General features: G+C 70.4%; 55 protein-coding genes and 1 tRNA gene (1 of these 56 cut by a window edge). 17 read left to right on the top strand and 39 right to left on the bottom strand.

From position 1 onward, the window contains the following. The 6 genes from TSO221_RS03205 to TSO221_RS03180 form a co-directional block, all read right to left on the bottom strand. On the bottom strand, positions 1–255 hold the beginning of the coding sequence (locus TSO221_RS03205) for a Mu transposase C-terminal domain-containing protein (RefSeq protein WP_109117040.1). Its footprint begins 1,701 nt before the window's first position; 255 of the gene's 1,956 nt are visible here — the first part of the coding sequence; it begins with the start codon at positions 253–255; its stop codon lies off the left edge, out of view. Further along, the gene (locus TSO221_RS03200) at positions 252–827 is read right to left on the bottom strand and encodes a TnsA endonuclease N-terminal domain-containing protein (protein ID WP_247877898.1); all 576 of its coding nucleotides are present in this window, start codon (positions 825–827) and stop codon (positions 252–254) included. The genes TSO221_RS03205 and TSO221_RS03200 overlap by 4 nt, the downstream gene beginning before the upstream one ends. A 136-nt stretch (positions 828–963) precedes the next feature. Next, on the bottom strand, positions 964–2,259 hold the full coding sequence (locus TSO221_RS03195; protein WP_109117038.1) for a TniQ family protein: 1,296 nt from the start codon (positions 2,257–2,259) through the stop codon (positions 964–966). 383 nt (positions 2,260–2,642) lie between these two features. Beyond that, positions 2,643–2,733: transfer RNA gene (locus TSO221_RS03190), tRNA-Ser, on the bottom strand. 69 nt (positions 2,734–2,802) lie between these two features. Further along, positions 2,803–3,015, bottom strand: a complete 213-nt coding sequence (locus TSO221_RS03185) for a DUF2061 domain-containing protein (protein WP_109117037.1) — start codon at positions 3,013–3,015, stop codon at positions 2,803–2,805. Between the two features lie 89 nt (positions 3,016–3,104). Next, the gene (locus TSO221_RS03180; protein ID WP_109117036.1) at positions 3,105–3,896 is read right to left on the bottom strand and encodes an alpha/beta hydrolase; all 792 of its coding nucleotides are present in this window, start codon (positions 3,894–3,896) and stop codon (positions 3,105–3,107) included. Positions 3,897–3,925: 29 nt separating this feature from the next. On the opposite strand from TSO221_RS03180, the gene TSO221_RS03175 reads away from it, so the two are divergent. From TSO221_RS03175 to TSO221_RS03140, 8 genes are all read left to right on the top strand, one after another. Continuing rightward, positions 3,926–5,143, top strand: a complete 1,218-nt coding sequence (locus tag TSO221_RS03175) for a glycosyltransferase family 4 protein (RefSeq protein WP_109117035.1) — start codon at positions 3,926–3,928, stop codon at positions 5,141–5,143. A gap of 222 nt (positions 5,144–5,365) precedes the next feature. After that, on the top strand, positions 5,366–7,054 hold the full coding sequence (locus TSO221_RS03170) for a methyl-accepting chemotaxis protein (protein ID WP_109117034.1): 1,689 nt from the start codon (positions 5,366–5,368) through the stop codon (positions 7,052–7,054). 214 nt (positions 7,055–7,268) lie between these two features. After that, entirely contained in the window at positions 7,269–9,221 is a 1,953-nt protein-coding gene (gene thrS, locus TSO221_RS03165; protein ID WP_109117074.1) for a threonine--tRNA ligase, read from the top strand. 75 nt (positions 9,222–9,296) lie between these two features. Continuing rightward, on the top strand, positions 9,297–9,833 hold the full coding sequence (infC, locus tag TSO221_RS03160) for a translation initiation factor IF-3 (RefSeq protein ID WP_109117033.1): 537 nt from the start codon (positions 9,297–9,299) through the stop codon (positions 9,831–9,833). 339 nt (positions 9,834–10,172) lie between these two features. After that, positions 10,173–12,230 carry a carbon starvation CstA family protein gene (locus TSO221_RS03155; RefSeq protein WP_109117032.1) on the top strand — a complete coding sequence of 686 codons (2,058 nt, stop codon included), beginning with the start codon at positions 10,173–10,175 and terminating at the stop codon, positions 12,228–12,230. A gap of 14 nt (positions 12,231–12,244) precedes the next feature. Next, complete coding sequence (locus TSO221_RS03150; RefSeq protein WP_109117031.1) at positions 12,245–12,424, top strand: YbdD/YjiX family protein; 180 nt, start codon at positions 12,245–12,247, stop codon at positions 12,422–12,424. 141 nt (positions 12,425–12,565) lie between these two features. Beyond that, entirely contained in the window at positions 12,566–14,080 is a 1,515-nt protein-coding gene (locus TSO221_RS03145; RefSeq protein ID WP_109117030.1) for a calcium-binding protein, read from the top strand. Between the two features lie 74 nt (positions 14,081–14,154). Next, on the top strand, positions 14,155–15,969 hold the full coding sequence (locus TSO221_RS03140) for a transglycosylase domain-containing protein (RefSeq protein WP_158283979.1): 1,815 nt from the start codon (positions 14,155–14,157) through the stop codon (positions 15,967–15,969). 11 nt (positions 15,970–15,980) lie between these two features. Here TSO221_RS03140 and TSO221_RS03135 read toward each other — a convergent pair whose 3' ends face one another. Then, positions 15,981–16,571: an SH3 domain-containing protein gene (locus TSO221_RS03135; RefSeq protein ID WP_109117028.1), complete on the bottom strand. Its 591-nt coding sequence runs from the start codon at positions 16,569–16,571 to the stop codon at positions 15,981–15,983. Between the two features lie 6 nt (positions 16,572–16,577). Further along, positions 16,578–17,720: a hypothetical protein gene (locus tag TSO221_RS03130; RefSeq protein WP_146208688.1), complete on the bottom strand. Its 1,143-nt coding sequence runs from the start codon at positions 17,718–17,720 to the stop codon at positions 16,578–16,580. A gap of 313 nt (positions 17,721–18,033) precedes the next feature. Here TSO221_RS03130 and TSO221_RS03125 point away from each other — a divergent pair, with 313 nt between their 5' ends. Further along, complete coding sequence (locus TSO221_RS03125) at positions 18,034–18,369, top strand: ribbon-helix-helix domain-containing protein (protein ID WP_109117026.1); 336 nt, start codon at positions 18,034–18,036, stop codon at positions 18,367–18,369. A gap of 135 nt (positions 18,370–18,504) precedes the next feature. Here the strand turns inward: TSO221_RS03125 and TSO221_RS03120 are convergent, their stop codons facing one another. From TSO221_RS03120 to TSO221_RS03110, 3 genes are read right to left on the bottom strand one after another with little or no spacing between them, the layout of a single operon-like run. Then, on the bottom strand, positions 18,505–19,761 hold the full coding sequence (locus TSO221_RS03120) for an EAL domain-containing protein (protein WP_109117025.1): 1,257 nt from the start codon (positions 19,759–19,761) through the stop codon (positions 18,505–18,507). A 23-nt stretch (positions 19,762–19,784) separates the two neighbouring features. Then, entirely contained in the window at positions 19,785–20,879 is a 1,095-nt protein-coding gene (locus TSO221_RS03115; protein WP_109117024.1) for a quinone-dependent dihydroorotate dehydrogenase, read from the bottom strand. Next, complete coding sequence (locus TSO221_RS03110; RefSeq protein ID WP_109117023.1) at positions 20,876–21,241, bottom strand: DUF952 domain-containing protein; 366 nt, start codon at positions 21,239–21,241, stop codon at positions 20,876–20,878. Before TSO221_RS03110 ends, TSO221_RS03115 begins: the two co-directional genes overlap by 4 nt. Positions 21,242–21,505: 264 nt before the next feature. On the opposite strand from TSO221_RS03110, the gene TSO221_RS03105 reads away from it, so the two are divergent. Further along, positions 21,506–21,712 carry a hypothetical protein gene (locus TSO221_RS03105; protein ID WP_109117022.1) on the top strand — a complete coding sequence of 69 codons (207 nt, stop codon included), beginning with the start codon at positions 21,506–21,508 and terminating at the stop codon, positions 21,710–21,712. 19 nt (positions 21,713–21,731) lie between these two features. Here the strand turns inward: TSO221_RS03105 and TSO221_RS03100 are convergent, their stop codons facing one another. From TSO221_RS03100 to TSO221_RS03060, 9 genes are all read right to left on the bottom strand, one after another. Next, positions 21,732–22,217: a cell wall hydrolase gene (locus tag TSO221_RS03100; protein ID WP_109117021.1), complete on the bottom strand. Its 486-nt coding sequence runs from the start codon at positions 22,215–22,217 to the stop codon at positions 21,732–21,734. After that, the gene (locus TSO221_RS03095; protein WP_109117020.1) at positions 22,214–22,516 is read right to left on the bottom strand and encodes a hypothetical protein; all 303 of its coding nucleotides are present in this window, start codon (positions 22,514–22,516) and stop codon (positions 22,214–22,216) included. Before TSO221_RS03095 ends, TSO221_RS03100 begins: the two co-directional genes overlap by 4 nt. A 35-nt stretch (positions 22,517–22,551) precedes the next feature. Beyond that, positions 22,552–24,036 carry a phage terminase large subunit gene (gene terL, locus TSO221_RS03090; protein WP_109117019.1) on the bottom strand — a complete coding sequence of 495 codons (1,485 nt, stop codon included), beginning with the start codon at positions 24,034–24,036 and terminating at the stop codon, positions 22,552–22,554. Between the two features lie 11 nt (positions 24,037–24,047). Then, complete coding sequence (locus TSO221_RS03085; RefSeq protein WP_109117018.1) at positions 24,048–26,078, bottom strand: glycosyl hydrolase family 28-related protein; 2,031 nt, start codon at positions 26,076–26,078, stop codon at positions 24,048–24,050. 110 nt (positions 26,079–26,188) lie between these two features. After that, a complete protein-coding gene (locus TSO221_RS03080; RefSeq protein WP_109117017.1) occupies positions 26,189–26,932 on the bottom strand; it encodes a hypothetical protein in 744 nt (247 codons plus the stop codon). Further along, entirely contained in the window at positions 26,932–28,830 is a 1,899-nt protein-coding gene (locus TSO221_RS03075; RefSeq protein ID WP_109117016.1) for a hypothetical protein, read from the bottom strand. Before TSO221_RS03075 ends, TSO221_RS03080 begins: the two co-directional genes overlap by 1 nt. After that, complete coding sequence (locus tag TSO221_RS03070) at positions 28,827–29,399, bottom strand: hypothetical protein (RefSeq protein WP_109117015.1); 573 nt, start codon at positions 29,397–29,399, stop codon at positions 28,827–28,829. Before TSO221_RS03070 ends, TSO221_RS03075 begins: the two co-directional genes overlap by 4 nt. Positions 29,400–29,572: 173 nt before the next feature. After that, positions 29,573–29,830 (bottom strand): hypothetical protein, encoded by a 258-nt coding sequence (locus TSO221_RS03065; RefSeq protein ID WP_109117014.1) that lies wholly within the window; start codon positions 29,828–29,830, stop codon positions 29,573–29,575. A gap of 111 nt (positions 29,831–29,941) precedes the next feature. Further along, positions 29,942–30,757 carry a phage capsid protein gene (locus TSO221_RS03060; protein WP_109117013.1) on the bottom strand — a complete coding sequence of 272 codons (816 nt, stop codon included), beginning with the start codon at positions 30,755–30,757 and terminating at the stop codon, positions 29,942–29,944. Positions 30,758–31,097: 340 nt separating this feature from the next. Between TSO221_RS03060 and TSO221_RS03055 the strand changes: the two genes are divergently transcribed. Further along, a complete protein-coding gene (locus TSO221_RS03055; RefSeq protein ID WP_146208687.1) occupies positions 31,098–33,212 on the top strand; it encodes an ATP-binding protein in 2,115 nt (704 codons plus the stop codon). A 12-nt stretch (positions 33,213–33,224) separates the two neighbouring features. On the opposite strand, the gene TSO221_RS03050 is transcribed toward TSO221_RS03055, so the two are convergent. The 7 genes from TSO221_RS03050 to TSO221_RS03020 form a co-directional block, all read right to left on the bottom strand. Then, positions 33,225–35,075: an EAL domain-containing protein gene (locus TSO221_RS03050; RefSeq protein ID WP_109117011.1), complete on the bottom strand. Its 1,851-nt coding sequence runs from the start codon at positions 35,073–35,075 to the stop codon at positions 33,225–33,227. A 184-nt stretch (positions 35,076–35,259) separates the two neighbouring features. Further along, positions 35,260–35,943, bottom strand: coding sequence for a hypothetical protein (locus TSO221_RS03045; RefSeq protein WP_109117073.1), 684 nt, complete (start codon positions 35,941–35,943; stop codon positions 35,260–35,262). Between the two features lie 19 nt (positions 35,944–35,962). Next, the gene (locus TSO221_RS03040; RefSeq protein WP_199229369.1) at positions 35,963–36,211 is read right to left on the bottom strand and encodes a hypothetical protein; all 249 of its coding nucleotides are present in this window, start codon (positions 36,209–36,211) and stop codon (positions 35,963–35,965) included. Beyond that, positions 36,204–37,739, bottom strand: coding sequence for a portal protein (locus tag TSO221_RS03035; protein WP_109117009.1), 1,536 nt, complete (start codon positions 37,737–37,739; stop codon positions 36,204–36,206). Before TSO221_RS03035 ends, TSO221_RS03040 begins: the two co-directional genes overlap by 8 nt. A gap of 3 nt (positions 37,740–37,742) precedes the next feature. Beyond that, complete coding sequence (locus TSO221_RS03030) at positions 37,743–37,982, bottom strand: hypothetical protein (protein ID WP_109117008.1); 240 nt, start codon at positions 37,980–37,982, stop codon at positions 37,743–37,745. A 287-nt stretch (positions 37,983–38,269) separates the two neighbouring features. After that, positions 38,270–38,668 carry a hypothetical protein gene (locus TSO221_RS03025; RefSeq protein WP_109117007.1) on the bottom strand — a complete coding sequence of 133 codons (399 nt, stop codon included), beginning with the start codon at positions 38,666–38,668 and terminating at the stop codon, positions 38,270–38,272. Further along, entirely contained in the window at positions 38,665–39,033 is a 369-nt protein-coding gene (locus TSO221_RS03020) for a hypothetical protein (RefSeq protein WP_109117006.1), read from the bottom strand. Before TSO221_RS03020 ends, TSO221_RS03025 begins: the two co-directional genes overlap by 4 nt. Positions 39,034–39,229: 196 nt before the next feature. On the opposite strand from TSO221_RS03020, the gene TSO221_RS03015 reads away from it, so the two are divergent. After that, a complete protein-coding gene (locus TSO221_RS03015; RefSeq protein ID WP_109117005.1) occupies positions 39,230–39,862 on the top strand; it encodes a helix-turn-helix transcriptional regulator in 633 nt (210 codons plus the stop codon). Positions 39,863–40,198: 336 nt separating this feature from the next. Here TSO221_RS03015 and TSO221_RS03005 read toward each other — a convergent pair whose 3' ends face one another. The 3 genes from TSO221_RS03005 to TSO221_RS02995 are packed head-to-tail and all read right to left on the bottom strand — an operon-like array spanning position 40,199 to position 42,452. Beyond that, positions 40,199–40,585: a hypothetical protein gene (locus tag TSO221_RS03005; RefSeq protein WP_109117003.1), complete on the bottom strand. Its 387-nt coding sequence runs from the start codon at positions 40,583–40,585 to the stop codon at positions 40,199–40,201. A gap of 56 nt (positions 40,586–40,641) precedes the next feature. Next, entirely contained in the window at positions 40,642–41,535 is an 894-nt protein-coding gene (locus TSO221_RS03000; RefSeq protein WP_109117002.1) for a DMT family transporter, read from the bottom strand. A 56-nt stretch (positions 41,536–41,591) separates the two neighbouring features. Further along, complete coding sequence (locus TSO221_RS02995) at positions 41,592–42,452, bottom strand: branched-chain amino acid aminotransferase (RefSeq protein WP_109117001.1); 861 nt, start codon at positions 42,450–42,452, stop codon at positions 41,592–41,594. Positions 42,453–42,592: 140 nt separating this feature from the next. On the opposite strand from TSO221_RS02995, the gene TSO221_RS02990 reads away from it, so the two are divergent. After that, positions 42,593–42,784: a hypothetical protein gene (locus TSO221_RS02990; RefSeq protein ID WP_109117000.1), complete on the top strand. Its 192-nt coding sequence runs from the start codon at positions 42,593–42,595 to the stop codon at positions 42,782–42,784. Between the two features lie 11 nt (positions 42,785–42,795). Here the strand turns inward: TSO221_RS02990 and TSO221_RS02985 are convergent, their stop codons facing one another. The 7 genes from TSO221_RS02985 to TSO221_RS02955 form a co-directional block, all read right to left on the bottom strand. Further along, complete coding sequence (locus tag TSO221_RS02985) at positions 42,796–43,437, bottom strand: trimeric intracellular cation channel family protein (RefSeq protein ID WP_247877897.1); 642 nt, start codon at positions 43,435–43,437, stop codon at positions 42,796–42,798. A gap of 78 nt (positions 43,438–43,515) precedes the next feature. Continuing rightward, a complete protein-coding gene (locus TSO221_RS02980; protein ID WP_109116998.1) occupies positions 43,516–44,292 on the bottom strand; it encodes a succinate dehydrogenase iron-sulfur subunit in 777 nt (258 codons plus the stop codon). Positions 44,293–44,323: 31 nt separating this feature from the next. Next, the gene (gene sdhA, locus TSO221_RS02975) at positions 44,324–46,111 is read right to left on the bottom strand and encodes a succinate dehydrogenase flavoprotein subunit (protein WP_109116997.1); all 1,788 of its coding nucleotides are present in this window, start codon (positions 46,109–46,111) and stop codon (positions 44,324–44,326) included. Between the two features lie 6 nt (positions 46,112–46,117). Then, on the bottom strand, positions 46,118–46,519 hold the full coding sequence (gene sdhD / locus TSO221_RS02970) for a succinate dehydrogenase, hydrophobic membrane anchor protein (protein WP_109116996.1): 402 nt from the start codon (positions 46,517–46,519) through the stop codon (positions 46,118–46,120). A 14-nt stretch (positions 46,520–46,533) separates the two neighbouring features. Then, positions 46,534–46,923, bottom strand: a complete 390-nt coding sequence (gene sdhC, locus TSO221_RS02965; protein WP_109116995.1) for a succinate dehydrogenase, cytochrome b556 subunit — start codon at positions 46,921–46,923, stop codon at positions 46,534–46,536. Between the two features lie 279 nt (positions 46,924–47,202). After that, positions 47,203–48,600, bottom strand: coding sequence for a glycosyltransferase (locus TSO221_RS02960; RefSeq protein WP_109116994.1), 1,398 nt, complete (start codon positions 48,598–48,600; stop codon positions 47,203–47,205). A 19-nt stretch (positions 48,601–48,619) separates the two neighbouring features. Further along, positions 48,620–48,883, bottom strand: a complete 264-nt coding sequence (locus tag TSO221_RS02955) for a hypothetical protein (protein ID WP_109116993.1) — start codon at positions 48,881–48,883, stop codon at positions 48,620–48,622. A gap of 126 nt (positions 48,884–49,009) precedes the next feature. Between TSO221_RS02955 and TSO221_RS02950 the strand changes: the two genes are divergently transcribed. Together TSO221_RS02950 and TSO221_RS02945 are read left to right on the top strand one after the other, a co-directional pair. Continuing rightward, complete coding sequence (locus TSO221_RS02950) at positions 49,010–50,029, top strand: aspartate-semialdehyde dehydrogenase (protein ID WP_109116992.1); 1,020 nt, start codon at positions 49,010–49,012, stop codon at positions 50,027–50,029. A 66-nt stretch (positions 50,030–50,095) separates the two neighbouring features. Then, entirely contained in the window at positions 50,096–50,539 is a 444-nt protein-coding gene (locus TSO221_RS02945) for a DUF6647 family protein (RefSeq protein ID WP_109116991.1), read from the top strand. 24 nt (positions 50,540–50,563) lie between these two features. Here TSO221_RS02945 and TSO221_RS02940 read toward each other — a convergent pair whose 3' ends face one another. Then, entirely contained in the window at positions 50,564–51,454 is an 891-nt protein-coding gene (locus TSO221_RS02940; RefSeq protein ID WP_247877896.1) for an NAD(P)-dependent oxidoreductase, read from the bottom strand. 17 nt (positions 51,455–51,471) lie between these two features. Beyond that, positions 51,472–51,876, bottom strand: coding sequence for a tellurite resistance TerB family protein (locus TSO221_RS02935; protein WP_109116990.1), 405 nt, complete (start codon positions 51,874–51,876; stop codon positions 51,472–51,474). 116 nt (positions 51,877–51,992) lie between these two features. On the opposite strand from TSO221_RS02935, the gene TSO221_RS02930 reads away from it, so the two are divergent. Next, complete coding sequence (locus TSO221_RS02930) at positions 51,993–52,937, top strand: AEC family transporter (RefSeq protein ID WP_109116989.1); 945 nt, start codon at positions 51,993–51,995, stop codon at positions 52,935–52,937. A 279-nt stretch (positions 52,938–53,216) separates the two neighbouring features. Next, positions 53,217–54,902, top strand: a complete 1,686-nt coding sequence (locus TSO221_RS02925; protein WP_109116988.1) for a methyl-accepting chemotaxis protein — start codon at positions 53,217–53,219, stop codon at positions 54,900–54,902. The last annotated feature ends 110 nt before the right edge of the window (positions 54,903–55,012 follow it).

Genomic DNA, 55,012 nt, shown 5'->3' with positions numbered 1-55,012 from the left:
CAGCGGCTTGATGATGGCGAAGCGACGCTTCGCCTCGGCCAGATCGTCGTCGGGAAGGCTGTCCAGGAGCCGCTTCGGTTCCGCCTTCTCCTGACCATCCGGATACGACAGCTGGGAGACCGGCACCACCTGCGTCTCCTTCGTCTCAGCGTCCTCGATCAGAACGGACGAGGCCGTGACCGCCTCCAAAATGGTGCAAGAGCGCCCCTGGTGCTTCACGGCCGCGCCAGGACTGTAGCTGAACCGCTTTGTCATGCGCTTCCTCTCCTGGGCCGCCGAAGCACGGTCCGCATGGTGATCGGCTGGTCGAGGTCCGCCATGATCTCGAAGCGCGCGACCAAGGCCCACAGACTGGGCAGCACCCGCGCGCGGTCACCGGCATCGCCGGCGACGAGATCGGCCAGTTCCTGCACGGTGACCGGTTCCCGGCCCGTCGCCTCGAGCATCCGGTCGCGAAATGCCGGATCTGGCGGCCGGTCACGGAAGGGAAGCAGGAAAGTCGCGTTCTCCAGCCTTGGGGTGCGGATCTCCTTCTCGGTCACCAGCGCGAAGACCCAGCCGCGCTCGGCGGCGTAATCTCGGGCCGCGGCGAATCGCTCTTCCAGAGATCCGGTCAACAGGTGCTGGTCGGTGGAGTACTTGACCTCGACCAACCGTGTCGGCCGTGCAGCGTCCTGGTAGGTCACGAGAAAGTCCGGAACGTAGTGGCGCTTGGTTCCCTGGCCGACCCGGTACTCGATGCGCACCGGTTGCTCCTCGATGCCGGCAACGGCCGGGTCGAACCGCTGTAGAAGGGCGAAGTCCCGCTCCAACGTCGATTCGACCATGACGGCCGCCCGGCCAGCCCCCATGGGCACCCGACCACCGACGCTTCGGTAACAGAGCCCGATTTTACGGACCGACATGGAACGACCCCACAGCTACAACCAGTGGAATATCCGATACGCAACCCCTCCCGCGAAACTAGGATAACCGCATATCTGGTAGCTTCAACTCCTTCCGCAATACTTTATCTAGCCAAGCCGCGACATTTTCGCCCGATCGATGGGCCGCGTGACGCGCGGCCTCCTTCACCTCGGCCGAGACACCGTCGAGCTTCCAGTACCGCCCCTGCCCCCAAGGAGTGGCCTGCCCGACCGGCTCCGCCATTTCGCTCATGGCGGCGAGCTTGGTGCCGACCAGTTCTTTCAAGTTCCGGTAGGTCGGCTTGATGCCATGCCGCTCCAGAACAGACTTGGCAGAGGCTACTTCGTAGCGGGCTCCAAACTTGTGAGGCTCTTTCAGGTGCCACTCGACGGCATGGGCGTAGGCGAAGGGCACGTACTCATTAGACGGATTGTACACGGAGGAGCTCGCCATCCCGACAGACCGCGCCGCAACTATGAAGCGGTGAGGCCAGTCGCCGAGCAGGTGATGCGCCATGGCAACCAGCACGCACCGGGCCCTCGGAGTCAGCAACGCCCAGTCATGAACCCGTGGTAAGGTTTCGGGCGGCAGGGACAGCCGGGGCTCGTGCAGGCTGATCCATTCCCTCAGCCCATAGGCATACTTGCCGCCAGCGATCCGGCGGGCGATCAGCGCCAGTATCTCCAAAGCCGCGAACGAATAGACGGGGCCGTAGCTGCCCAGCGTCCGCCATCCCTGATTCAGCGTGTCCAGCAGGTTCTGCTGCACCGGAATCGGATCGACAGGCGGATGATCCCCTGTGAAGCGGCGCACGTCGGCGCCACAGGACCAGCAGCAGACGCCTTCCCGGCGTTCTTGGCGCAGAATGCTGAACGGCTCGTTGCAGGCGGGGCAACGGTCGAGCAGAAGGTGCCCGTGCATCGGACAGACGGTTAGGAAGGATAGGCGCCATTCCAGCCGCAGGTGGGGAGTGGTGTCTTCTGCCAAGCATGACGGGCATACCTGCTGGCCGAAGCACCGCTTTGCCTTCTCCCGCCCGGCCGGCGGTAGCCAGTCCAGCTTGACCAAGCCATCGTCCCGCTCGAACGCCCATCCGGCCCAGCGGCGGAAGGTGGATTGCTCCAGAGCCTCTCTGGAAACGCCGGTCTTGTCGGCCATGGCGCCCAGCAGATGGATGTCGCCGTAGCGGTCGAGGTCCCGTGGACGGAGGCCACCGCTTGGCTGGACGAGCCGGTACAATTCGGCAGGCCGCAGACCGTTGGCGGCGGCAACGCGAGCGAACCAGGAGGAAAAAGACTCATCCTCCAGAAGGGGCGGCCGCCCCGGCCAGAGGTCATCGGCGGCTGGCAGCATCCCCAGGGCTCCCGAACGTTGGACCGGAAGGCCCCATGATCCGGGTCGGCGGCACCGTTGTCGCGGAGACGTCCGGACAGTCGCCACATGCTTCGCGCCGCACACCACCGCGTGATTCGGTCCCGAAGGACTCCATCCTGACGGTGATCCCTTTAGGCGAGAAGAATCCGAATTTCAGGATTGAGACGACGAATTACGGATTGAAGGCCGCGCGACTCCTCAGAGGCGCCCGACCACCCCATCAATTCGTTGGAAGACTTTGGGAAATCCGATCCGGAGAGTGCGGTTTCGTCTCACTTATGCGCGTCGCACTCTCACTTATAAGCCGCAATTCTCACCTAAAGGCGAAAGCGACAGCAAACCAGTTGCTTGGGCTAAATTCGTGGCGGAGGGAGAGGGATTCGAACCCTCGATACCCTTTTGGGGTATACACACTTTCCAGGCGTGCGCCTTCGACCACTCGGCCACCCCTCCGCGGAGGACGCGTTTATAGCCATCCCCGCGGCGGATCGCAAGCCCCTGTTTTGAGGTGCCGAACGCACCTTACGCAGCGGCCATCGCCGGCTCCGCCGCCACGCCGGCGCGGCGCTCGCGCAGCCAGGCCCAGGCCTTTTCGTGCAGGTGGAAGGCCACCGTGTTGCACAGCGGCTCGACCAGCGCCACCGCACCACCCACCGCCACGCTGCCTGTCATCAGGTAGCCCAGGGTGAACGCCACCGTGAAGTGCACGCACGCAAAGCTCAACGTCTTGGCCATGGCCCCCTCCATCAATGCCGCAGATGGAGAGTGCCGGCCGCGGCTCGCGCGGTCCAATCGCGAATCCGGACCGCAGCGATAGCTTCGCCCTATGGCGCCAACTCGTCCGCCACCTCGCCCACCGTGTGGCAAAGCAGCGCGATGTCCGCGTCGCGCGACAGGCGGTGGTCGCCGTCCTTCACCAGCGTCACCCGCACGTCGGTCCCCACCAGCGCATCGGCGAGGCGCAGGCTGGTCTGCCAGGGCACGTCCGCGTCCATCATGCCGTGCAGCAGCCGCACCGGGCCGGCGAACGGGATCGGGGCGCGCAGCAACAGGTGCCGCCGCCCGTCCTCAATGAGCTTGAGCGTCACCGGCTTGGGATCGTCGAAGTACTGCGACGGGCGGCACCACGCGCCATCGCGCAGCAGCGTGGCCCGGACGTCGTCGCCCAGCGCATCCCAGATCAGATCCTCGGTGAAGTCGGGGGCCGGCGCCACGCCGACCAGCGCGGCCACCCGCTCCGGCCGCCGCAGGGCGGCCAGCAGCGCGATCCAGCCGCCCATCGAGGAGCCGACAAGGATCTGCGGCCCCTGCGTCACATGGTCCAGCACCGCCAGCGCGTCCTCGGCCCACACGCCGACCGTGCCGTCATCGAACCGGCCGCTGGAGACGCCGTGGCCCTGGTAATCGAAGCGCGTGTAAGCGAGGCCGCGCATCGCCGCCCAGGCCTCCAGCGCCACCGCCTTGGTGCCGGTCATGTCGGACATGAAGCCACCGCAGAACATCACACCCGGCGACGCGCCGGGCCGAGAGGAGGGGGTGTGACGATAGGCTATGGTGGCCTCGCCGCGGGTCAGGCTATTGTGCCCGCCCGCCGGGGCGTGCGCGCGTTCGCTCATGGCTTCACCACATTCGCGTTTCGGGCATCATGATTCTGGATCCGCACCTTACCACCGCCGACGCAACGGGCAATGCGCCCACGGGGGGATCAGCGGCCTTCCGCCAGCCCGGCCGCCGGCCGCCGGTGATCCTGCAGGTGCTGCCCAACCTGGTGACCGGCGGGGCCGAGCGCGGCTGCATCGACGTGGCGCTGGCGCTGGCGGAGGCCGGGGCGACGCCGCTGGTGGCCTCCGAGGGCGGCCCCATGGTGCGCGAGCTGGACCGCGCCGGCGTCGCCCACATCACGCTGCCGCTGAAGAGCAAGAACCCCCTGGTCATCCGCAAGAACGCCGGGCGGCTGGAACAGATCATCCGCGACTTCGGGGTGGACATCGTGCACGCCCGCTCTCGCGCCCCGGCGTGGAGCGCCTGGATGGCGGCGCAGCGCACCGGCGCGCGCTACATGACCACCTTCCATGCGCCGTACAATTTCTCCAACGGGCTGAAGCGCTGGTACAACTCGGTGATGGCGCGCGGCGAGCGGGTCATCGCCATCTCCGGCTTCATCCGCGACCACGTCCTGAAGAACTACGACGTCGACCCGGCGGCCGTCCGCCTCGTCCACCGCTGCTACGACCCGGCGATCTTCGCGCCGGAACGCGTCACCACCGCCCGCCTGATCCAGCTGGCCACCCAATGGCGGCTGCCGGAGGACCGGCCGGTCATCCTGCTGCCCGGCCGGCTGACCCGCTGGAAGGGCCAGACCGTGATGATCGACGCGCTGGCCAAGCTGGGCCGCAAGGACGTGGTGTGCCTGCTGGTCGGCTCCGACCAGGGGCGCTCCGGCTACCGGCAGGAGCTGGAGGAGCGCGCGCGCCGCGCCGGCTTGGCCGGCGTGGTGCACATCACCGACCACTGCAGCGACATGGCCGCCGCCTACATGCTGTCCACCGTCGTGGTCTCGGCCTCCCGCGAGCCGGAGGCCTTCGGCCGCGTCATCGTCGAGGCGCAGGCCATGGGCAAGCCGGTGATCGTCACCGCCATCGGCGCCTGGCAGGAGACCGTGCTGCCCGGCGAGACCGCCTGGGTGGTGCCGCCGGACGACGCCGACGCGCTGGCCAAGGCGTTGGACGAGGCACTGTCGATGACGGCCGGGCAGCGCGCCGCCATCGGCGCCCACGCCCAGGCCTTCGTCGCCGAGCGCTACACCAAGCAGCGCATGTGCGCCGACACCCTGGCGGTGTACGCGGAGCTGCTGGCCGCGTAAGGCCATTGCCGATACTCGGCAATATTCAACCTTCGCGGTGCGGCAAAATTCCACATCGTGAAAAGACGGTGAAGACCTCGATAGCCTTTTTGTCACACCCCCTTGCGGGCAAGATTTGGCATGACGCATAGTCGTTCATGGAATTTTAGAATTCCCAAGTCACGATAAATACAAAAGGCCCTAGCCGGGAAGCCTAGGCCAGAGGTCATAAAGGGGGGAGTCATGCGCCTTCTCAAGGATCTTCCGATCTCGCGGAAGTTCGGCATGGTGGTGACCGCGCTGGCGTTGATCGCCGTGGCCATCGCGACGCTGGGCGTGCAGGCGATGCGCACCTACGACGGCTACGTCGACGAGATCACCAACGCCTCCGCCCGCGCCATGGACGGCGAACGCATGAACGGCCTGGTGCTGGCCGTGGTGATGGACTCCCGCGGCATCTACATGGCGCGCGACGGCAAGGAGGCGGAGAAGTACGCCCCGCCCCTGCTCAAGAACCTGGCCGGCATGGACCGCCTGATGAAGGAGTGGTCGGCGATCACCCCCGCCGCCGAACGCGCCCACAACCAGGAGATCGCCGCCAAGGTGCGCGAGTTCATCACCTTCCGCACCGAGCTGGTCCGCCTCAGCCGCGAAGCCTCCATCCCCGAGGCGCGCAGCTACGGCGACAACGATGCCAACCGCGCCAACCGGCAGGCGCTGAACGTCCTGCTGCAGAAGCAGGCGGAGACCGACAACGCCACCATCGCCCGCCTCAGCGCCGAGCTGGAAGCGTTCCAGACCACCATGAGCCGGCTGCTGATCGCGGTGCCGGCGGTCGGCATCCCGCTGACCATCCTGCTGGCCAGCGTGCTGGCCATCCGCATGATGGTCAACCCGATCCGCCGCATGACGGCGTCCATGCAGGAGCTGTCCGCCGGCCGCCTGGACGCCGCCGTGCCCGACACCGACAGCGGCGACGAGATCGGCGCCATGGCGCGCGCGCTGTGCGTCTTCCGCGACGCCATGCGGCAGGCCCGCGACCTGGCGCAGGAACAGCAGCGCACGGCGGAGGAGCGGCTGGCCCGCTCCCAGGCCATCGTCGCGCTGACCGACCGCTTCGACCGCGAGGTCACCGGCGTGCTGGCCACCGTCCGCACCTCGGCCGAGCGGATGCGCAGCACCGCCAACGGCATGACCGCCACCGCCCAGGACACCACCAGCCGCGCCGCCGACGTGGCGACCGCGTCGGAGCAGACCTCGGCCAACGTCCAGGCGGTCGCCACCGCCACCGAGCAGCTGTCGGCGTCGATCGGCGAGATCGGCCGGCAGGTCGCCACCTCCACCGAGATCACCCGCCACGCCGTCGGCGAGGCGCAGCGCGCCGACCAGCAGGTGCGCGGCCTGACCGACGCCGCCGAGAAGATCGGCGAGGTGGTGGAACTGATCAACTCCATCGCCAGCCAGACCAACCTGCTGGCCTTGAACGCCACCATCGAGGCGGCGCGGGCCGGCGAGCACGGCAAGGGCTTCGCCGTGGTGGCGACCGAGGTGAAGAACCTCGCCACCCAGACCGCCCGCGCCACCGAGGACATCGGCCAGCAGATCGCCGGCATCCAGCGGGTGTCCACCGACACGGCGACGGCGATCCGCTCGATCGGCGAGGTCATCACCCGCATCGACGGCATCGCCACCACCATCGCCACCGCCATCGAGCAGCAGGGCGCCGCCACCGGCGAGATCGCCCGCAACATCCAGCAGGCGGCGCAGGGCACCGAGCGGGTGAGCGTCACCATCGGCGGCGTCAACGCCGCCGCCCGCCAGACCGACGGCGCCGCTCGCGACGTGCTGGACGCGGCGTCCGGCCTGTCCGCCCAGGCCGATTCGCTGCGCGACCTGGTGCATGGGTTCCTCGATGGGGTGAAGGCGGCGTAAGGGCCGCTTGCCCCCACCCTAACCCTCCCCCGCTTCGCAGGGGAGGGGGCAGAGCGGCGGAGTTCCCTCCCCTGCGAAGCGGGGGAGGGTTAGGGTGGGGGCAATACCCTCATTTCAACCCCCATACTTGACTTGCACCGCGACGCCTTTAGAGTCTCGCGCGTTCCGGCGCGAGTCGGACCCGCATGAACAACGGAAGCGAACGGTGAATCCGGTGACGTCCAGCATTGCCATCACGCTGCCCGACGGCAGCGTGCGCGAATTCGACCGGCCGGTCACGGGGGCGGAGATCGCCGCCTCCATCGGCCAGCGTCTGGCCAAGGATGCTCTTGCCGTCAAGATCGACGGCACCGTGAAGGACCTCACCACCACCGTCACGTCGAACGTCAGGATCGAGATCGTCACCCGCAACCACCCCGACGCGCTGGAGGTGATCCGCCACGACGCCGCCCACGTGCTGGCGGAGGCCGTGCAGGAGCTGTACCCCGGCACCCAGGTGACCATCGGCCCGGCGATCGCCAACGGCTTCTACTACGACTTCGCGCGCGACGAGCCGTTCACGCCGGACGACCTCGCGAAGATCGAAGCGAAGATGCGCGAGATCGTCCAGCGCGACGCCCCCCTCGTGCGCGAGGAGTGGACGCGCGACGACGCCGTCGCCTACTTCAAGACCCACGGCGAGCACTTCAAGGCCGAGCTGGTCGAGGCGATCCCCGCCGACCAGGCGATCAGCGTCTACCGCCAGGGCGACTGGCTCGACCTCTGCCGCGGCCCGCACGCGCCCTCCACCGGCAAGGTCGGCACCGCCTTCAAGCTGATGAAGGTGGCCGGCGCCTACTGGCGCGGCGACAGCCGCAACCCGATGCTGCAGCGCATCTACGGCACGGCGTGGCGCGACGAGAAGGAGCTGAAGGCCTACCTGACCATGCTGGAGGAGGCGGAGAAGCGCGACCACCGCCGCCTGGGCAAGGAGATGGACCTCTTCCACGTGCAGGAGGAGGCGGTCGGCTCGGTGTTCTGGCACCCGAAGGGCTGGACGCTGTACCGCACCATCGAGACCTACATCCGCACCAGGCTGGAGCAGGCCGGCTACGTCGAGGTGAAGACGCCGCAGCTGATCGACAGCTCGCTGTTCAAGGCGTCCGGCCACTGGGACATGTACGGCGACAACATGTTCAAGGTGGAGGCGGACGAGGGCAAGAAGCAGCTCGGCGTCAAGCCGATGAACTGCCCAGGCCACACGCAGATCTTCAAGAGCGCGCTGCGCTCCTACCGCGACCTGCCGATCCGCATGGCCGAGTTCGGCTCCTGCCACCGCAACGAGCCGTCGGGCGCCCTGCACGGCATCATGCGGGTGCGCGCCTTCACCCAGGACGACGCGCACATCTTCTGCACCGAGGACCAGGTGCCGGAGGAGGCGGCGGAGTACTTCAAGCTGCAGCTCGGCGTCTACAAGGACCTCGGCTTCGACAAGATCGACGTGAAGCTGGCGCTGCGCCCGGACGTCCGCACGGGGTCCGACGATCTGTGGGACCGCGCCGAGGACGGCCTGCGCAGCGCGCTGCGCTCGGCCGGGCTGGAGTTCGAGGAACTGCCGGGCGAGGGCGCCTTCTACGGCCCGAAGGTGGAGTTCCACCTGACCGACGCCATCGGCCGCACCTGGCAGTGCGGCACGCTGCAGTACGATCCGAACCTGCCGGAACGGCTCGACATTCACTATATCGGTGAGGACGGTGCGAAACATCGGCCGATCATGCTGCACCGGGCCATCCTCGGCTCGCTGGAGCGCTTCATCGGCATGATGATCGAGCACTACGCCGGCAAGTTCCCGCTGTGGCTGGCCCCGGTGCAGGCGGTGGTGACCACCATCACCAACGAGGCCGACGGCTACGCGGCGGAGGTCCACAAGATCCTCAAGGCGCGTGGAATCCGGGCCGAGCTTGACGTCCGCAACGAGAAGATCAACCTGAAGGTCCGTGAGCACAGCCTTCAGAAGGTGCCGGTGATCGTCGTCGTCGGCCGCCGCGAGGCGGAGGAGCGGACGGTGGCGATGCGGTACCTCGGCGGTAAGGATCAGGAAGTTCTTGCCCTTGACGCCGCAGTCAATAAACTTACTGAAGAGGCGCGGTCCCCGGCCGGGGACCGTGGCTTCGATTCGCCATTCTGATTGACCGCCGTTCGCCGGGCCCGCCGCTGAGCCGGGGGCCCGCCGGACGGGGTCCATAACCATGGAGAGGGTTCCATAGCCAGGTTACCACAGGAAGCCGCCCCGACCCGCGACGGACCGCGGATCAACCGGGAGATCACGGCGCGTTCCGTCCGTCTCGTCGGCGCCGACGGCGAGATGGTCGGCATTGTTTCGCTGCGCGACGCTCTGATGGCCGCGGAGGAGGCTGGCCTCGACCTCGTCGAGGTGGCCCCGCAGGCCGAGCCGCCCGTCTGCAAGGTCCTCGACTACGGCAAGTTCAAGTACGAGGAGCAGAAGAAGGCCGCCGAGGCGCGCAAGAAGCAGAAGATCATCGAGGTCAAGGAGATCAAGCTCCGGCCGAACATCGATGACAACGACTACGACGTGAAAATGCGCGCCGCGACCCGCTTCCTCGAGGAAGGCGACAAGGTCAAGGTGACCATGCGCTTCCGCGGCCGCGAGATGGCGCACCAGGACATCGGCATGAACGTGCTGATGCGCGTGCGCGACCGCCTGGACGAACTGGCGAAGGTCGAGCAGATGCCCAAGCTCGAAGGCCGCCAGATGATCATGGTGCTGTCGCCGAAGTGACCGCGGTTCACCGCCTGCTTCAAAAAGAGCCCGCCGGAGACGGCGGGCTTTTTGTTTGAATCCCCTCCCCCCAACCCCGCCGGGGGAGGGAATCGCTCCGACCTCCGGACGATCCGCACATTGATATTCTAGTATGCGACGCGCCGTCGCATGTATCACGCCGAGGCACGGCGGTAGCATCAGCCACTTCCCGGCAGCCGTTCGACCGCCACGCGCATGACGACGCCGTGCCTTCGACCCTGCCGGCCGACACGGATCCCGCCCGGAAGAGCGCGCGCCCGCACAGCGATGCCCGCCGCCGCGCCCTTCCCCGCCGGGGAGCACTCACGAGGTGACATCATGCCCGAAAAACTGCGGCCTCTGATCTGGGTCGCCGTCGCCGTCCTCGGAGCCGCCGGACTCGGCGGCATCGCGCTGAACCGCGGCGAGACCATCAACGCCATCTGGTTCATCGGCGCCGCCGCCGGCGTGTACGCGCTGGCGTTCCGCTTCTACGCCGGCTGGATCGCGGCGAAGCTGATGGTGGTGGACGAGACGCGCGCCACCCCGGCGGAGCGGATCAACGACGGCCGCGACTTCGTGCCGACGCACCGCTGGATCACCTTCGGCCACCATTTCGCCGCCATCGCCGGCGCCGGCCCGCTGGTCGGCCCGACGTTGGCCATGCAGTTCGGCTACATGCCGGGCACGCTGTGGCTGTTGGCCGGCGCCGTGTTCGGCGGCTGTGTGCAGGACATGGTGGTGCTGTTCTGCTCGACGCGGCGCGACGGCCGCACACTGGGCCAGATGGCCCGCGACGAGCTGGGGCCGGTGGCCGGCTCGGCGGCGCTGCTCGGCACGCTGATGATCATGGTGCTGATCGTCGCCGTCCTCGGCCTCGTGGTGGTCAACGCCATGAAGCACAGCCCGTGGGGCACCTCGACCGTGTTCGCCACCATCCCGATCGCCATCCTGGTCGGCGTCTACATGCGCAACATCCGGCCGGGCCGGGTGCTGGAGGGCTCGCTGATCGGCTTGGCGCTGCTGCTGCTGGCGACGGCGGGCGGCGGCTGGCTCGACCACAGCCCGCTGCGCGCCTGGTTCGACTACGACGGCACAACGCTGGCGATGTTCGTCATCGGCTACGGCTTCGTCGCCGCCATCCTGCCAGTGTGGCTGCTGCTCGCCCCGCGCGACTACATCTCCACCTTCATCAAGATCGGCGCCATCATGCTGCTGGCGTTCGCGGTCGTCGTCCTCCAGCCGGAGATGAAGATGCCCGCGTTCACCCGCTTCATGGACGGCACCGGCCCGGTGGTCGCCGGCAACCTGTTCCCGTTCCTGTTCATCACCATCGCCTGCGGCGCCATCTCCGGCTTCCACGCGCTGATCTCGTCGGGCACCACGCCCAAGCTGATCGCCAACGAGCGTGACATCCCCATGGTCGGCTACGGCTCCATGCTGATGGAGAGCTTCGTCGGCCTGATGGCGCTGATCGCCGCCGCGGTGCTCGACCCGGGCGTCTACTTCGCCATCAACTCGCCGGCGGGCATCGTCGGCGGGACCGTCGAGAAGGCGGTTGCCACCATCTCCGGCTGGGGCTTCCCGGTCACCGCGGAGACCATGAACACGCTGGCCCGCGACATGGGCGAAACCTCGCTGCTGGCCCGCACCGGCGGCGCGCCGTCGCTGGCGGTGGGCATGGCGACCATCTTCGCCGGCGCCTTCGGCAAGTCGATGCTGGCGCTGTGGTACCACTTCGCCATCATGTTCGAGGCGATGTTCATCCTGACCGCGGTGGACGCCGGCACCCGCGTCGGCCGCTTCATGCTGCAGGACCTGCTGGGCAACATCTGGAAGCCGTTCGCCAACACCCGGTCGTACCCGATGACGCTGCTCAGCTCCGGCCTGTTCGTGGCGGCGTGGGGGTATTTCCTCTACATCGGCGTCATCGACCCGCTGGGCGGCATCAACATCCTGTGGCCGCTGTTCGGCATCTCCAACCAGATGCTCGCCGCCATCGCGCTGGCCGTGGCGACGGTCATCTTCGTGAAGTCCGGCAAGGCGAAGTACGCCTGGGTGACCGCGACGCCGACGGCGGTGATCGCCGTCATCACCACCTACGCCGCCTGGGAGAAGCTGTTCTCCGCCGACCCGCGCGTCGGCTTCCTGGCCGGCGCCGACGCGCTGGCCGCCAAGCTGGCCGCCGGCACGCTGACCGGCCCGGCGCTGACCTCCGCGCCGAAGCTGATCTTCAACCAGCGGCTCGACGCGGCGCTGACGGTGTTCTTCGTGGCGGTGCTGTGGGTGGTGATCATCGAGGCGGCCCGCCTCTCGCTGCGCCATCTCAACGGCCAACCGGTGCCGCCGCTGAGCGAGCACCCCTGGGAGGCGCACCCCGTCGGCGGCGACGATTGAGCGGAGGCCGGGTCATGCTGCACGTCCTGCGTGCCGGTTGGGAGGGTTTGCGCCAGATCACCGGCGACGACGCGTTCGAGCGGTATCTGGAGCGGCACAACCGCTTGCACCGGGACGTGCCGCCACTGAGCCGCGAGGAGTTCTATGCCAGCGAGCTGGACCGCAAATGGAGCGGCGTGAACCGCTGCTGCTGAGCGGTCCGATGCTCGGCAGGAAGCCCGCCGGAAATGGCGGGCTTTTTGTTGCCGTCACCCGGCGGCGTTCCACGCCTTAAGGACTCATTAATTACCCTAGGGTTGAATAGAGCGGGAAAACTCTCCCCTTGCGAGGCCAAAATGGCAACGATCCGCAACGACGGGGTGATGAGCGGCTCCGCGCCCTGGTGGACTCCGGGCGGCCGCCACCCTGCCGGCACCATGTCTGTCCTGCCTTCCCCCCGTTCCTACGGCGGGGACAGCGTCGAGATCTCCTCCCACGCCGGACGCATCAGGGATCTCATCTCGGTTCTGGAAAAGCTGCGCGACGTGGCGCTGCGACGGGCGCCCGAAGACCCCCGCTGGCTTCCCACCGCGCGCGCCTTGGCGCAGCCCATCACCGGCGTCAAATCCTCCAGCGACACCGTCTTCGTCATTTCGACGGAACGGAACAGCACCATCGGCATCGTCAGAAGCACCGAAATGCCGGGCGGCTACACCTTCGACATGGAAACGCGGCTGCGACTGGAAGGCGGTGACGGCAGCACCACGCCGACCGTTGAAACGCGCTTCACTCTGAAGGACGAGGCGCGCCTGCGGCTGCAGGGCGGCAAGCAGGACGACGTGCTGCTGGCCGGCACGCACGCCGCCGTCGATGGCGGCCAGGGCGACGACAGGATCGTCGTCGGCGACCGCTCGCGGGCATACGGCGGAGACGGCAACGACACTCTGGTCCTCGGCGACTTGGCCAGAGCCATCGGCGGAAGCGGTGACGACACCGTCGTGGCGGGTCACCGGTCGGTGGCCCACGGGGAGGCCGGCAACGACACGCTGACCGTCGGCAACCGCTCGGCGGCGTTCGCCGGCAGCGGGAACGACACCCTCGTCGGCGGCCATCAGTCCTGGTTGGCAGGCGATAGCGGCAACGATGTCGTCACGGCGGGCGACAATTCGCGGGTGGACGGCGGAGACGGCAACGACACGCTCGTTGCCGGCGAGCGTTCCGCCGTTCTGGCCGGAGACGACAACGATGTGATCGTCGCGGGGGATCGCAGCACTGCGACCGGCGGAGCCGGTGACGACGGCATCCAGGTCGGCGCCTACGGCCGCGCTTTGGGCGGGGTCGGCAATGACACGATCAAGGGCGGCGACGGTGGCATCGCGCAGGGTGGGGACGGCAACGATCACATCGAGTTGGGCGGGCATGCCTGGGCAGAAGGCGGGGATGGCGACGACACCATCACGGCCGGCACGCACAGCCTCGTCCGCGGCGGCAGCGGCAAGGACCGTATCACCGCCGGCGCGGGAAGCGTGGTCGAAGCTGGACGCGGCGACGACGACATCACCATCGCCGGCCCTGCGGACGGTGCGGAGACCAGCCAGATCATCTTCCAGGCCGGGGACGGCCACGACACCGTTCACGCCGCCGATCCGGCCACAAACGTGACCGTGCGGCTCGACAGCCCGATGAAGGCGTCCGAGATCCGCGCCGTCGTCGAGGGCGACACGCTCCGACTCCGGTTCGGCGAGAACGACTCCATCACCCTGGTCGGCTGGACCGGCAACGCAAACCCCACCGTCCGCTTCATGGACGGCACGACCACTGACGTCCGGACGCTGCTGAAGCATGACGGCAAGCCGGCGGCGCCTGCCTGAAATTAGGTGGTAGTGCATTGTAGAACCCCCACCTGGTCCCGACCTCTGCGGCGTCTTCCGCCACGATGCCGCCGATGCCCCTCCCCTCCTTTCTCCGCAAGACGGCCGCCCTGCTCGCCCTCGCCGTGCCGCTGGCCGTCGCCGGGCCGGCCGCCGCGGTCGAGCTGTTCGGCGAGACCTTCAAATCCGCCGGGGAGATCGCCGCCTTCAACCGCGGCGACGGCGTGCGCTACCTGGACCGGCAGGGACGCTTCCTCGGCTCGGTCGGCGAGAACTACGGCGAGATCGTGCCGATCGAAAAGATGCCGCGCCACCTGCTCCAGGCGCTGATCGCCAAGGAGGACCGGCGCTTCTTCGAGCACGACGGGCTGGACTATTTCGGATTGGCGCGGGCGCTGTCGGTGGCGGTGACCTCCGGCCGCTTCAGCCAGGGCGGCAGCACGCTCACCCAGCAGACCATGAAGAACATCTTCTTCAAGGACTACGGCCGCTGGGAGCGCAAGGCCTACGAGATCATCAGCGCCCAGGACTTCGAGGAGAAGGTCGGCAAGCGCACCGTCCTCTACCTGTACCTCAACCGCGTCTATTTCGGCTTCGGCGCCTACGGCGTCGATGCGGCGGCGAAGCTGTACTTCGGCCATCCGGCGGCGCAGCTGACGCTGAAGGAGTCGGCGGCGCTGATCGGCTCGCTGACCGCGCCGTCGCGCCTCAACCCGTTCGCCGACCGCGCACGCAACGAGGAGAAGGCGGGCATCGTGCTGGACGCCATGGCCGACGCCGGCTTCATCACCGGGAAGCAGGCGGCAGCCGCCAAGCGCCAGACGCTGGACCTGGCCGAGACCAACGGGCTGGGCGTCCGCATCGCCGGCCATTTCCGCGAGACCGCCAACGCCCGCTTCCGCCGCTTCCACGCCGCCCGCTTTGGCGGGAACACCGATCCGGGGCCGACCTTCACCGTGCGCACCACGCTGGACCGCGACCTCCAGGCCGCCGCCGTGCGCAGCCTGGAGCGCGCCGCCCAGCGCAACGCCAAGCGCCTGGGCGACGCCGAGTACGCGCTGGTGGCGCTGAACGACCGCGGCGAGGTGCTGGCGATGGTCGGCGGGCGCGACGCGGCGGCGCGGCACGACCACTTCAACCGGGCGCTCCAGGCGCGCCGGCAGCCGGGCTCGGCCTTCAAGCTGTTCGTCTTCCTGGCGGCGCTGGAGCGCGGGCTGACACCGGACAGCATGATCGACGGCTCGCCGCTGGCCTTCGCCGACGGCCGCTCGATCCGCAACTTCGACGACGCGTATCCGAAACAGCTGACGCTGCGGCAGGCGCTGGCGCGCTCGGTCAACACCGCCTCGGCGCGGCTGACCGCCGGGCACGTCGACGAGGTGGTGGCGATGGCCCGCCGCCTCGGCGTCGAGACGCCGCTGGAGGCCAACCTCGGCCTGGCGCTCGGCAACGCGGAGACGACCCTGCTCCAGCTCACCCAGGCCTATGCGATGGTCGGCAACGGCGGCACCAAGGTGGAGGCGCACGCCTTCCAGCGCATCCTCGACCCGCGCGGCCGCGAGGTCTACGCCTACCCAGGCGCGCCGGCGGAACGTGTGCTCGACGCCCGCACCGCGGCGGTCATGACGTCCATGCTGGGCGAGGTGATGACCACCGGCACCGGGCGGGCGGCGTTCATCAAGGGAGGAGCCGGAAAGACCGGCACCACCAACGACTACCGCGACGCGTGGTTCATCGGCTTTGCCGACGGCGTCGCGGGCGGCCTGACGGTGGGCGTGTGGGTCGGCAACGACGACAACGCGCCGATGAAGGGCGTCAGCGGCGGCTCCGTCCCCGCCGAGGTCTGGCGCGGCTTCATGCAGGACGCGGCGAAGCTGCGGAAGGGCTGACGCGTCCGCCGCTACTTCGGCCGGCGCTCGGTCAGGAAGGACGAGGACACCCAGCCCACCGGACGGCCGTTGCGGGCGATGCGCACCCAGCCCTCCTCCGGCGCCTTGTCGGGCAGCACCTGCGCCGCCTCGCCCTCCTCCAGCGTGTCGAGCACCGTGCCCTTCCGGCTCGGCGTGGCGCGGATGTAGATGCCTTCCTTGGCGTAGACGGTGCGGGTGGCGGGCTTCCTGTCCGCGGGCTTGGCGGGCTCCGGCTTCGGCGCCTCGGCGACGGCCTTCGGCTTGGCCGCGGGTGCCGGCGGGGGGGCGGCGGGAGCGGCCGGAGTGGTGGTCGGGGCCGCGGCGGCAATGGCCGGCGCCTCGCCGGGAACCACGACCGGCGACAGCGGCGGCGCCACCGCCGGCAGCGGCTGCAGCACCGCCACGCCGGCCGGCGCGCGGCCCTTCGGCTCGGCGTGCACCGGGGTCGCCTTGGGCAGCACGGCGGCGGGCGGCGGGCGCGGGGTCAGCCGGTCGGCCGGTGCCTGCGCTGTCTGCGCCCGCACCGTCGCAGCGGGCAGGGCCAGCAGCGCCAGGGTGAGCAGCAGGGCTTGCCGGCGCATCGCGCGTCAGTCCAGCGTGACGCGCGCGACCAGCGTCGGCAGCGTCTGGCAGCGGTACAGACCGTCGAGCGTGCGATGCTCGGTCAGGCGCAGGGTCAGGCTGCAGCCGTAGGTGTTCACCGTCAGCTCGGTCTGCGCCAGCGTGCCGACCGCCACCGCGGGCGCGGCGATGGTGTAGCCGGGCGCCCCCATCTTGCCCTGCAAGGCGCCGTTGACGGCGGCGAAGCCCTCCACCTCGATGGTCAGCGGACCCAGGTTGCGCAGCACGGTGTCGCTGTTGGGGTCTTCCTTGGTGGCGTAGAGCAGCACCGGGATGGTCTTGCGCCGGGCGATCCAGTCCTTCAGCGCCAGGTTGGCCAGCACCGGGTCGCGGCTCTGCAGCGCCGCCTCCACCGCGAACTGGCGCAGCGCCGGATCGTTGCCGCCCAGCACCGCCTCGTACACCGCGACGCGCGTCCCCCGGTCGCCGGACAGCAGGCGGTTGCGCACCTCGCCGATCAGCGCGGCGCGCGCCTCCACGGCTTGGCGTTCGCCGGCGAGGCGTTCGGTCTCGGCCTCGGCCACCGCGCGCTGCTCGGTCAGCAGCTCCTCCTCGCGCTGGCGGCGGGCCTGCTCGTCGGCGAGGCGCTGCTTGGCCTCGGCGTCCAGCTTGGCGCGCACCGCCTTGGCCTCCTCGGACCCGACCACCACCACCTTGCCCGGCAGTTCCTCGGCCGGCTTGCCCAGGCTGTCGAGCACCTCCGGGTTCTGCAGTTCCAGCTTCACGGCCAAGCTGCCGTCGCGCGCCTTGGCGGTGGTGGCGATGCCGGTCAGCACCTTCTCGGCCCCGGCCTCGGCCACCGGAAGGACGAAGGCGTAGGGGCCGTCCCGGCCGTCCACCACGTAGGTCGGCTTGGCGAGCTTGAGGCGCGCCGCGACGCGCAGCGGCCCGGTCGCCGATTCGGGCGGTTCCAGCATCACCGCGTCGACCCGCCAGGAGGGCGGCACCTGCCGCGCGACCTCGTGCCGCACCGTGTCGGCCAGGGGGGATGCGGCGGGGGTCGGTGCCGGCGCCGGATCGGCGCCCTGCGACGGTCCAGCCAGCGTCAGCCCGATACCCAACGCCACCACCCAAGGCGCCGTCATCCGCCACGCCGCCGGTCGCGCCATCACCCACCTCGTTCCGTTGCCGCGCAAGGCTTTTTCGCCCGCCCACCCATCATCAAAAGCGGTACCGCGAAGCGGTGCGGAAGGGAAGCGGCTTTTCGACCGGCACCGCTCCGGATCCGGCCCAGCCGCATACTCGGATATGTTGCGCGCGCCGCAGTGCTCCGGATGGGGTCAGGATCGGGGCGTCATCGACGCGACCGGCGGTCGAAAATGACCCAGGAGCACACACGCCCACTTGCATTCCGATCATACAAATGGATGTATAGGGGCTGCGGGTGGAGCCCGCGTGGGAACAGGAGAGGCTCAAGGCACGATGGCGGAAGCGGAGGGCTGGAAGGACAAGCCGGGCTTGGTCTGCCGCAACGTGACCGTCAGCGGCCGGCGGACGAGCCTGCGCATGGAGCCGCTGCTCTGGGACTCCCTGAAGGACATCTGCGATCGTGAGAGCTGCACGCTCAACGAGCTGTGCACCATGATCGACCGGCGGCGCGGCGACGCGAACCTCACTGCCTCGATCCGCGTCTTCATCGTCAGCTATTTCCGCTCGGCGGTGCCCAAGCAGCCGACCGGCTTCGGGGAGGCGAGCGAGGTCAAGCCGTCGTCCCGCCTGCGCCGCGCCCTGCAGGACGCCATCCCGCTGGACGATTAGAGCAGATCGCGGACGGACCGAAGGTCCGGGAGCGTGAATCTGCTCGTCTTATCGAAAACTCAGAGCGTGTCCCGGTTCGGCGCGAACCGGGACACGCTCTGACCGGCGCCCGAGTCGACGGGGGCGCGGTCCGCATCATCCCGGCTTGCGGCTGAGGCGGGGTTCGCCGAACAGGTAGCCCTGGCCGAAATCGACGCCGAGGTCGAGCAGCTCGATCAGCTGGTTCTCGGTCTCGATCTTCTCGACGATCACGTCGATCTCGTGCTCCTTGCAGCGCTTCAGCAGGCCGGGCGCGCGGGCGCGGGCGTCGGGGGCCAGCAGGCGGGCGCAGTCCAGCTTCAGATAGCGGAAGTCGTTGCGGGCCAGCGCGTCCACGTCCACCGCCGCGACGTCGCCGACCTGGTCCATGGAAAAGCGGAAGCCGAGCCGCGCCAGCTGCGACAGGATCGCCTGGGTCACCGCCTGCCCGGCCCGCATGTCGTCCTGGCCCAGCTCGAACACCAGCTTCGGCACCAGCGTCTGGTTCTGCGCCATGAACTCCAGGAACTGCTTCATGAACTCCGCATCGCCGATGGTGGCCGGCGAGATGTTGGAGAAGAAGCCGATCTGGTGCTGGCGCCGCTCGGTCTCGCGGATCAGCTGGATGCAGCGGACCAGCAGCAGGTTGTCGATGGTGGCGATCAGCCCCTCGCGCTCGGCGATGGCGAGGTAGCGGTCGGGCTTGATGGTGGCGCCGTCGCTGGCCCGCACGCGCGAGAACACCTCGTAGAAGCGGTGGCGGCGCTGCGGCAGGCTGACGATGGGCTGGAGATAGATGTCGATGCGGTCGGCGCGCAGCGCGTCGCGCACCGTTTCCAGCACGCGGGCGTCGTCCAGGTCGCCGGACGACGGCGGCACCGCCGCCACCTGCGGCGCCTGCGGCAGCACCGCGCCGCCGCTCTCCACCGTGGGCCGCGCCTTCGGCGGCGCCCCGGCGGTGGCCGGCGGCACCGGGGGACGGGGCGGGGGGCGCTTCTCCTGCAACCGGCCGACCAGCGATTGCAGCAGCTTCACCTCCTGCATCACCGTGTCGTAGCCGGCGACGCCGCCCAGCTGGCGCACCCGCTCCATGTCGGTGCGGATGGTGTCCATCTCGGCGTGCTGGCGGGTCAGCTCCTCGTTCAGCGTGCCCATCGCCTCGAGCATGCGGGTGAAGCGCTTGTTCAGCGTGCGCTCGCGGTCGAAGCGGGTGATCACCTCGTGCACGAGGACGCCGGCCAGCACCACCATGCCGCCGGCCATCCAGGCGACCAGCGGGTCCGTCTCCGGCCGCAGGAACGGCAGCACCGCGCCCACCGACACGCCGGCGACGATGTAGGCGAGCGCGTAGACGATGTGGGTCAGGAGCGTCATGGCCCCAGAGTGGAACAGCAGGGTTACCGCTTCGTCAATTCCGTTCCCACCGCGCCAGTCCCTACGGCATCGGCCACGCTGGTGAAGCCGTCCGCCTTCAGCCGCGCCGCGAGGTCGCGCTTGATCGACCGCACCAGCGCCGGACCGCCGTAGACCAGCGCCGAGTAGAGCTGCACCAGCGAGGCGCCGGCGCGGATCTTGGCGTAGGCGTCGTCGCCCGACGCGATGCCGCCGACGCCGACGATCGGCAGCTTGCCGCCGGTCAGCCCGTACATCTCCCGCAGCACCTGGGTGGACGGGCCGAACAGCGGCTTGCCGGACAGGCCGCCGGCCTCGCCCCTGAAGCGCTCGGGGATGGAGTCCGGCCGCGCGATGGTGGTGTTGGAGACGACGAGGCCGTCGATGCCCGAGTCCAGCGCCACCGCGGCGATGTCCGCCTTGTCCTCATCGGTGAGGTCCGGGGCGATCTTCAGCAGCAGCGGCGGCGCCTTCGCGAGATTGCACGCGGCGCGCGCGTCGAGCACGCGGCCCAACAGCGTGCGCAACGGCTCGCGCCCCTGCAGCGCGCGCAGGCCCGGCGTGTTCGGCGAGGAGACGTTGACCACCAGATAGTCGGCGAACGGCGCCAGCCGGCGCACGCCCAGCACGTAGTCGTCGGCGGCCTCCGCCGTGTCCTTGTTCTTGCCCAGGTTGGCGCCGGCGATGCCCGGTGCGCGGTCCGGGTTGCCGCGGCGGTCCTCGAAGCGGCGGGCGAATTGCTCCAGCCCGCCGTTGTTGAAGCCCATGCGATTGATCACCGCGCCCTGCCCGGTCAGGCGGAACAGGCGCGGCTTGGGGTTGCCGGGCTGCGGGCGCGGCGTGACGCTGCCCGCCTCGACGAAGCCGAAGCCCATGCGCAGCATCGGGTCCACCACCTCGGCGTTCTTGTCGAAGCCGGCGGCTAGGCCCACGGGGTTGGCGAAGTCCAGGCCCCAGACGCGCGTTTTGAGGATCGGGTCGTCCAGCTCGCGGTCGACCGGACCGAAACCGGTGGCCAGCGACAGGACGGTCAGGGTGTGCGCCGTCTCCGGGTCGAAAGAGCGCAGGATGCGGCCGGCGATGGGGAAGAGGTCGATCACGGTGCGGACTCGTCGAAGACGTGCGGCGGGAAGATGTGGCGGCCGTCGGCGCCCAGCGGCAGCGGGTCGGCGCGCAGCACCGCCGGCACCGGCAGCGCGGCGTAGAGGTGCGGGAACAGCTGGCCGCCGCGCGACGGCTCCCACCACAGATCCTCGCCCAGCGCGTCGGCGTCCACCGTCAGCAGCACCAGCCCGTCCTGGCCGGCGCGGTGCTTGGCGGCGCTCTCCACCACCTGGGCGGCGGTCGAGAAATGGATGAAGCCGTCCGCGGCGTCCTGCGAGGAGCCCGGATAGGAGCCGGATTCCATCGCCTGCCGCCATTCCTCGGCCCGGCACATGTGATAGATGATTCGCTCGGTCATACGATTTCCCTCGGTCGGGCCGGCGCGGACCTTACCCGAAAGGCCTGGCCCCGGCCAGGGGGGCGGCGGTGTGCTTTGCAAAATGCGACGCGCGCAACAAATGCGATGCAGCATTTTGCAGATATGTCGCGCCCGCCGTCGCGACGCGTCACTGGGATACCACCGCCAATTCAACAATTTCCGGCGCTTTCCGGAATGGTTGCAGCCCGGCGGCGGTTGGCACCGCGCTTGCTGTGTGTCCGGCATCTTTCTGGAGGACCGGACATGAACGCGATTTCGGGCATTGTGGCTAAGGACCGTGCGCTGACCAGCGAGTCGCTGACGGGCCTGCTGGGCCAAGCCGAGCCGACCAGCGCCACCGTTCCGCTGAAGCCGTCCGCCGCCATGCTGGCCGCCGGCGCCCGGGCCGGCGGCGTGTCGGTCGAAGCCGCCTGGAAGATCTATCTGGCGATGATCAAGGCCGCGGAGTGAAGGCGCCTTTGTGCCACGATCACTCTGTCGTGGTGTAGAAGAGGTGCCGGCCGATCTCGGCGCTGGGGGTGTGTCCCGCCGCCCAGTCGGGATGCAGGCCGAGGGCATGGTAGTGGGTGGCGCCGCCGGTCGGGTCGGGCAGCAGCCCGGCCACCGCGCGCCGCGCCACGCGCAGGCAGGTGGCGAACACCGGGTCGGCCGCCGTCACCGCCAGCAGCTGCGGCCGGTTCGGGTCGTCGGCGTTCCAGCAACTGAACTGGTAGGGCTTGCGGCAGACCGCGACGACGCTGCCGCCCCACCAGAAGCCGCCGCGCCGCTCCGCCGCGCGCACGCGGTTGACGATGACGGCGGCGACCGCCTCGATGCCGCGCACCGGCTCGCCACGCGCCTCGCCCCACAGGGTGCGGGCCAGGGTGTCGACCGCCTCCTCGCCGGTGCCGCCGGGGGTGGGCGGGGCCGGAGCCCTGGCGGCGTCGGCGACGGGGATCAGGGTCGGGCGGCTCATCGCGCACCGCCGTCGGCGCAGGCGCGCTCCAGCTTGTGTTCGATGCGCAGCAGGTGGTCGGTGAGGCGCTTTTCCACGTCCTTCAGCGTGCTCACCGAGACGTAGGTCTTGGCGACCTCCAGCTTGTAGGCGGCGAGGCTTTCGCGCACCTGGGCGCCGGCGGTCTCGGCGCGCTGGCGCAGCGCCTCCACCGCGTCCTGTGCCTCCTTGCGCAGCCGCACGATCAGCCAGAACAGGCCGCCCATGACCGGCAGCTCGACGGCCGTGATCCACCAGACCACGTCGAGGGTCTCATGCATGATGCTCTCCGATGTCGGGGTACGAAAAGGGGGCGTCAGACCGCGAACTCGCTCGGCGCCACGAGCGGGCCGGGGCGCCAGTCGGGGCGATGGGCGGGCGGCGGGGCCGGGCCAACGCGCAGCGGTTCGGACAGGATGCAGCCGGCCACCGCGTCCAGCGCGTCGTCGTGCCCGCGCTGGCGGCCGGTCGGGCGCCACTCGCGCATCTCGCGCACGAAGGGCGTGTCCCAGACGCCGGCGTGGGCGAAGATGCGGCCGCCGGCGAGGCGGGCGTCGAACGCCTCGATGATGCGGCTGGCCTTCGAGCGCTTGGAGTTCTCGCGCGTCACCGCGGCGCCGATCCGCATGAGCTTCAGCTGCTTCTCCAGCTCCGCCGGCAGGAAGGCGCCGAGGCCGTTGCCCTCCACCCGCACGCCGGGCAGGTGCAGGTCGCGCAGGAAGCGGGCGACCTGCCGGCACTGCTGCTCCGCCTCGGTCGCCGGGTCGTCGGGATCGACGCCCAGGTAGAGCACGCGGTGCAGGTAGAGGTTGCCGTCGTTGTCCGAGAACACCGCCGCCACCACGCTGTCGTCGCCGCCCGTGCGGCCGTCCTCGTCGGTGCGCAGCAGCGCCGGATCCCACCACGCGCTGGCCGACACCAGCCGCACGCCGTTCAGCGTCAGCAGCGTGTCGTTCTGCGCGGCGTGCAGCACCAGTTCGCCCTCGTAGCGGCGCAGGTCGTCGGGGTTGAGCCGCGTCGCCGTCGCCGGCATCGGGCGCAGCATCATCTGGCTCTCGAACTTGGCGTGGCCGGAGCGCTTGCGGATGCGGGCGACGTGCTCCTGCGGGAAGCGTTGGGGCCAGGCGCTCCGGCCGCTGCGGTCGAGCACCGGCAGGGTCAGGCGGCGGAACCCCTCCAGGAACGGCAGCGCCTCGCCGGCCTCGGCGCGCGGATCGGTGGCGTAGATGGTGTAGTAGCTGTGCGGCGTGCCGACGTAGAGCTGCACGCCATCCGGCACCATCAGATAGTCGATCTCGCGCAGGGCTTCGCGCAGCTCCTCGCGCTTGGGGGCGGTGTCGGCGTTCTTCGGCACCTCGACGTCGTCGCAGATCACCACATCCGCGCGGGTGCCCGTGATGTTGCCGTCAATGCCCGCCGCCAGCACGGAGGGGTCGCGCAGCTCCAGGCTCCGCACCACGGTGAACTGGTCGGACGCCCACTGGTCGCGTTCCCTCGGCTTCATGCCCTGGGTCAGCGGGTGGCGCTCGATGATGCGCTTGACGTTGCGCACCATCTTCTTGGCCAGCCGCAGGTCGGCGGCCAGCACCAGCAGGCGGCGGTTCGGGTCGGTGCGCAGCAGCCACGCGGCGAACAGGCCGACCAGCGTCGACTTGCCGGCCCCGCGGAACGCCATCAGCAGCAGGCGCCGGTCGCCACCGCCGACGCGAGCCGCCAGCCAGCGCACGATCGTCCGATGGTGGCGCGGCGTGCCCTGGCCTTGCAGGCCGTTCCAGGCGTCGACGAAGTCGCGGAACGTCAAAGGCGGTTCCGTCACGGGTTGCGCCCGATGATGTGCCACCCCGCCCCGTTCGACATGACGGTGACGGCGTGGCCGAAACCGGTCAGCGGGATCGCCTCGTTGTCGGGGCCGCCGCCGCCCTGCTTGGTGACGGTCACGGCGCGGCCGGACTGGTCGGCCTTCTTGATGGTCACCGTGCGGCCCACCGCGTGCGCCGCGCTGGGGGCGGGCAGCCGCACCTCGACGGCGCCGCCCCAGGCGCTGACCAGATAGAGGCCGCGCGTCAGGTCGGGCTCGAACAGGCCGGGGGTCTCGGTGTAGGCGGCGTTGCCGGGCAGGCTGTTGCCGGCGACGATCCACCAGCCCGCTCCGTTCGAGACCACGGTCACGAAATCGTAGCGGCTGCCCAGCACCACGCTGCGGCCGTCCGGCCCGGCGCCGCCGGCCTCGGTGATGGTCACCGGGTTGGCCGAGGCGTCGGTCTTCTTGATGGTCACCGCGTGGCCGTTGGCGGATCCGGCGCCGGGCAGCCGCGCCTCCACCGCCCCGCCGTAGGAACTCAGCAGATAGACCGAGCTGGTCAGGTCCAGCTCCACCAGCCCGCCGGCGTCGGGCTCGACGTATTCGGTGTCGTAGCGCAGCGCCTCGACCACCAGTTGGCTGACGCGGGTGGTGGCGAGGCGGTTCTTCTCCGGATAGCCGGCGTTGTGCGCGGTGTAGCGCCCGCCCGACAGGTCCTGGATCGCCGGCCCGGCGCTGGCCGAGAACAGGTTGACGATGCCGGTCTCCACCGAGCCGGCCTCCAGCACCACGTTGGGCACGCCGCCCAGCGTCTCGCAGTAGAGGTTGACGATCAGGTTCTTGTCGGTGTCGGCGCCGACCCGGAAGCAGGAGTGCGCCATGGTCGACAGGTTGGCCTCGCAGTCGACGAAGGCGTTGTTGTACTTGCCGTGCTCGACGTAGAAGCCGCTTCCCGAAATGGGCGCCGACAGCGAGTAGACGCGCACGCAGTGGAAGCGGTTGGCGTTCGGCGAGTCCCCCGCCCCGCTCCTGGTCAGCCAGACGCCATGGATCGACGGCCGGGCGACCAGCACGCGGGCGATGTTGTTCCAGTAGGTCGGCCGGTCGGGCGAATTGTAGCCGTCGAGGATCAGTCCATAGACGGACTCCCACACCGTGAGGTCGCTGAGGACGTTCTGCACGCACGGCCCGTCGCGGCCGAACAGCCGCACGCCGGCCAGCCCCTTCTCCAGCCGCAGGTCGCGCAGCGTGGCGTAGCCGTCCGGCAGGTGCACGAGGTCGAAGCCGTTGCCCGCCCCCCGCAGGATCGACGACTGGCCGGCGCCGGACAGCGTCTTGCCATAGGGCACGGTGATGGTGTTGCTGACGCGGTAGGCGCCGGGAGGTAGGAACACCGCCTGGGCGGAGGTCAGCGCCGCCTGGATCGCCACGGTGTCGTCCACCGTGCCGTCGCCGACCGCACCGAAATCCTTGGCCGAGACGGCGTCGCCCAGCTTCTCGCGGATCGGCCGCGGCACGGCGCCGGAGCCGCCGGGAACGTAGGTGGACAGCGCCTCCTCGTCCACCGGCAGGCGGACGGTGGGGTTGCCGGTGCTGTCGAACGCGAGCAGCTTGCCGGCCCGGGTGGCGCGGCCGGGCAGCACCGGGCTGGCCGGCAGATCGGTGTCGGCGTAGCGCAGCATCAGCTCCTGGTCGCCGGAGACCTGCTGCAGGCCGGCGGTCAGCACGTCGAACTCCTTGTTCAGCGTGCTGGCGGGCAGCGGGCCGCTCTCCAGGAAGTCGCTGGTGCGCTCGATCGGCACGCGGCGGCGCAGCGTGACGGACGTGCCGGAGGCGGGCGGCGCGGCGAAGGTCACCGTGCCGCCGGCGGTAGCCCCGGCACCGGCCACCGTGTAGCCGGTGGACTGCAACGCCACGCCGAGGAACACCTGGAGGTCGGCGGCGGCGAAGATCGGGAACGGGAAGGCGAAGGCCGCCACCGCGCCGTCGGCGACGTACTGCACGCGCGGCGTGCCGCGCGGAATCTGGATGGTCGTGGGCATGGGGGCTCCCAAGGGTCGAGTTCAGTCACCCACCCTCTTCATCGTCATGCCCGGGACAAGCCCGGGCATGACGAATTGAAAAGCGCAAGGCGTGTCGGAGGCGACCGCCGTCAGAAGAACTTGCTCATGAAGTCCAGCCGCTGCTTCTGCGCCAGCTGGGCCTGTTCGAGCAGGTTGCGGCGCCGGGTGTTGTCCAGCTCCTGCTGGATCGCCTGGCGCTTCAACCGGTCGGCCTGGGCGGCGGCGCCGCTCTCCGCCTCGGTGTCGCCGACCAGGCCGAGCAGGATCGCCTCGCCCGAGCCGTCGGCGGCGCTCACCCCCTGGCCGCCGAGGTCGGCGCGGGTGCGGCCCACGGCGCGGCGCAGCGCGTCGCGGCGGCGGCGTTCGTCCTCGGCCGACTGCTGCGCGATGGTGGCGACGCGGGTCCGTGCATCGGCGTCGGCGGCCTGCAACTCGGCGTCCCGGCGGGCGCGCAGCTGGCTCGCCTCGAGGTTCTGCGACTGCGTGAGCCACGCCATGTCGGCGTTGCGCTGCGCGGCCTGCTGCGCGGCCGCCTCGGCCTGGGCCTGGCGTTCGCGCTCCTGGTCCTCGCGGCGCAGCTGGTCTTCGCGCTGCCATTGCAGCTGCCGCTCGCGTTCGGCCTGCTGCTGCGCCTCCAGGCGGGCCTGCCGCTCCTCGGCGTAGCGGCGTTCCAGCTGCTGCTGCTCGTAGGCGCGGTCGGCGGCGTCGCTCTGCGCCTTGTACTGGTAGTCCGCCGCGTTGGTCTGCGTGCGGTATTGCTGCTGCTGGTAGTTGGTCAGCGCGGACGTGGCCACGGGCACGGCGGCGCTGACGACGGAGCTGAGTGCGCCCATCAGTCGTTCACCTTCAAGGACATGGTGACGGAAAGCAGGGTGCAGGGAAGCGGCGCGTCCTGCTCGATCCGCCACAGGGGTTTGTCGTTGTCGCGCCGCCAGCCCAGCGCGCGCATCCGGCGGTCGCCGGAGACGCGCGGCGGCGGCGAACCGCTTGCGGGCTGCGGGCCGAGGCGGTGCAGCGGCATGTCGAAGAGGCCGCGGCCGAGATCGACGCGCAGCGCCGCGGTATCCTCCAGCTTGAAGCCGACCTCCACCAGCCGGACGAAGTCGCCGTCCGCCACCTGCCCCAGCAGGTTGGCCGGCAGCGGCTCGACCACGTGGGTGTAGGTCAGCCCGGCCTCGACCTCCTTGGCCGGCGACTCCAGGGTGATGCGGCCGGTGACCACGGTGGCCTCGCCGCGCACCGTCCCGTCGGCCAGCACGGCGACCCGCCGCCCCTCCAGGTGGCCGAGGCCGGACCACGTGGAGACCGCCGCGCCGCTGCTGCCGACCAGCGCGGAGTCGGTGTTGAGCGTGTCGTCGAAGCGCTCGACGGTCCAGGTGCCGGCGCGGTCCACCAGCACGTAGACGTCGTCGCCCACCACAGCGACGGAGCGCACGGCGCCGTCCGTCGCCAGCCGGGTCCAGGCGGTGACCTGCTCGGCCCGATAGACGGTCAGCGCGCCGATGGAGCCGTCCTCCATCACCACGAACAGCAGCCGGCGGCGCTTGTCGAAATCCTGGTCGCGCGGGCTCTGCACGATGTGCCGGGCGAGCAGCGCCAGGTCGTTGGCCTGATAGGCCGCCTCGGTGTCGGTGTAGAGGAACTCGCGGATCTCCTTGCCGTTGCGCGAGACGAACAGGGTGGCACCGTCCACGTCGCGCGGCATGATGGTGCGGTCGATGGGCGAGCCGATGCGCGTCTGCCGGTTCAGCTGGATGGCGCGCGGCGTCAGCGGGTCGCCGGTCACCATGTACTCCGCACCCGAGGTGAAGAGCTGCAGGTGGCGGCCGGAGAACACCGCGCGGATGGCGTTCACCTGATCGGACAGCAGGCCGAACTCGATGGCCTCGTCGTCCTGGCCGGTGCCGAGGTCGAAGTTCCACAGGTCGGCCGAGCGCGACAGCCACAACCGGTTCGGCAGGTCGCGCGCGCCGCCGATGACCAGCCGGTCCTGGTGGAACGCCGCGCTCACCGGCCAGCCGCGGCGCGGGCTGAACGCCTGCTCGTCCCAGTTCACGGTGGCGGTGGTGTTCGGCAGCTCCTCCTTCACCGTCGCCTGCGCCGAGGTGGCGGAGGCGACGCCGGTGACCACCAGCTGCTTGCCCTTGATGCGGATGCGCGTGCCCTCGTGCAGCGGATCGAACACCGGGGCGGACGCGGTGACGGTGACGGCGCCCGTGGTGCCGCTGGGGGTCAGCGTCACCTCGCTGTCGGCGAAGCGGTAGAACGGCAGGCGCACCGCCTCGTCCTCCGCCACGTAGGCCCAGTCCGACAGTGTCCACGCATCCGCCCCGGTGCGCGTCAGCTTGCGCGGCGGCACGTCGGGGTGGCAGACCAGCAACGTGTCGGCGCTCTGCGTCCAGGCGATCTGCCTCAGCTGCGCCTCGCTCCACGGGGCGTCCACCGTGGCGACGCGGGCATCGTCGCGGTAGACGTCGATCTTGCCGGCGGAGAAGGCCAGCAGGTAGGTCTGCTCGGTGTTGAACTCGAACGCCACCAGCCGGCCGGCGCCGCGCGCCGTATCGACGAACGCAAGGCCGGAGCGCCGGGTGATGCCGCCGGTCGGGTGGATGAAGACGTTGCGCAGCGTCAGCGCCCCGTTGTCGTAGGCGCGCAGGTCCTTGCGGCCGAGCAGGCGGCGCGAGATCTCGCCCGCCGTGAAGTTGGTCTTCACCTGTCGGACCCGGCTCATGACCCGCGCGCCTCGATCAGGGAGAAGTCCTCGAAGCCCGGCTGCACGTCCTGCTGCGCATCGATCAGCCGGGCGCGGCGGAACTCCGCCTCGGCCAGCTGGTGCAGGCCGTCGGCGCGCGACGAGTTCTCGGTCAGCGGGATGCAGAACTCGGCCGCCAAGCGCGCGATCAGCGCTTGGTCGAAGAAGGCCGGGAAGTCCTCCTCCGCCGGGCGGTACACGTAGGTCAGCACGACCGACGAGGACGCGGCGTGCAGCGCCCGGCCGGAAATGCGGTAGTCCAGCCCGCGCCCGCGGCTGGCCGCACCGGCCGACAGCGCGCGCAGGAAGTCCGCCGGCAGCTGGAAGGCGTGGGCGTAGTCGGCCACCGGTTCGGTGGCGAGGCGGGGCAGCGCGGCCTGCGCGGTGGCGAAGCTCCAGGCGCGGGCCGAGAGCAGCGCGTCGCGGGTCGGCGCGTAGAGGGCGGCGGCCACTTCCGCCTCGGCCGTGCCCTCGTCGAAGGATGTCAGCGGCGTGGCGCCGATCTTCAGCAGCGCCCGGCTGCACAGCCCGATCGCGGTGAGTGCCATGGGGAGTCCTCGGATCTCTGTCCCTCCCCCGCCCCCGGCGGGGGAGGGAGGGACCCGCGAAGCGGGAGGGTGGGGGCTACGGCTTATCCCGCAGGCCGCTGCCCCCACCCACCCCAGGCTTCGCCTGGGACCCCTCCCTCCCCCCGCGGAGCGTGGGGAGGGCTTGATTGCGCTCAGTCGCTGTTCGTCGTCCCGAAGGCGGTCAGATTCGTCGCGTCCACGGTGCCGCCGGCGTTGCTGGCGATCACCAGCACACCCGATCCGCCACCCGCGTTGGCGAGGACCATGTCGCCGACGCGCAGCATGTCGGCCGCACCGTTGAAGTAGCCGCTGCCGTCCACCGCCGTCGCGGCGTCGGGCGTGGTGTAGTGCCAGAGCGTGAAGCCGTTGGCGTAGGCGAGGACGCTCAGGTCCTTGGAAAGGAAGGCCATGGGGAATCTCCTGGGAAAGGTCAGGGCATCGGGGCGCCCCCGCCGCCGGACCGGAGTATCGGTCCGCATGCGGTCAGGGGCGCCCGCCGTCGGTCAGCCTGCGGTACGCCCCTATTCGAGGCAGCGCAGGGTGACGACTCCGCCCTGGTCGATCAGGCAGGCACCCTGGCTCATCATGTTGTTGACGAAGTGCGCGGCGCGGTCGCCGTGCCAGGTGATGTCGGTCTTCACGTCGGCCCCGGCGGCGTGGCCGACCGCGGTCTTGTGGTACCAATGGCAGAGCCGCACGCTGCCGCTCAGCGTCAGGCCGGAATGCGGCACCCACAGCGTGCCCAGCCAGCGCTTGGCCTGGGTGCCGCGCCACGGCAACTCGTCGGGGCCGACGTAGTCGCTGCTGGCGAACTCGTCGATGCCCAGCAGCTGGCTCCACTGCTTCCAGCCGACCACGGCGTAGCGCTGGCCGTCGTCCGGCACGTCGGCGGCGCCCAGCAGCTCGAACGCCTCCAGCACCTTGCCCTTGGTCAGGCCGTCGGCGGCGGTGCCGGCAAAGACGGTGGACTTGTCCAGCTCGGCGATGACCAGTTCGTCGGTCTTGCGGCCCAGCGCATAGGCGCCGGCGTTGGCGATGACCTGCCGCTCGTCGATGTTGGTCTTCAGCTCATCCAGCTTGTCGACCCAGTCGCCGGCGTAGTAGTCGGCGAGCAGGCACTCCACCGGCTCGTGGTCGAGGTTCATGACCGGCACCGTGCCGTGCCGCGCCTTCACCATGGCGGTGCCCTTGCCGACCTTCTGGAAGACGGTCGAGGCACCCTGGACGTTGTTCTTGCTGCGCACCGTGTTGCGCAGCTTGGAGCCCATGCGCTGGTAGGACTCGTGGACTTCGCGCTCGAACTGCTTGACGAAAGCCTGGGCGACCGATGTGGACATAGGAATACGCTCCTTCCGGACGAAGAGGAATGGAAGTGTCGGGAGGTGCGCACCCGCCCCATCGGTTGTCGGCGCGCGTGGGCCCACGCGCCCGGCCGCGGGCGTGCGCAAAAAGAAAAGGCCGGCCGGGCCCTTGCGGGTTGTCCAGCCGGCCTTTCCCAGGGTGCATCGGGGGATGCGGAAGCGTCGCGGACCGGGGTGGAGGGGAGACGCACCTCGGGCCTTGACGAGAACATATATAGAACTAGCGGCGCTTCGCGTCAAGGAAAAAATTCCAAGACCGCCGGATGCGATGTCACGGGTAGCCCAATAGGATTCCTCGCGCGTTGCGGTTATGCTGGTGCCCGGCGCCCCCGCCCTCATTCGCCAGACCCATGGCACCGGCCTCATGAACCGCCGCCGTCCCCTCATCCTGCTGGTCCTGGCCGCGCTGCTGCCGCTGGTCGTGCTGTCGGCCGCGCTCAGCACCGCCTGGCTGCTGCACGAGCAGGACGAGATGCGCGACGACGCCTTCGAGCAGGTGGACCGCATGGCCGCCCTGCTTGACCGCGAACTGGCGGCGCAAGTCGAGGTGCTGCGGGCGGTGGCGCAGTCGCCGATGCTCGACGGGGACGTCGACCAAGCGGCGTTCGCCAAGCTGGCCGAGCGGATTCGCCAGGACCGCCCGCTATGGCGCGTGCTCAGCCTCAGCGACCCGGACGGCAACCGGCTGGTCGACGTCCCCGTGGTGATCGGCAACGGCCCGGGCAAGGTGATCGAGCCGGACAGCCACGCCCGCGTCGTGCAGACCCGCCGCCCGACGATCGGCCACATCCTGCGCGGGCCGAAAAACCTCGCCTTCGCCATCCGCGTGCCGGTGCTGCGCGGCGGTCGGGTGCCCTACGTCTTGTCGGCGGTGGTAATGCCGGACGGCGTGCGCGGACTGCTGGATTATGGCCTGCCGCCGGGCTGGATCGCCGCGGTGGTCGATGCCGAGGGGTTCGTGGTGGCGACCAGCCGCGGCGGCAACCCCGACCGCATCGGCCGCAAGGCCAGCGACGGCGCCCTGGCGGCGCGGGCAGCAGCCGCCAAGGGGCTGTACGACGGCCCGAGCACCATCGAGGGCCACGCCACCAAGGTCGCCTACCGCGTGCTGCCCGACAGCTTCTGGTCGGTGCACGTCGGCATCCCGCGCGACATGTACACGGCGCCGTTCGTCCGCTCGGTGTGGCTGCTGGCCGGCGGCTCGGTGCTCAGCCTGCTGCTGGTCGCCAGTTTCCTGTGGGTGCTGGCGCGCGAGATGCACACCCGCCGCGCCGAGGAGACGGCACTGGAGGAAGGCCGCCGCATGGAGGCGCTGGGCCGCATGACCGGCGGCGTCGCGCACGACTTCAACAACCTGCTGATGATCGCCCAGGGCGGCGCCGAGTCCATCCGGAACCGGCCGCACGACACCGAGCGGGTGGTGCGCTACGCCGACGCCATCCTCGCCACCGTGCAGCGCGGCGAGGCGCTGACCCGCCAGTTGCTCGCCTTCGCCCGGCGCAGCCCGCAGGAACCGGTCAGCTTCCTGCTGCAGGACCGGGCGGACGAGCTGCTGACGCTGCTCTCCCGTTCGACCCGCGGCGACATCGCCGTCACGCTGGCGGTTCCGGCCGAGGTCTGGCCGATCTTCGCCGACCCCGACGGGCTGGAGGTGGCGCTGGTCAACCTGGCGGTGAACGCCCGCGACGCCATGCCCGGCGGCGGCCGGCTGGACATCGGCGCCGAGAACGTCACCCTGACCGCCGGACGCAGCGGCGGCCCTGGTCTCGGTGGCGACTACGTGGCGGTGCGCGTGCGCGACACCGGCACCGGCATCCGCGCCGAGGACCTCGGCCACATCTTCGAGCCGTTCTACACCACCAAGGCGGTCGGCAAGGGCACCGGCCTGGGCCTCAGCCAGGTGATGGGCTACGCCCGGCAGTCGGGTGGCGCGGTGACGGCGGACAGCCGGCTGGGCGAGGGCACCACCTTCACGCTCTACCTGCCGCGCGCCGTGCAGCCGCCGGTCCGGCCGGTACGGCGCACCGCGGAGGCTATGGCCGACGCCGCCGGCCGCATCCTGCTGGTCGAGGACAACCCCGACGTCGCCCGCACCACCGAGGACATGCTGACCGCCGCCGGCCACCGCGTCTCCTGGGTGCCGAGCGGCCCGGCGGCGCTGGCGCGGATCGACGCCGGCGAGGCGTTCGACGCCGTGCTCTCGGACATCGTCATGGAAGGCGGCCTGTCCGGCCTGGAACTGGCGCAACGCCTGCGCGAGCGCCGGCCGGCGCTGCCCATCGTGCTGATGACCGGCTACAGCGAGGCGCTGGCCGCTGGCGTGCCGGGCGGCCTGCCGGTGCTCGGCAAGCCCTTCGGGCAGGCGGAGGTGCTGGCGGCGTTGCGGTCCGCACGGGCGGGCGCGGAACCGGAGGCGGTGGGGACCCTGTAGCGCGGGACGGGCTTACGCCGTCCGCTTCAGCCGCACCGCCAGCAGCTCGGCGGCTTCCGCGGCCGGGACCGGGCGGCCGGTCAGCCAGCCCTGCACGGTCAGGCAGTTGTGATGGCGCAGGAAGGCCGCCTGTTCCGGCCGCTCGACGCCTTCGGCGACCACGTCCAGGTCCAGCATGTCCGCCATGGCGATGATGGTGGAGACGATGCCGCAGTCCTCGCGCCCGCCCGGCACCCCGGCGACGAAGGAGCGGTCGATCTTCAGCGTGCTCAGGGGCAGCCGCTTCAGGTAGCTGAGCGAGGAGTAGCCGGTGCCGAAGTCGTCCACCGCCACCCGGATGCCCACCGCCTTGAGGCCGGCCAGCACCGACAGCGCGTGGTCGATGTCCTGCACCACGGCGCCCTCGGTGATCTCGATCTCGATCAGCCCCGGCGGCAGGCCGTGGCGGGCGATCGTGGCGAGGAAATCCACCGCCGTGCGCTGGCGCAGCTGGCGCGGCGAGATGTTGACCGCCACCGGCACCGGCTCCAGCCCGCGCTCCAGCCACGCGCGCTGCTGCCGGCAGGCCTCCTCCAGCACCCAGTCGCCGAGCGGGACGATGAAGCCGGTCTCCTCGGCCACCGGGATGAATTCGCCGGGCGACACCACGCCATGCCCCGGCCGCTCCCAGCGCAGCAGCGCCTCGAAGCCCTCCAGCGCATGGTCGGCCAGCGACACCTTGGGCTGGTAGACCAGCCGGAACTCGCCCGCCGCCAGCGCCGCGCGCAGGTCGCGGTCCAGCGCCAGATGACGGCGCGCCTGGTCGGCCATCTCGCGCCGGAAGAAGGCCCAGCGCCGGCCGCCCTGCCGCTTGGCGGCGTACAGCGCGGTGTCGGCGGCGCGCATCAGCTCGGCCGCGTCGTCGGCGTGGTCGGGGAACAGCGCGATGCCGATGGAGGGACGCACATAGTGCTCGGCCCCGTCCAGGTCGACCGGGTCGTCGAACGCCGCCAGCACGGTGCGGGCGAGGGCGGCGGCGTGCTCGGGCTCCGGCAGGTGGTCGAGCAGCACGGCGAAGTCGTCGGTGCCGATGCGCCCCACCACGTCGATGCCGGGCACCGCGGCCTGGATGCGCGCCGCCACCTCGATCAGCAGCCGCTCGCCGGCCTGATGGCCCAGCGTGTCGGTGATCAGCTTGAAGCGCGACAGGTCGAGGCACAGCACGCCGAAGCGCGTGCCGGCGCGCCGCGCCTCCTCCACCGCCGCCTCCAGCAGCGATTCGACCATCGCCCGGTTGGGCAGGCCGGTCACCCGGTCGCGGGTGGCGAGGCGCAGCAGTTCGCGCTCGTGCCTGAGGCGCTGGGTGACGTCGGCCAGCACGGCGATGGTGCTGCGCCGCCCGTGCACGTCGAGGCAGGAGATCGCCAGCGACGCCTCGATCCGCACCCCGGCGCGCTCGACGCCCAGCGCCGGCTCCTGCACCGAGGCGCCGTCGCGCATCCCGGCGACGAGCAGCGCCGCCACCCGTCCGCGCTCGGCCTCGGCGAACAGCGCGGCGAACGGCGCGCCGTCGAGGTCGGGACGGCCGAACAGGGACTCCGCGGCGGGGTTGTGCTCCTCGACGGTGCCGTCGTCGGCGACCAGCACGATGGCCTCGCCGACGTTGCGCATGATGCCGGTCAGCCGCTCGTCATGGTCGATCAGCCGCGCCATGCGCTCGGCCAGCAGCCCCGACGCCGGCCACGCCAGGGCCAGCGCGCCGGCCGCGAAGATGAGGAACGGGAAAAGGCCGAGCTGCAACAGCACATAGGCCGGGACCGCCGCCGCGAGGCAGCCGAACAGGCTGAACAGAGTCAGCCAGCGGATCTTCCGACGCAGAACCATGCACCGCCGCGGGGGACCAGTTAGCTTCCTGTAACGGAAACTGCCGCTTTCGTTTCAAATTAGCAACATCGAATCTTGGAACCCCCACCCTAACCCTCCCCCGCTGGGCGGGGGAGGGGATTCAGGCGCCTTCCACTCCCTCCCCCGCCCAGCGGGGGAGGGTCGGGGTGGGGGAATGAGCGCGTCACCGCCCCCCGGGATACAGCCGCTGGAAGCCCTCGGTCACCCGCGCCACCACGCCGGGATCGCGGTCGCGCCAGTAGCGCGGGTCGCGCATCAGGGTGTGCAGCTCGGTCTCGCCGCCCTCGGCCGGGGTGTCGCCGCGGGCCAGGGCCGAAGGCTCGGAGCCGGTCATCATGCGGTACAGCGCCATCACCCCTTCATAGGTGGTGGACAGCCCGTCCACCGCCGGGGCCGGCAGGTTCTTCGCCGCCCAGGCGAGCAGCTGGCGCGACACCGCCCGCCACTTCTCCTCGCCGCCGAAATGCTGGACGAGGCGCTGCACCTCGCGGTCGGCCTGGAACTCGGCGACCAGTTCCTGGATCAGCGGCATCAGCCGCTCGGCGGCGAGGTCGTAGACCAGCTGCGCCTGCTCCGGCGCGAAGCCGGCGGTGTGCAGGCGGGCGTTGATCTCCGGGCACGGCTCGAACAGGCCGTGGTCGCAGGCGATGGTGTACCCGTCCGGCGATGCGGGGGCCGGCGAGGCCGGGGCGGCGGGGACGGCGGGGGCGGCCGCCAGCCGGCGCTCCAGCTCCTGGTAGGACTTCACCAGGGCATCGACGCGCACGGCGCCGGTCTGCGGGTCGAGGAACTTGTCGGGCACGCCGGCCGGGCCAGCGGTGGGCGCGGTCAGCAGATTGTCGGCCATGGGGATCTCCTTGTGCATGTCAGGGGGCCTCGCCGCGGCCGCGGGCGGCCAGGGCGAGGATGGTGGCGACCAACGCGCGCTGGCCTTCCAGGTGGCGCAGCGCCGCGTCCGAGGCGTCGGGGCCGAGCGTTCGCTCGACCGTCATGGCGCGCAGCGCGGCCACCACCCGCGCGCCGTCCGGCCCGGCGAAGCAGCGCGCGAAGCTCGGCGCCGGGTCGTCATCAGCCATCGGTGCGGGGGGTGCGGGGGACCAGGGCCACTCAGCCATGGGCCGCCTCCGCCGGACCGGGCGCCGGCTTCGGCGCGGGTTGCGCGCGGATCAGTTTGGCGGGAACGCCGAACGCTTCGCCGAGCCAGCGCGCGGTGGCGGCGGCGTCCACCGTCTCCAGCGCGCCACCGCCGAGGCGCTGCGCGGTGTCCAGCCAGCGCAGCGTCGCCTGCACGTCGCGCAGGCCCTGCGCCTGGGCGAGCGGCGAGCGGTACTGCAGCTCGACCAGCCGGCCGTCCACGGTGAAGTCGGGGATCTCGCCGCGGCGGCGCAGGATCGACACGGCGCGCAGCAGCAGCGGCGTTAGAAGCTCCGCCTGCAAGCGCCCGTAGGTGGCGCCCAGCAGCCGGCCGACCTCGGCCGAGCGCTCCAGCACCTCGGTGGCGGTCATCCGGGCGTCGTTGAGCGGCGCCAGCCGGTCGGCCAGCAACGCGTGGCGGATGCGGGCGCGCAGGTCGTCGAGCACCAGCTGCGACACGTCGAACCGCCCGGGGTTGGCGAGCGGCGTCAGCCCGGCCGAGCCGACCGCCTTGGGGATGATGGTGCCGGGCACCAGCCGGATGGCGGCGGGGTTCAGCACGCCGTCGTCGTCCGCCTGCCAGATGCCGGTGACGGCGATGGAGGCGTTCTTCAGGACCAGCTCGACCACCTTGTTGGCGGTCTTGATGTCCGGCAGCGCCTTCATCACCGGCGAGCGGCCGTAGACCTCCCCCGGTGCCTTCAGCCAGCGGAAGTTGACGAACGGCGACTGCGCGAAGCGGCCGTCGGCCAGCGTCACCGCCTCCTCGCTGCCCCCACTGGAGCTGGCATCCAGCACGACGGTCCAGCGATAGGCGACGCCGTCCGGCAGCACCGCCTCGACCACGTCGAAGCGGGCGTCCGGGTCGTCCTCGCCGCGCCGGCGCACGCCGGGGGGAAGGGCCGCGCCGGGGAAGCGGCGCCCGATCTCCGCCAGCGTCAGCGCGCTGCCGCGCCACGTGGCGTCGAGCCGGCCGTGCGGCCCCTCCTCCAGCACCGCCTCGGCCATCGGCACGGCGGTAAAGCGCAGCGAGGAGGCCTCGCCGGGCGCCGCTTCCTCCATCAGCAGGCTGGCGGTGCCGACGGTGACGAGGTCGAGGAACGCCTGATGCGCCTCAACCGCGAAGTTGGAACGGTCGAAGTGCGACTGCACGATGCCGGCAGCGCGGTCGAGCATCGGGGCGACGCGGTCGCGCTCGGCATCCGACAGGTCGGGGCCGGGCACGAAGCCGAACCAGCTCGACCACGGCGGCGTCAGCTGCGACAGCAGGCTGGCGGCCAGTTGTTCCACCGCGTCGGGCGCGGTGCCGTCGAACAGCCGGTCGACGCGCCGCTCGCCGGGCGTGCCGGCGTGGTTGAACGGCCGGCCGTTGGGCAACGCGTAGTCGTAGCAGTCCTGCCAGTGCGCCTCCCACACCGAGCGGCGCGCCTTGGCGGCGCGGAAGCGCTCGACCAGCGCGGAAGGGTCATCGGCCTTGCCGGGGGCCTTGGATTTGGGGGATTGCGCCATGACTCACTCCCCCAGCAGGCGCTTGCGGCCGGGCACCACGGCGTCCGGGTTCAGCACGCCGCGCCATGAGGTGGCGACCGTGCCGCTGCGGCTGCGCGGCCGGCGCTGGATCGCCGCCTCCGCCGCCTTCTCCACCGCCGCCGGGTCCGGCTCGGCCGGGGTCGGCGTGGGGGTAGGGGTGGGCGTCGCCGCGGGCGGTTCGACCACCGGAGCCGGGGCCGGCGGCGGCGGCGGATTGGTCACCCACCAGGGCGGCTCCGGCTGGGGCGCGGGAGCCGGCGCCGGCTGCGGTGCCGGGGCGGGTGGCGTGGGGTCCGGCGCCGGAGCGGGGGCCGGAACCGGTGCAGGGACGGGCGTCGGGACGGGGACGGGCGTCGGCTCCGGGGCGGGGGCCGGAACAGGGGCTGGAGCCGGCTGCGGAGGTGGAACGTATACCGGCTGCGGCGCCGGTGGCGGCGCCGGTGGCCGGGGGGCGGAGAAGAGATTGGCCATGCGGGGGTCTCCCGGTGGGGGCTTGGTGGGAAGGAGCGTCAGCCGCCCGGCCGCGTCAGACGGCGGTAGAGCTGCCAGGGCGTCAGGACGAAGGGGGCGTGCAGGCCGAGGACGCGCTTGACCGCCTCCACGCAGGTGAAGGGGCCCCACGGCGCCGGCCGGGCGAGGCCGCGGCGCAGGCGTGCCCGCACCACGGTCATGCCGAGGGCGCGGAACCAGCCCGGCAGGTCGTAGGCCGGCGGCAGGTCCAGCACCGCCACGTCGGTGAAGGGCGCCAGCGGATCGACCACCACCCAGTGCCGGCCGTCGTGCAGCGCCACGAAGCAGTGGCGGAACCCCGGCCGCAGCAGGCGCAGCCACCACAGCTCCGTCTGGCCGCAGAACACCACCCAGGCGCCGGGCTGGGATGCCGCGGCGGTGGTGCCGGCGGCGCTCACTGCACGATGCCCTTGTCGCGCAGCAGCGGGCCGATGTGGTCGAAGGCCTCGCGCCACAGCACGCTGGCGCGCTGCTCGCGGAAGCGGTCGGGGTCGGGCGGCATCAGGCGGCGGCCGTAGTGCACCAGCACGTGCAGGTGGTCGCGCACCAGCCGGCGCTGGCGGTACAGCCGGTCCACCGCGCGCATCACGTCGAACGGCTCGCAGGGGCGCGGCACCAGCCCCAGGCCGGCGGCGCAGCGCGCGCCCTCGGCCCGCGCCTCCTGCGCCTGGACCGACCAGAACCACGCCTCCTCGGCGCTGCCGAAGGGGACGCCGCCGGGCGAGTCGGTCGGTCGGGGAACGGAAATGCGCGCACGGGTCATCAAGGACATCTCCAGGGAATGCGGGCCGCGGAATTGCCGATGCGGAGGCCGATTCGCCGAAGCCGGGCACCCCGCCCGTCCACTCGCGGCGAAGTGGAACAGACGTTCCCCTTATGTTCGGTTTATATTCCTCTGTCAAGGAATTTATGAATATGATCCTAGGGACGGAAAGATCGGTTTGTGAGACTATGGTCCCATGCTGAAACATTCGGACATCTGGCGGGCGATCGACCGGCTGGCGGCTCAGAACGGGCTGTCCGCCTCGGGCTTGGCGCGGCGCGCCGGCCTCGATCCGACCACGTTCAACAAGAGCAAGCGGACCACCGGCGACGGCAAGCTGCGCTGGCCGTCCACCGAGAGCATCGCCAAGGTGCTGGAGGCGACCAGCGCCTCGCTGGGCGAGTTCGTCAGCCTGATCGGCGAGACCTCGGGGCCGGGCACGGTGCAGCGGGTGCCGGTGATCGGCTATGCGCAGGCGGGCAGCGCCGGCTATTTCGACGACGCCGGCTATCCGGTGGGCGCCGGCTGGGACGAGCTGCTGTTCCCCAGCCTGGGCGACCCGCACGCCTACGCGCTGGAGGTGTCGGGCGAGAGCATGGAGCCGGTGTACCGCGACGGCGACACCGTGATCGTCTCCCCCGCCGCGCAGATCCGCCGCGGCGACCGCGTGGTGGTGCGCACCAAGGGCGGCGAGGTGATGGCCAAGCAGCTGGTGCGCGAGAGTGCCAACAAGATCGAGCTGATGTCCATCAACCGCGCCCACCCCGACCGTTCGCTGCCGCGCAACGAGGTCGCCTGGATGGCCCGCATCGTGTGGGCGAGCCAGTAAAATCATCCTAGGATAATTTTCCTTGACATGGATGCGCCGGCGAGCCCACAGTGGCCCGCATGGCGTGTCCCCTGCCCGTTTTCGACCGGATCGACGACCTCCACCGCCGCTACGACGGCCCGCTCCCGGACACGGTGGCGCGCGTGGCGATGCTCGGCGGGCGCGGACGGGCGGAGGTGCTCAGCCGCGAGGCGGCACGGCGCGTTCACCAGAGGTTGGCGGCGGACGCACGGCTGGGTGCAGTGCGGCGGCGAGCGGGGCTGAAGGCCGATGAGGTCGCTGGGGATGGGTGGCTGACGCGCTTATGCGCAACGCTGGCGCACCACCGGAACGCGGCTACGCTGGTTCCTTGAGCGCCTTCGCCGCCTTGCGCAGCTTCTCCTTGGAGAATCCCGCTTCGCGCATCGCCTCCTTCAACTCGTCCCAGGCGCCGCGGACCTCCGCGGCGAAGGTCAGCGCGGCGGCGTCGTGGTGGCTGCGGAAATAGGCGGCCGCCTTGCGCATCTGCTCGGGCAGGGTGTCCGCCCCGACCGCGTGCCGGCCGTCCAGGAAGCGCTTCACCTCCTCCAGCTCGTCGGCCGTGCAGGCGATGCGCAGCGCGTCGGTGATGGCGGGGGCGGCCTTGTCCAGCGTGCCGAGCAGCGTCGAGCGGCCACGCTTCAGCGTCGGGTCGTAGGTGGTGCGGATCACCTGGATCACGCGGCGGCGTTCTCGGAACTGCATGGCCCACCCCTCGGAGATACCACCACAGGGTGCCTTAAAACGCTCTCCTCCGCCAGTCAGTCCGTCCCCGCCCCGGCCGGCTCCGGCACCCGCTTCGGCAGCGGCGCCGCTTTGCGGTTCACCAGGTTGATGCCGACGGCGACCAGCGCCAGCGCCGCGATCAGCGCCGGGGTGATCGGCTCGGACAGCAGCACGCCCCCGGCCAGCACGCCGAACAGCGGCGTCAGGAACGAGAACGCCGACAGCCGCGACGCCGGGTAGCGGGTGATCAGCCAGAACCACGTCAGGTAGCTGGCGAACGCCACCACGACCGTCTGGAACAGCAGGCTGCCCGCCACCACCGGCGTCAGGTTCACGATCCCCGGCTCCCCCACCGCCAGCGACGCCAGCGGCAGGACCAGGGCCGAAATGCCGAGCTGGTAGAACAGCGTCTTGGCCGCCGGCACGCGGATCAGCGCGGTGGCGCGGATGGTCACCGTGGTCGCCGCCCACAGGATGCCGGCGAGCAGGAGCATCAGGTCGCCGGTCAGCTCCCGCCACGTCGGCAGCCGCAGCGCGTCGGTGAAAGCCACCGCGACGCCGACGAAGGCGCAGGCCAGCCCGACGCCCTGGATGCGGGTCAGCCGCTCGCCCGGCACCGTCAGGTGCAGGCCGAGCGCGGTCCAGAACGGCGCGGTGTAGAGGATCAGCACGCCACGCGACGCGCTGGTGTAGGCCAGCCCGACGTAGATCAGCAGGAACTCCACCGCGAACAGCAGCCCCGCCACGATACCCGGCAGCAGCGCCCCGTCGCGGGCGAACAGCCGCTGCCCGCGCAGGGTCGACCACCCCCACAGCAGCAGCACCGCGCCGGCCGAGCGCAAGCCGCCCTGCAGGATCGGCGAGACGCCCGCGTTGGCGACCTTGATCGCGACCTGCTGCAGGCCCCACAGGGCACACAGCAGGACCATGCACCCGGCCGCCGTGGCGTCCAGGTGCGTCCGGCGCCCAGAAATCACAGGAGAACTCACGAGTGCGCGAACTCCCAGTACAGGACGCGGGCGCGCTTGGCGAGCGGGCCGGGTTGCAGGTCGCGGTCCTCGACGCGGGTGACCGGCACCACCTTGGCGTAGTTGCCGGTGGAGAACACCTCGTCGGCCGCCATCACCTCGGCGACGGTCAGCGTGCGCTCGTGCACCGTCACGCCGGCGTCGCGCAGCAGGCCGATGACGCGCTGGCGGGTGATGCCGTTCAGGAAGGTGCCGTTCGGTACCGGCGTGTGCACCGTGCCGTCCTTGGCGATGAACAGGTTGGCGGTGGCGAACTCGGCGACGTTGCCGATCGGGTCGCGCATGATGGCGTTGTCGAAGCCGCGCTCCTGCGCCTCCTTCAGCGCCAGGCCGGCGTTCGGGTACAGGCAGGCGGCCTTGGCCTCGGTCGGCGCCATGTCCGGTGCCGGGCGGCGGCGGGTGGACAGGCAGGCGGTGAAGCCGCCGGCCGGCGGCATCGGCGATTCATTGATGGTCAGCGCGAACTGCGTGCTGTCCGGGTCGGGCGCGACGAAGCCGTCCTCGGCCCAGAACATCGGCCGGATGTAGAGCGCCGTCTCCCGAGGAAAGCGGCGGATGCCGTCCCAGCACAGCTCCTCGATCTCGCCGGCGGTGAGCATCGGCTTCAGCCCCATGGCCTGCGCCGAACGCACCGCGCGGGCGCAGTGCAGGCCCAGGTCGGGGGCCACCCCCTCGAAGGCGCGGGCGCCGTCGAACACCAGCGAAGCCAGCCACATGGCGTGGCTCATCGGCCCGATCAGGCCGGGGTTGCCCTCCAGCCAGGCGCCCCTGACGTAGGTGAGCGCGCCTGCTCCTCCTCCGGTGCCGTGCCCGGCCATGGCTTCCTCCCATTGCTTTGACGTTTGGTGACGAACCCCCGTCGACAGAGGATACCCCCTCAGCGCACTCGGTCAACGGCGACCAAAAGCCCATCTGCCGTGTTGAGTGGTTTCGTCCCGATCGTTCGAGGAGGTTTCCCATGGGTTGGATGTCGCTCACCCCGGCGCCGCGCCCGCTGCGCCCTGCCCCGCCGAAAAACACCGATGCGCCGTCGCCCGGCAGCCAGAAGCCGGCCACCGACAACCCGGACCTCGCCACGCCCGGCCCCGGCCTCAGCGACGCGCCGACGCCCGACAGCGACATCCAGCCTTCGGTCCCGACGGAACGCTAGGACTCCAAAGATCAGGACCAGGGGGCGCGCGGCGCGCTCCAGTTCCGCCAGACACTGACCAGGCGCAGCACGAAGGCGGCGAGCGCGCCGGCCACCGCCACCGGCAGTTCCGGCAGGCCGAACCGCGTGCCGGCAATGACGACGACCGCCGCCAGCAGCGCCGCGACGGCGTAGATCTCCTCGCGCAGCACGCGGGGCACCTCGCTGACCAGCACGTCGCGCAGCATGCCGCCGCCGATGGCGGTGACCACCGCCAGCAGCGCCGCCGGCAGCGGCGCCAGCCCGTAGGCCAGCGCCTTCTGGCAGCCCGCCACGGCGAAGATCCCCAGCCCGGCGGCGTCCAGCACCATGACCGGCCGGCTCACCCGCTCGATCCAGCGGTGGCCGAAGAACGCCGCCACGCCCGACAGCAGCGCCGACCACAGATAGCGCTCGTCGCGGAAGGTGGCGGGCGGCACCGCGCCGATCATCAGGTCGCGCACCACGCCGCCGGCCAGCGCGCAGGCCATGGCCAGCACCAGCACGCCGAAGATGTCGAGCTTGTGCCGCACCGCCAGCGTGCCGCCGGTCAGCCCGAAGATGAAGATGCCGACGAGGTCCATCCACAAGAGGAGGACCGAGGGTTCGACGTGGAGTGCGGGAAGTGGGAGCATGATGCCGGGGATGATAACGCAAAAAAGGAATGGGGGCCTCGCGGCCCCCATTCCCGTCGTGCAGAACTGATACGCCGGTCAGCGGCGGACCACCATCAGCTTCTTGATCTCGGCGATGGCCTTGGCAGGGTTGAGACCCTTCGGGCACGCCTTGGTGCAGTTCATGATGGTGTGGCAGCGGTACAGGCGGAACGGATCCTCCAGCGCGTCCAGACGCTCGCCGGTCATCTCGTCGCGCGAGTCGGCGATCCAACGATAGGCCTGGAGCAGGATCGACGGGCCGAGGTAACGGTCGCCGTTCCACCAGTAGCTGGGGCACGAGGTCGAGCAGCAGAAGCACAGGATGCACTCGTAGAGGCCGTCCAGCTTGGCGCGGTCCTCCGGCGACTGCAGGCGCTCGCGGCTCGGGGCCGGGGACTGGGTCTGCAGCCACGGCTTCACCGACGCCAGCTGGGCGTAGATGTGCTTCAGGTCGGGGACGAGGTCCTTCACCACCGGCATGTGCGGCAGTGGGTAGATCTTGACGTCGCCCTTCACCTCGTCGATCGCCTTCAGGCAGGCCAGCGTGTTCATGCCGTCGACGTTCATCGCGCACGAGCCGCAGATGCCCTCGCGGCACGAGCGCCGGAAGGTCAGCGTCGAATCGAGGGTGTTCTTGATGTAGATGATCGCGTCCAGGATCATCGGGCCGAACTTGTCGAGGTCGACCACATAGGTGTCGACCCGCGGGTTCTGCCCGTCGTCCGGGTTCCAGCGGTAGATCTTGAACGTCTTGACCCGCTTCGCACCGTTGGCCGCGTTGATCGTCTTGCCGACGCCGACCTTCGAATTGGCGGGAAGGTTGAATTCAACCATGTCTGTCTTCCTTGCCTTCTGAGCCGGGGCCTTAGTAGACGCGCGCCTTCGGCGGGAACACCTGGACGTCGTTGGTGAGGGTGTAGAGGTGCACCGGGCGGTCGCCCAGGGAAACCTCGCCCTTCTCCGTCACTTCCACCGTGGTGTGCTTCATCCAGTTGGTGTCGTCGCGGTCCGGGTAGTCCTCGCGGGCATGCGCCCCGCGGCTCTCGGTGCGGTTGCGGGCCGAGTGCATGGTGCCGACCGCCTGGAACAGCAGGTTGTCCAGTTCCAGCGCCTCGACGAGGTCCGAGTTCCACACCATCGAGCGGTCGGAGATGCCGATGCCGCCCTTCTTGGCGAAGGTCTGGTCGATGAGCTTGCTGCCCTCCTCCAGCACCTCGCCGGTGCGGAAGACGGCGCAGTTGTTCTGCATCACGCGCTGCATCTCGAGACGCAGGTCGGCGACGCGGACCTCGCCCTTGGCGTTGCGCGTCCGGTCCAGGCGGTCGAGGGCGAAGTCGGCCGAGTTGGCCGGCAGGTCCCTGACCTTGCCCTTCTCGACGATCTGCGCGGCGCGGTTGGCGGCGGAGCGGCCGAACACCACGAGGTCGAGCAGCGAGTTGGAGCCCAGGCGGTTGGCACCGTGCACCGACACGCACGCCGCCTCGCCGATGGCCATTAGGCCGGGCACGGTGGCGTCCGGGTTGCCGGCGGTCGGGCGGACCACCTCGCAGTGAACGTTGGTCGGGATGCCGCCCATGTTGTAGTGCACCGTCGGCAGCACCGGGATCGGCTCCTTGGTGACGTCGACGTTGGCGAAGATCTTGGCCGTCTCGGCGATGCCGGGCAGGCGCTGGTGGATGATCTCCGGCGGCAGGTGCTCGAGGTGCAGGTGAATGTGGTCCTTGTGCTCACCGACACCGCGGCCCTCGCGGATCTCGATGGTCATCGAGCGGGACACCACGTCGCGCGACGCCAGGTCCTTGGCCGACGGCGCGTAGCGCTCCATGAAGCGCTCGCCGTTGGAGTTGGTGACGTAGCCGCCCTCGCCGCGGACACCCTCGGTGATCAGGCAGCCGGAGCCGTAGATGCCGGTCGGGTGGAACTGCACGAACTCCAGGTCCTGCATGGGCAGGCCGGCGCGCATCACCATGCCGCCGCCGTCGCCGGTGCAGGTGTGCGCCGAGGTGCAGGAGAAGTAGGCGCGGCCGTAGCCGCCGGTCGCCAGCACCACCAGCTGCGCGTTGAAGCGGTGGATGGTGCCGTCGTCCAGGTTCCAGGCGATGACGCCGCGGCAGGCGCCGTCCTGGTCCATGATCAGGTCGAGCGCGAAGTACTCGACGAAGAACTCGGCCTCGTGCTTCAGCGCCTGCTGGTACAGCGTGTGCAGCATGGCGTGGCCGGTGCGGTCGGCGGCGGCGCAGGTGCGGTAGGCCTGCGTCTTGCCGTACTGCGCGGTCATGCCGCCGAAGGCGCGCTGGTAGATCTTGCCCTCGGCCGTGCGCGAGAACGGCATGCCGTAGTGCTCGAGCTCGATGATCGCCGGGATGGCCTCGCGGCACATGTACTCGATGGCGTCCTGGTCGCCCAGCCAGTCCGACCCCTTCACGGTGTCGTACATGTGGTAGCGCCAGTCGTCCTCGCCCATGTTGCCCAGCGCGGCGGAGATGCCGCCCTGCGCCGCCACGGTGTGCGAGCGGGTGGGGAAGACCTTGGTGACGCAGGCCGTCTTCAGGCCCTTCTCGGCCATGCCGAAGGTGGCGCGCAGGCCCGCGCCGCCGGCACCGACGACGACGACGTCATAGGTGTGGTCGATGATCTGATAGGCGTTCGCCATGGCGCGTCAGGCTCCGAACGAAATCTTGAGGACGGCGAAGATGCAGGCCGCGGCCAGCGCGTAGCAGAGGAACTTCACGGCGATGATGCCGGCGAGCTTCTGCCACTCGACGTGGACGTAGTCCTCGATGACCACCTGCATGCCGCCCTGGGCGTGGTGGAAGGTGACCCCCGCGGTCAGGATCAGCAGGATCGCCGACAGCGGCGAGCCCTTCAGCCAGGCGGTGAACTGCGCGTGATCGGCGCCCAGATGGGAAATCACCGCGATGACGAACCAGATCGTCAGCGGAACGAGCGCGATGGCGGTGAGGCGCTGGTGCCACCAGTGCTCGGTGCCGTACTTGGAGGAGCCGAGGCCGCGGGCTTCGGACAGCGGCGAGCGGAGGTTCTTGGCCGAGTGCGTCGTCATTTTTTCTTATCTCCTCACCACACCGCCAGACCGACGATCCAGGCGAGGATCGTCAGGCCGAGCGAGGCGCCGGCAACGATGTAGGCGCCCAGTTCGGCGTTCTTCAGGTCGAGCGCGTAGCCGGCGTCCCACACCAGATGGCGGATGCCATTGCCCAGATGGTAGAACAGCGCCCAGGTCCAGCCGAACAGCAGCAGCAGGCCCATGCCCGAGCCGATGAACTTCTGCGCCTTCGCGAAGGCCTCCGGCCCGGCGGCGGCGGCGACCAGCCACCAGGTGAGAAGCAGCGTGCCCAGGACCAGCCCCACGCCCGTGATGCGGTGCGTGATCGACAGCGCCATGGTCCACTGGAAGCGATAGACTTGAAGGTGCGGTGAAAGCGGCCGACTGCTGCCGTTTGCCATTGGGTCGTCCTCTGATCGGCTGCCGGGCGCTGGAAGAAAGCGCCGCGCGGCGGGTGAAGCGGAGACGGAAAAGAACGGGGGCGTCCTGATTGGCGCATTGAATTACCCCTCCGGACTTCCCGAGTCAACGACGGGGGCTTGACCATGACGATTTTGCGCCTATACGCGCAAAGCGCTGGAAACGCTGGCTCAAATGTCGATGGTACTACCAGCGTTGCAGCGCACAACAAGGGGCGGTCATAGGCTGTTGCGCCGAGGCTTGGGAGCCGCTGCAACAGCTCAGAACAGCCGCCCCAGCAGCGCCCGCCAGAAGCGATCCGCTCCGAACTGGCGGTGATGCCAGTCGAACGCCTGGTCGGCGATGCGCCGCCGATAGTCGCCGTTCTTCAGCAGGAAGCGGGCGAAGCCCACCAGCTGGTCGGTGTTGGCGAAGGGCACGTAGTGCACGAAGGGCAGCAGGAAATCCGACAGCCGGCTCCCCGCCTCCTCCAGCAGCACGGTGCGGGCCAGCACCGCCTCGAAGCAGCGCCCGGTGACGATGCTGAGCGCACGCGCCTTCTCGACCCGGCCGGTGTTGAGCGTCAGCTTCCCCTTGCGGGTCAGCAGGCCGTACTGCTCCAGCGTCGGTGCGTTGCGGGTCAGGCGGTGGTGCAGGCAGGCCGCCACCTCGACGCCGTAGGCCTGCAGCAGCACCAGCATCTCCCGCCGGCTGCGGGTGTTGCCGCCGATGACGGCGACGTCGAACTCCTTTCCCCTCTCCGGGTCCTCCTCCGGGCCGGCGAACAGCGCCGCGTCCATCGGCAGGCCGTGCGCCGGGAAGGCCTTCTCCGCGTGCCCGGAGCGCAGGGGCTGCGTCGTCTCGCTGTTGAAATAGACCAGCGCGTCCGCCTCCGGCGCCCAGAAGCCGAAAAAGTCGAACTCGGTGTCGTACACGTCGCCCAGCACGACGACGACCCGGCAGCCGTTCCCCCGCAACCGGCGCGCCCAGGCGAGATCGAGCGTCCGCTCGGTCGGCCAGTCGCTTTGGATGACGACGAGCTCCGGGCGGAACTCCGTCACCGTGCGCTGCAGGTCGGCCCAGGCCTGGGCGATCTCGGCATCGGTCCAGGCGGCGCGGTTCGGCGTGTCGAAGGTCAGCCGGTCGGCAGCGAAGGTCCGCACGTCCAGCCCATACGCCGCGGCGCTGCGGGCGACGTGGTGGAAGACGTCGTTCTCGATGAATTCCGGGTTGCCGTGGATGCGCTCGGTCATCACCACCAGCGTGCGCCGCCCCCGGCCGAAGCCCTCGGGCGCGGCCCCGTCGTACAGGCCGGCCAGCGGCGGTGCGGCACCGGCTTCGAAGCGGCGCTGGTGGTGGTCGAAGATGCCGCGCACCAGCGCCTCGGTGTCCGCGTCCAGCTCGGGACCAGCCGGGCCGAGGATGGCGCAGGGCCGGGCGATCTCCGGCCCGCGCGGGCTGTGCATCACCAGCGTGCGCGCGGCCATGGCGCGCAGCGGCGCCCCTTCGCTCTCCGCCAGCGCGGCCAACGACGGCGGATGCAGTTGCACCGCCTGGGTGAGGAACGCCTGCGCCTCCCCCACCCGCCCGGCGGTCAGCAGGTGCGTCGCCGTCTCCAGGCAGGCCTCGGCCGCCGCGCGGCCTTCCTCGCCCGGGTCACCGCCGGAGAAGTCGGACATGACGGAGCCTCCCTGCCGGTTACTTGTCGAAGCGCCGGACGTTCTCGACCATCATCGAGTACATCTGGACGATCAGCTCGGTCGGGCGCAGGCGGCCGAAGGGGATGTTGTCCTTGGCCCACTCCACCAGCCCGGGGGGTGGCTTGACGGGCGCCACCTCGTAGCCGGCCTTCTTCAGCGCGGCCACCACGGCGCGCGCCTGCTTGGTGTAATCCTCGTTGAAGATGGACTTGTCGGCGTCCTTGATCGCCTTGGCGATGATGTCCTCGAGCGGAATGGCCATACGTCGCTGCAAGATTCTGATGGAACGGTGCGAAGTCCACCGTCGCACAGCGCGCCGCCCGTTGCAATTCCGACGCAAAGCGCATAGGTCAAGCGCTCTTGCACTTCCATCACAGGACCTTTCGCCATGGGCTACAGAGTTGCCGTCGTCGGCGCCACCGGCAATGTGGGACGCGAGATGCTGGCCACGCTCGCCGCCCGCGACTTCCCTGCCGACGAGGTCGTGGCGCTCGCCTCCGAGAAGTCGGCGGGCCGCGAGGTGTCGTTCGGCGACACCGACATCCTCAAGGTGCGCGACCTCGCCAAGTTCGACTTCAAAGGCACCGACATCGTGCTGTCCTCGCCGGGATCCAAGGTCTCGGCGCAGTTCGCGCCGAAGGCGGCGGCGGCCGGCGCAGTGGTGATCGACAACACGTCCCACTGGCGCATGGACCCCGACGTGCCGCTGGTGGTGCCGGAGGTCAACCCGCAGGCCCTGGCCGGCTGGCGGAAGAAGGGCATCGTCGCCAACCCGAACTGCTCGACCATCCAGCTGGTGACGGCGCTGAAGCCGCTGCACGACATCGCCACCATCACCCGCGTGGTGGTGTCCACCTACCAGTCGGTGTCCGGCGCCGGCAAGGAGGCGATGGACGAGCTGTTCTCGCAGACCCGCGCCATCTACGTCGCCGACCCGATCGAGGAGAAGATCTTCCCCAAGCAGATCGCCTTCAACGTCATCCCGCACATCGACGTCTTCATGGACGACGGCTCCACCAGGGAAGAGTGGAAGATGGTGGTCGAGACCAAGAAGATCCTCGACCCGAAGATCCGCGTGACGGCGACCTGCGTGCGCGTGCCGGTGTTCATCGGCCATGCGGAAGCGGTGACGGTGGAGTTCGCCGACCCGATCTCCGCCGACCAGGCGCGCCGGGCGCTCCGCAAGGCGCCGGGGGTGACGGTGATGGACCGGCACGAGCCCGGCGGCTACATCACGCCGGTCGAGGTGGCGGGCGACGACGCGGTCTACGTCAGCCGCCTGCGCGAGGACCCGACGGTGGACAACGGCCTGTCCTTCTGGTGCGTCGCCGACAACCTGCGCAAGGGTGCCGCGCTCAACGCCGTGCAGATCGCCGAGCTGCTGATCGCCGAGCACCTCGACAAATAGCCGCCCTGCCCCCTGCCGCCCGCCGTCCCGCGTCTATCTTCCAGGATGGACGCGGGAGTGCGGGCGATGGGCGAGCTGGTGGCGGCCTTGCTGCTGTGGATCGGGGCGCACACGGGATACCGGGTGGACGGCATCCCGCGGCCCGAGGTGCGTCTGGTCTCCGCCCGGGAGATCACCGCCGAGTACTACGCCGAGGCGCAGCTCTCCGCTTACGGCCGGCCGGAGGTGGACGAGCGGATCTGGGCGCTCTACGACATGGAGGGCGGCACCGGCGGCATCGTCTACGTGGTGAACGACCGGCCGCTCGACGACCCGTTGTTCCAGGAGCGCCTGCTGCACGAACTGGTGCACCACGTCCAGCGCGTGAACGGCGCCTACGGCCGCTTCCGCTGCCGCGCCGAGGGGGAACGCGAAGCGTATCTCCTCGGCGGCCGGTTCTTGAAAGAGAAGCGCGCGGAGGATCCGCTGCCGAACCGCAACTTCTGGGCGGCAATGTACAGCCGGTGCTGAGCGCGTTGCCCCCACCCCGGCGCGTCAGGAAAACAGCCGGTACAGCGCCGCGTGGTCCAATCCGCCGTCGCCCTTGTCGACCAGCAGCTCGTACAGCTCCTTGCACAGCGACACCGCCGGCAGGTCGATGCCGGCCTCCTCGGCGAGCGCTTCGGCCTGCGTCAGGTCCTTGAGCTGCGTCGTCGCCCGCGCCCCCGGCGCGAAGTCGCCGGACACCATGCGGCCGCCGTGCAGCTCCAGGATGCGCGATTCCGCGAAGCCGCCGCGGATCGCCTCGCGCACCTTGGCCGGGTCGGCACCGGCCGCCTTGGCCAGGGCCAGCGCCTCGGCCACGGCGCCGATGGTCAGGCCGACGATCACCTGGTTGGCGGTCTTGGCGATCTGCCCGGCGCCGGTGTTGCCGACGTGCGTGATGCGGCGGCCCAGCGCCTGGAACAGCGGCAACGCGCGGGCGAACGCCGTCTCCGTGCCGCCGGCCATGATGGTGAGGGTCGTCGCCTCGGCCGCCACCTGACCGCCGGAGACCGGCGCGTCCACCCACTCGGCGCCGGCGGCGCGCACGCGTTCGGCCAGCCGGCGGGTGGCGCCGACGGCGGTCGTCCCCATGTCGATAACCAGATGCCCTGATGTCAGCGCGCCCAGCAGCGCATCGATCACCGCCTCCACCGCCGGGGTGTCGGTCAGCATCAGGATCAGCGTGTCGGCGGCCTGCGCCACGCCGGCCGGGTCGGCGGCCGGGACCATGCCCTCCGCCGCCAGCTCGTCCACCGGGCCGCGGCTGCGGTTGTGGACGACGACGCGCGCTCCGGCGCGCGCCAGGTTGCGCGCCATCGGCCGGCCCATCAGGCCGAGGCCGATGAGCCCGACCGTGCGGCCGGACAGGTCGGGACGTTGTTCGGCGGTGGCGTCGCTCATGGTCGGAGCCGCCCCTCTTACAGCCGCATGTGCCGCGCCCGCGCCCCGCGCTCGATGGCGGCGGCGCACAGGCGGTCGACGCCCAGCTTGTGGCGCAGCAACTCCAGCAGGCGCAGTTCCTCCTGCGACGCGGTGGCGTCGGCGGCGGCGATGTCGCAGGCGACGGCGTAGGCGGTCTCGCACAGCTTGGGCGGCAGCCAGGCCTTGATCTGCTCCAGCGTCTTGTTTAGGCCGTTCGGGTCGTCCAGCAGCTTGGTGCACTCGCCGGCCACGGCGAACAGCCGATCGGTCTCGAAGTCCTTGAAGATCGGCAGGTAGCGGACGTTCTCCGCGATGGCCTCCAGCTCGAGGTCCGTCATGTCGGCGTCGGAGGCCGAGACGAGCACCATGACGTAGATGAGCGCGCGGTGATGGTCGTGCATTGCAGCTCCTGGGAAGCGGGTACGCGCAATCTTGCCCGGCACCCGCGCGCCGTCAAGCCTGGGCGGCGCTTTGCGCAGGTCGACAGGCGCCGCCGCGTCCCCTACCTTCGTCGCGCATGTCCGTCGTCGTCAACGTCGTCCTCCCCGTCTTCGCCATCATCCTGGCCGGCTATCTGTCGGGCAAGGCGAAGCTGCTCGGCTCCGCCTCGTCGGAGGCGCTGAACAAGTTCGTCTACTGGATGGCGCTGCCGCCGGTGCTGTTCCTCGGCACCGCCCGCCGCCCGCTGGCCGAGCTGCTGAACGGCCCGTTCATCGGCGCCTTCCTCGGTTCCATGCTGATGGTCTACGCGCTGGGCGCGCTGCTGGGCCGCGTGCTGCACAAGGAGAAGTCGGAGACCCTGTGCATGCAGGGGCTCACCGCCTGCTTCTCCAACACCGGCTACATGGGCATCCCGCTGTTCATCGCCTATTTCGGCGCGGACAAGCTGGCCCCGGCGATCCTCGCCACCGTGATCATGAGCGCCATCATGGTCGGCATCGCGGTGATCTGGCTGGAGTTCGCCGCCAGCCACGGCCAGGGCCTGGGCAAGGCGCTCGGGGACGTCGGCAGGGCGGTGGCGAAGAACCCGCTGATCGTGTCGACGGCGGCGGGCGTGACGTGGTCGCTGCTGCTGCCGCAGGGCTCGGTGCCGCAGCCGATCGTCACCTTCTGCGAGCTGATGGGCGCCGCCGCCGGCCCTTGCGCGCTGGTCGCCATCGGCCTGTTCCTGGCGACGCGCGACATCCGGGCTCCCGCCGGCGAGATCGCCTGGGTGGTGGCGCTGAAGCTGCTGGCGCACCCGCTGCTGTGCTGGCTGCTGATCCGCACGCTGTTCCCGATGGACCCGTTCTGGACCGCGTCGGCGATGATCCTGGCGGCGCTGCCGACGGGTGCCCTGACCTTCGTGGTGGCGACGCAGTACCGCATCTACATCGAGCGCACCTCGGCCGCGATCCTGGTCTCCACCGTGCTCAGCGTGGTGACGCTGAGCGTCCTGCTGGCCGTCTACGCGCCGGGATAAACCAGCGATTAACCACACACGAATAGCGGCGGCCAACGGCTTTTGTGAATTCTTTGTAATTATGACAAATGCGGCAATCCAATCGCCGCATACCTGCGTATTCTTCCCGTGAGACGGCGCCGAACCATTGGTATCAGGCCGGGCCTCTGAACGCGCAGACCCTGGACAGGGAGAGTTGGAAACAATGGCGTACGAGATCGGCTGCGACGGCACGGCGCAGCGTCCTTGCGGCACCACGGCTATGAATTCGACTCGAGACATCAGCGAAAGAGGCGAGGCATGAGCACCCTGTCGATCCGGGCCAAGGTGCTGGCGGTGTTCGCCTGCGTGCTGGCGGTGACGGCCGGGCTCGGCCTGTTCGCGGTGGAGCGGCTGAGCGTGCTCAACCACGACGCGGCGTTGATCCGCGACGATTACCTGCCGAGCGTCGGCATGATCGGCGCCCTCGACACGGCGGCGCAGCAGTTCCGCATCCAGGAGGCTTCGCACATCCTCGCCGCCACGCCGCAGGAGATGCAGACCTACGAGGGCCGCATGGCCACGCTGCTCGACGAGATGGCCGCGCTCCGCACCCGCTTCGAGCGCGAGGCGCTGTCCCCCGGCCGCGAGACCGAGCTTTACAGGCAGTTCGCCGCGGCCTGGGACGCCTACCGCACCATCGGCACGGACAAGCTGCTGCCGCGGTCGCGCGCCAACGACAACGAGAACGCCGGCCGTGTCTTCCGCGGCGAGTCGCGCGACGCGTTCCTGAAGGTCGCCGGCCTGCTCAAGGAACTCGTCGACCACAACACCGAGGAGGGGCGCGCCACCGCCAACCACGGCGAGCAGGCCTACGGCGCCGGCAAGATCTGGATCTTCGCGGCGCTCGGCCTGGCGGTGGCGATCTGCCTGGCGGCCGGGCTGTTCCTGGTGCGGGCGGTGTCGGACCCGATCCGCGCGCTGACCGGCACCATGGACCGGCTGGCGCAGCACGAGCTGTCCGTCGCCGTCGACGGCACGCAGCGCGGCGACGAGATCGGCGCCATGGCGCGCGCCGTCCAGGTGTTCAAGGACGGCCTGATCGAGGCCGAACGCCTCGCCGCCGCCGAGGCCGCCGAGCAGCGGGCCAAGCAGCGCCGCACCGAGACGGTCGACCGTCTGGTCCGCGACTTCGAGGGCACCATGGCCGGCGCGCTGGAGACGGTCGGCGCCTCCGCCGGGCAGCTCGACAGCACCGCGCGCAGCATGGCCGAGGTGGCGCGCCACGCCAGCGGCGAGGCGGCGGCGGCCTCCGCCGCGGCCGGGCAGACCTCCGCCAACGTGCAGACGGTCGCCTCCGCCACCGAGGAGATGGCCAGCTCGATCCAGGAGATCGGCCGTCAGGTCTCCCGCTCCACCGCCATCGCCGGGCAGGCGGTCGAGCAGGCGACGCACACCAACGACACCGTGCGCGGCCTGTCCGAGGCGGCGCAGCGCATCGGCGAGGTGGTGCAGCTCATCAGCTCGATCGCCAGCCAGACCAACCTGCTGGCCTTGAACGCCACGATCGAAGCCGCCCGTGCGGGCGAAGCGGGCAAGGGCTTCGCCGTGGTCGCCTCGGAGGTGAAGAACCTCGCCAGCCAGACCGCCAAGGCGACCGAGGACATCGCCGCCCAGGTGCAGGCGATCCAGACGGCGACCGGCGGTGCGGTGGACGCCATCCAGGGGATCAGCGGCACCATCGTGACGATCAACGAGATCTCCACCGCCATCGCCGCCGCGGTCGAGGAGCAGGCGGCGGCCACGCACGAGATCAGCCGCAGCGTCCAGCAGGCCTCGGCCGGCACCCAGGAGGTCACCGGCAACATCGCCCGCGTCAGCCAGGCCGCCGACGAGACCGGCACCGCGGCCTCCCAGGTCCTCGGCGCGGCGGGAGCCCTGACCCGGCAGGCCGACAGCCTGCGCGGCGAGGTCGAACGGTTCCTGAGCGCCATCAAGGCGGCATGACGTCGTTTTGCCCTCCCCCGCCCCCGGCGGGGGCGTGGAGCCGGTGCCGTAGGCAACGAGCGCCGAAGGCGATCGTAGGCGGAGCGCGGTCGCCCGACTTGCGGGCGACC

It is taken from the genome of Azospirillum sp. TSO22-1 (assembly GCF_003116015.1).
Classification (GTDB): domain Bacteria; phylum Pseudomonadota; class Alphaproteobacteria; order Azospirillales; family Azospirillaceae; genus Azospirillum.
The sequence above is the reverse complement of the archived record's forward strand: the minus strand, read 5'-3'. Positions and strand labels throughout refer to the sequence as shown.

Excerpts from the sequence above, each read along its gene's own strand:
- TSO221_RS03085 (WP_109117018.1), bottom strand. The coding sequence starts at position 26,078 with ATGCCCACGACCATCCAGATTCCGCGCGGCACGCCGCGCGTGCAGTAC.
- TSO221_RS03015 (WP_109117005.1), top strand. The coding sequence starts at position 39,230 with ATGCTGAAACATTCGGACATCTGGCGGGCGATCGACCGGCTGGCGGCT.
- TSO221_RS03170 (WP_109117034.1), top strand. The coding sequence starts at position 5,366 with ATGCGCCTTCTCAAGGATCTTCCGATCTCGCGGAAGTTCGGCATGGTG.
- TSO221_RS03150 (WP_109117031.1), top strand. The coding sequence starts at position 12,245 with ATGCTGCACGTCCTGCGTGCCGGTTGGGAGGGTTTGCGCCAGATCACC.
- TSO221_RS02945 (WP_109116991.1), top strand. The coding sequence starts at position 50,096 with ATGGGCGAGCTGGTGGCGGCCTTGCTGCTGTGGATCGGGGCGCACACG.
- TSO221_RS02985 (WP_247877897.1), bottom strand. The coding sequence starts at position 43,437 with ATGCTCCCACTTCCCGCACTCCACGTCGAACCCTCGGTCCTCCTCTTG.
- TSO221_RS03005 (WP_109117003.1), bottom strand. The coding sequence starts at position 40,585 with ATGCAGTTCCGAGAACGCCGCCGCGTGATCCAGGTGATCCGCACCACC.
- TSO221_RS03020 (WP_109117006.1), bottom strand. The coding sequence starts at position 39,033 with ATGACCCGTGCGCGCATTTCCGTTCCCCGACCGACCGACTCGCCCGGC.
- TSO221_RS02940 (WP_247877896.1), bottom strand. The coding sequence starts at position 51,454 with ATGAGCGACGCCACCGCCGAACAACGTCCCGACCTGTCCGGCCGCACG.
- TSO221_RS03035 (WP_109117009.1), bottom strand. The coding sequence starts at position 37,739 with ATGGCGCAATCCCCCAAATCCAAGGCCCCCGGCAAGGCCGATGACCCT.
- TSO221_RS03070 (WP_109117015.1), bottom strand. The coding sequence starts at position 29,399 with ATGGCACTCACCGCGATCGGGCTGTGCAGCCGGGCGCTGCTGAAGATC.
- TSO221_RS03000 (WP_109117002.1), bottom strand. The coding sequence starts at position 41,535 with ATGGTCCTGCTGTGTGCCCTGTGGGGCCTGCAGCAGGTCGCGATCAAG.
- TSO221_RS02995 (WP_109117001.1), bottom strand. The coding sequence starts at position 42,452 with ATGGCCGGGCACGGCACCGGAGGAGGAGCAGGCGCGCTCACCTACGTC.
- TSO221_RS03080 (WP_109117017.1), bottom strand. The coding sequence starts at position 26,932 with ATGGGCGCACTCAGCTCCGTCGTCAGCGCCGCCGTGCCCGTGGCCACG.
- TSO221_RS03095 (WP_109117020.1), bottom strand. The coding sequence starts at position 22,516 with ATGCATGAGACCCTCGACGTGGTCTGGTGGATCACGGCCGTCGAGCTG.
- TSO221_RS03145 (WP_109117030.1), top strand. The coding sequence starts at position 12,566 with ATGGCAACGATCCGCAACGACGGGGTGATGAGCGGCTCCGCGCCCTGG.
- TSO221_RS03050 (WP_109117011.1), bottom strand. The coding sequence starts at position 35,075 with ATGGTTCTGCGTCGGAAGATCCGCTGGCTGACTCTGTTCAGCCTGTTC.
- TSO221_RS03105 (WP_109117022.1), top strand. The coding sequence starts at position 21,506 with ATGAACGCGATTTCGGGCATTGTGGCTAAGGACCGTGCGCTGACCAGC.
- TSO221_RS02990 (WP_109117000.1), top strand. The coding sequence starts at position 42,593 with ATGGGTTGGATGTCGCTCACCCCGGCGCCGCGCCCGCTGCGCCCTGCC.
- TSO221_RS03140 (WP_158283979.1), top strand. The coding sequence starts at position 14,155 with ATGCCCCTCCCCTCCTTTCTCCGCAAGACGGCCGCCCTGCTCGCCCTC.
- TSO221_RS02955 (WP_109116993.1), bottom strand. The coding sequence starts at position 48,883 with ATGGCCATTCCGCTCGAGGACATCATCGCCAAGGCGATCAAGGACGCC.
- sdhD (WP_109116996.1), bottom strand. The coding sequence starts at position 46,519 with ATGACGACGCACTCGGCCAAGAACCTCCGCTCGCCGCTGTCCGAAGCC.
- TSO221_RS03185 (WP_109117037.1), bottom strand. The coding sequence starts at position 3,015 with ATGGCCAAGACGTTGAGCTTTGCGTGCGTGCACTTCACGGTGGCGTTC.
- TSO221_RS03075 (WP_109117016.1), bottom strand. The coding sequence starts at position 28,830 with ATGAGCCGGGTCCGACAGGTGAAGACCAACTTCACGGCGGGCGAGATC.
- TSO221_RS02950 (WP_109116992.1), top strand. The coding sequence starts at position 49,010 with ATGGGCTACAGAGTTGCCGTCGTCGGCGCCACCGGCAATGTGGGACGC.
- TSO221_RS03060 (WP_109117013.1), bottom strand. The coding sequence starts at position 30,757 with ATGTCCACATCGGTCGCCCAGGCTTTCGTCAAGCAGTTCGAGCGCGAA.
- TSO221_RS03180 (WP_109117036.1), bottom strand. The coding sequence starts at position 3,896 with ATGAGCGAACGCGCGCACGCCCCGGCGGGCGGGCACAATAGCCTGACC.
- TSO221_RS03065 (WP_109117014.1), bottom strand. The coding sequence starts at position 29,830 with ATGGCCTTCCTTTCCAAGGACCTGAGCGTCCTCGCCTACGCCAACGGC.
- TSO221_RS03120 (WP_109117025.1), bottom strand. The coding sequence starts at position 19,761 with ATGACGCTCCTGACCCACATCGTCTACGCGCTCGCCTACATCGTCGCC.
- TSO221_RS02930 (WP_109116989.1), top strand. The coding sequence starts at position 51,993 with ATGTCCGTCGTCGTCAACGTCGTCCTCCCCGTCTTCGCCATCATCCTG.
- TSO221_RS02935 (WP_109116990.1), bottom strand. The coding sequence starts at position 51,876 with ATGCACGACCATCACCGCGCGCTCATCTACGTCATGGTGCTCGTCTCG.
- TSO221_RS03045 (WP_109117073.1), bottom strand. The coding sequence starts at position 35,943 with ATGGCCGACAATCTGCTGACCGCGCCCACCGCTGGCCCGGCCGGCGTG.
- TSO221_RS03200 (WP_247877898.1), bottom strand. The coding sequence starts at position 827 with ATGGTCGAATCGACGTTGGAGCGGGACTTCGCCCTTCTACAGCGGTTC.
- TSO221_RS02960 (WP_109116994.1), bottom strand. The coding sequence starts at position 48,600 with ATGTCCGACTTCTCCGGCGGTGACCCGGGCGAGGAAGGCCGCGCGGCG.
- TSO221_RS03040 (WP_199229369.1), bottom strand. The coding sequence starts at position 36,211 with ATGGCTGAGTGGCCCTGGTCCCCCGCACCCCCCGCACCGATGGCTGAT.
- TSO221_RS03195 (WP_109117038.1), bottom strand. The coding sequence starts at position 2,259 with ATGCTGCCAGCCGCCGATGACCTCTGGCCGGGGCGGCCGCCCCTTCTG.
- sdhC (WP_109116995.1), bottom strand. The coding sequence starts at position 46,923 with ATGGCAAACGGCAGCAGTCGGCCGCTTTCACCGCACCTTCAAGTCTAT.
- TSO221_RS03135 (WP_109117028.1), bottom strand. The coding sequence starts at position 16,571 with ATGCGCCGGCAAGCCCTGCTGCTCACCCTGGCGCTGCTGGCCCTGCCC.
- TSO221_RS03175 (WP_109117035.1), top strand. The coding sequence starts at position 3,926 with ATGATTCTGGATCCGCACCTTACCACCGCCGACGCAACGGGCAATGCG.
- TSO221_RS03125 (WP_109117026.1), top strand. The coding sequence starts at position 18,034 with ATGGCGGAAGCGGAGGGCTGGAAGGACAAGCCGGGCTTGGTCTGCCGC.
- sdhA (WP_109116997.1), bottom strand. The coding sequence starts at position 46,111 with ATGGCGAACGCCTATCAGATCATCGACCACACCTATGACGTCGTCGTC.
- TSO221_RS03110 (WP_109117023.1), bottom strand. The coding sequence starts at position 21,241 with ATGACCGAGCGAATCATCTATCACATGTGCCGGGCCGAGGAATGGCGG.
- TSO221_RS03130 (WP_146208688.1), bottom strand. The coding sequence starts at position 17,720 with ATGGCGCGACCGGCGGCGTGGCGGATGACGGCGCCTTGGGTGGTGGCG.
- TSO221_RS02980 (WP_109116998.1), bottom strand. The coding sequence starts at position 44,292 with ATGGTTGAATTCAACCTTCCCGCCAATTCGAAGGTCGGCGTCGGCAAG.
- TSO221_RS03155 (WP_109117032.1), top strand. The coding sequence starts at position 10,173 with ATGCCCGAAAAACTGCGGCCTCTGATCTGGGTCGCCGTCGCCGTCCTC.
- TSO221_RS02925 (WP_109116988.1), top strand. The coding sequence starts at position 53,217 with ATGAGCACCCTGTCGATCCGGGCCAAGGTGCTGGCGGTGTTCGCCTGC.
- TSO221_RS03100 (WP_109117021.1), bottom strand. The coding sequence starts at position 22,217 with ATGAGCCGCCCGACCCTGATCCCCGTCGCCGACGCCGCCAGGGCTCCG.